The sequence below is a fragment of the Methanosarcina sp. genome, from assembly GCF_035390745.1.
GTDB lineage: Archaea > Halobacteriota > Methanosarcinia > Methanosarcinales > Methanosarcinaceae > Methanosarcina.
In genome coordinates, this window is sequence record NZ_DAOOUJ010000004.1 from 1 (window position 1) to 56,844 (window position 56,844).

Here is a 56,844-nt window from a genome sequence, read left to right on the forward strand (position 1 = left end):
TGTGCTGGAGATTAGATCGTACAGCTATCGATTCCACATCACCTTTATCTAACCTCCAGCTTAACCTTATTTTATGGCATTTTGCAGTTCTTTCAAGATCAGAAATAAACCTGTAGAGATCTTTTTTCTCAACTTTATCAAAATCGATCTGTATTTGTAAAGCAATAGACTTCAAGATCGAAATGTACTTTATAACCCGATGTTTACTCAATCCTTCAGAAAAGCAGTAGTTAACAAAATCAAAAATTAGTTTTTTTTGTTAATGTCAGAAATCGGCGCATTTTTTAATGACTTCAGGCGATCCTGAACATTCATATTGTCATAAAGGCCTATTCCCATCCAAAAGACTCCTTTGGAAATAGGCTTCGAACATAAATTAGTACAAAGCCCCGTGCGTGATTCGAACACGCGACCTAGTGATTACAAGTCACTCGCTCTACCGGGCTGAGCCAACGAGGCGCAATGAAGCTGATTGCAGACTTATCTAAATACAATACTCACAGATAAACTTTATGGCTGAATCTCTCTTCTGAAATCTCAAAATTTGTTGATATTAATGACCTCAGGTTTGCTTTTCATTATTTTGCAGCTCTGGCAGTGCATAAACCTTATGGCATTCTTTCTACATATCTGGCTTAAAATGTGGCAGGAAATGGCTAAATACGGGCGCAAGCTGGTAGAACACGGGCTTGTGGAATCAAACTTCGGGAATATCAGCGTCAGGGCAGGAGACAGAATGCTTATCACCCGGAGTGGGACTGCCCTTGATGAGATCACAGGCGATAATGTAGTTGAGGTGGACATTCGAGACACCTCGTCCCTGGATATAATTGCATCTTCCGAGACTGTGGTGCACAGGGAGATTTACAGGAAGACCTCAGCCCTTTCAATAATTCACGCTCACTGTCCTTATGCAGTGGTTGAATCCCTGCTTGCCGGCTCAGGTGAGGTAATTGTCCCTGTGGACAGCGAAGGTCAGTATTTCCTTGGAGACATCCCGGTTGTTGGGGGCGGAATAGGAAGCAGAGAACTTGCTGAAAACCTTTCAGATTCACTTTCAGGTCACAGAGGAGCTGTAGTATTCAGCCACGGAACTTTTGCAGTCGGAAGAACTCTTGGAGAGGCTTATATTGTTACCACGCAGCTTGAGCACTCCTGCAGAGTAAAGTACCTTTACGAGCTTGCAGCCGGACAAAAGTGAAATGGACAGTAATAATGGCCAGTAATATGAGATAAGTAAGTATTATCTATAGAATGAACTGATACACAAACAATACCAGCCTTAACTATAAATATCAAAAGACAGGTAATCAAAGAAATATTATAAATAAGTAGATTCTATTCCTTATAAGAAGCAAGCTAACCTGCCATTCTTTCAACCTGTGTTTTATATAACGATTATATAATAAAAGGAAGATTCCAAGTACCATGACATTTAATTCCCTGAGACCTGTTGCTACGAGAGTTATTGATCCTCTCGCAGATTTCTTCATAAAATATGAGGTCTCACCTGATACGGTTTCCATAGTTTCCCTTATCTGCGCCTTCTTTGCAGGGCTCAGTTTTTACCTTTCTCCTGGATATAAGGAGCTCGTCCTGCTCGCAGGCATCCTTGTTATATTTAATTCTCTTTTCGATGCCCTTGACGGGGTAATTGCACGCAAATCAAACCGAGCAACTCCGAGAGGGGATTTTCTCGACCATGTAATTGACCGCTATTCGGATATTTTTATCATCTGCAGCATCTTTTTTGCAGGTTATGTATCCTGGCAGATAGGAGTCACGGCAATTGTGGGAGTGCTTCTTACCAGTTACCTCGGGACTCAGGCTCAGGCACTTAATCTCGGAAGATATTACGGCGGAATTATGGGCAGGGCTGACCGTCTCGTAGTGATAATTATTGCAGCTTTTGCCAGCTCAGTTTACTCTGCTTCCATAGCAGGTTTTTCCATTCTGGGCTGGGCTGTCGTCCTTATTGCTGTAACCAGCCACATTACGGCAGTTCAGAGAATTTTCTATATCTGGAAAAGGCTGGACTGATACTTTTCAGCTTCTTTTGATTTGAGTATACACAGTTCTCCTGCCGATCCTGCTAAAAATTTTAAACCTTTTTATGCTTTAAAACCGCTTTCTGAAGCGGATAAGTTAATGTAAGACAAAACCCAATACTGGAATATGCCGTCTCAAAGAAAAAAGTACGAGTATCTGGAACATACCGCAGATATAAAGTTCCTGGCCTACGGAGATACCCTGGAAGAGGTATTTGAAAACGCAGCTCTAGCCATGTTTAATGTTATCATAGATACTTCAAAAGTCTCGGGAGAGACGGCAAGAGAAATTTCCCTCACATCGCCTGATCTGGAATCTCTACTTGTGGACTGGCTTTCCGAGCTTTTATATCTTTTTGAGGTGGATGAAGTTATCTTCTGGAAGTTTCAGGTAGAGGAAATCAAGGAAGAAGAAGGAGAATACTCTATAAAAGCTCTGGCATCAGGCGAACAGTATTATCCTGAAAGCCATCCCTTTGAAACTGAAATTAAAGCTGTCACATACAATCAGCTGGAGCTTGAGAAAACTACCGAAGGCTGGAAAGCTCAGGTTGTTGTTGATATTTAAGAATCAGGAATTTTTAGGATTTTTGAAGATTCTATACATCACTTTTATTTATGGCTGTTATATATGACTGTAGTGTCCGTCTTTTACACAGTCTCAAACACCGTTTTGTCATGTCCCACAGTAATTTGGAGATCACCAGGGAAACATAAGGTACATGAGTAATTCCAGAATTACATTAATATCAGGATTATAATTTCAAAATTCTATCCACATTATTAAAGGAGTAGGGAGCATCAATTATGGTAGAGAGTGAAGATACCTTTGCTGAGGAATCGTGTACGGAAAGTGTGCATAGAGATGCAAGAAGCATGGTCAGAAAACTTTCCGATAATGACTGGGAAATCCCTAAAGGGCACATCCCCAATATGAGGGTTCCAGGGCGCCTGTTTGTATCAGAAAACCTGCTTGAAAGCATTGAGCCTGAGACTATTGACCAGATCGCAAATGTGGCAACTCTTCCTGGCATTCAGAAATATTCCATGGCAATGCCTGATGCCCACCTCGGATACGGGTTTGCTATAGGGGGCGTTGCAGCTTTTGATACCGAAGAAGGGATTATCAGCCCTGGAGGGGTGGGCTTTGATATCAACTGTGGTGTGCGGCTTATCCGCACAAACCTTCAAAAAGAAGAAGTAGTCCCTTATATAAAGAATCTGACTGATGAGCTGTTTAACAATGTGCCTGCAGGCGTAGGTGCAAAAAGCCGATTCAGAGCCTCTGATAAAGAACTGGACAGTGCTTTTCTTGAAGGTGCAAAATGGGCTGTGGAAGCCGGATATGGTGTGGAGGCAGATGTGGAACACTGTGAAGGAAACGGCTTCCTGGAAGGAGCAGATACTTCTCATGTGAGCACAAAGGCGAGAAAGCGTGGAAAGCCCCAGTTAGGAACTCTCGGGAGCGGTAACCACTTCCTTGAAGTCCAGTATGTGGATGAGATCTATGACCAGAAGGTTGCATCGGCTTTCGAGCTTGAAGAAGGCCAGGTTACAGTAATGATACACTGCGGATCAAGGGGGGCAGGGCATCAGATCTGTACTGACCACCTGAAAGAGCTTTCCCAGGCTGTAAAGAAGTACGGGATTGAGATCCCTGATAAGCAGCTTGCCTGTGCTCCTGCTCAGTCAAAAGAAGCACAGAATTATTTCAAAGCCATGCTCTGTGCTGCAAACTACGCATGGGCAAACAGGCAGATGATAACTCACTGGACAAGAGAATCTTTTGAAAATGTCTTTGGCAGGGACGCTGATGACATGGGAATGAGCCTCCTTTATGATGTTGCCCATAATGTGGCAAAACTGGAAGAGCACAGCATTGACGGCATGAAAAAAGAGGTTTATGTGCACAGAAAAGGGGCAACAAGGGCATTTCCTCCAGGGCATCCGGAAGTTCCTTCCGCATACAGGGATGTAGGACAGCCGGTTTTAATCCCAGGCAGTATGGGAACTCCTTCTTTCATACTTTGCGGCGCAAAAGAAGCTATGGACATTTCTTTCGGTAGTGCCTGTCATGGAGCCGGGAGGGTCATGAGCAGAGCACATGCAAAGAAAGAATTCCACGGGCAGAGCGTAAAAGAGAACCTGGAAGCTCATGGAATCACTGTAAGGGCCACTCATCCGTCCGTAATTGCTGAAGAAGCTCCCGGAGTATACAAGCCCAGCAGTGAGGTGGTAAATGTTGTGCACGAACTTGGTATTGCCCGTAAGATTGCAAGAGTAATTCCGCTTGGAGTTGCAAAAGGTTAAATCCTGGAAATTTAACCTTCTTTTTTATTTTTTCTCAATTTCTTGAACGAGCTGGCTTTTCAGGAATTCTTTGAGTAAATATCATTCTCCTGAAATAAAATCTGGCTCTGTGAATTCTTCCACTCCATGTATGCCTGAGCTGTCCTCAGGTCCATGTTCCTCATAGAATCTGAAAACTATCATACTCGAATATGAAGAGGTTACAAAAGAAGTGCCGTTTTCTCGGAATATATTCGAAAAATATTCCACAAGGCTATGGATAACTTTTTCGTTTTTGAAATCATGGAAAATAGTTACTGATTCTTTTCCGGGTTCAAGGCAGATTTCTATGTTCTTTACCAGCTGGGTTGCCAGGTACATCTTCCTAAAATAATTAAGTAAATCAGGAAGTGACATCTCATTTATTGACTGTTTGCACAGGCGTTCCATGATCTTTGTCGGGTTCGGGACATCTCCCGCTGCAAAGGTTTCAAACTGGCTCCTGTGAAGGGTCACAAGATTGTACCTCTCAACATTGTATGTATACATTAGCTGTGTCCAGAATTCTGTATTGTCGTCAAGTTCTCTGCATACAATGTCAAGGTAACCAAAATGCTTTCGAATCCCTGGCATGGTTTCATTAGGAGAGACTGACAGGTTCTTTTTGAATGAAATCTGAGTTGAATTTGCACGCCTGAAAATATGTTCTACATCAAGCTGTTTCCATTTTGCCAGAAAATGGGCTATAAGCTGGGCAAAGAATTCTCTGCTGTTTACTGTGGCATTGGAGAGAAGTATAAGGGCAGATTCGGGGTCCTGTATGTCTTCACATTTTATTGAAGTCCTTATTGTCCACTGATTGTTTCTGAAAATCCTGTTCAGATACTCTTCCAGCTCTTTCATATTGTTGATTTCAAAAGGATTGATAAGCTCATTAACCAGTTCTTCATCTGTGAGCCTTCCTTTTGTATACCTGAAAAGCCATTCGAGCATTGTTTTATTGATTATTATATTTTCCCCGCTCTTAATCGTGTCACTCAGCTCTTCTTTTGCGGGGGTTTCTTTTAAAAATTTAATTGCCTCTTCAATACTTCTATGATACGTAAGTGCTGTATCTGCAATTTCAATTGTGTCCCTTACTGCAGCGCTAAGATTCCCATCATTGGCATCCAGAAAGAGCTGTAGTTTTTTAAGGTACTTGTCATCAAGGGATATGTTTTTTCTGATCAGCATATCTTCACCCAAGATTTTCTGGTTTTATGGTCTTTTATGCCCCGATCCATGGTCTTTACCCCTGATATCGATAGCTTTCTCTCTTTCTTTCTTCAAAGGTTAAAAAAGTTATTTTGCCAGATCCAATCTATAGTCAGTGCCTGAAAATCTTTCTCAGTAGTTTATATCTTGGTAAGTACTACCGAATATTAAATCTTTCTGTTTAGTGCCATTTTTTGAGAATTTTCATCAATTTATATTATTCTTTAGATAAGCCAATTAATTTGCAGCTTCAATATTATTCTCCTTTTTTAATTCTTATCAATTTTCTTTTCTCTGTAGTTTCTTTCATTACTTGATTGCCTGAAAAATGTAACATTTCCCTCTTAAGTACCAAAGCGGGAAAGTGGCAACTTATTTAAAACAGATAATATCGGTTCACAATTCTCTATTTATATATGTAAGACAGTGTACAGCTTGTAATTAAATAAATTACAACAGTTAATGGGGCTCAAATACCCTGAGTATCAGATTACTGACACGCACACTCACAGTTTGTCTGTCTTGTTGTCCTTTGTTTCAGAAGACATAATTAGCCCTTGACAAACAGTGAGCTGGGATGGATATGTATAGCTCCTGATCGAGTGGGGGTTCTAAAAAATGCTCGTTCAGATTCTTACAATATCCTTATCTGATACAGGGTATAGTTGTTTCCCCATAGAGCGAGTTGGGAGTGGATTCATCGTACCTGGCCGGCTCATTAATACTTCCTCGCCTGCCAGGTACTTTCCTTCCAGTCGTCAATCCGAGAAAATATTCTTTTCGTAAATTACTTTTTTAGTACCCTATTAATCAATTTTCTAATCCTGTAATTATTATAGTGCTTATTCGAAGAAAATCTTGATAAAAATCTTGATAATAAACAGGTTCACACTTTGTTAGGCTTATTTAAGAACCCATTTAAAAACAATTTCAGCAAACCGTGAATTAAACTAAAAAAGAAAAAGCAAAGAGAAAGCTCTCTTTGCTTTTACCTTGCGGTCTTTTTAACAAACACTTTGAACTTATGTCAGTTTGGTAACAGGGTGGTTTGCCAGATCTGCGATCTCGACGCCAAGTTCCTTTGCAGTTTCACCGAGCATAATGTCGACCATTGCAACAGCCGGGAAAATCTGGTTGACGTTCTCGATAGGACCGTAGAGCAGGTAGTCAGAGCCTGCAATCTGGGCTACAAGGTTGGTACCAATGTCTGCAGGCATGTAGATTGCCTTGGGGTCAGGCTGGGTTTTCTTGAATTTGCGGAGCCAGTCCCATGCAGAAGCCATGTTGTGGTATCCTCCGCCGATTGGCAGCCCGAATTTTCCTTTAAGTGTGGGTATCGAGCGGATTGTTGCGCCTGATCCTGCACCGAGAGGCATGGCTGCAACGTCGATAATGGGATACTTTATTCCACATTCCTTGGCAACCTGGAGCATACCTTTGGTCTGTCCGGAACCTCCGACTTCAAGGATATCGATTTTTCCTTTTACGGTCGGGTCGGTTGCGTTGAAGGCAAGAACAATTGCAGCTGATACGTCGCTTTCTGTGAGGATATCGATTTCTGACTGCTCAATACTTGCGTTGATTGAGTTGTGGATTGCCCTGTCTGCAACACCGATTTCGGTACAGTGCTTGGCTGCGGCTGCACGCACTTCTCCGGCTGAGGAGTCGATCAGGAAAGGTGTCCTGTCATCGATCTCAACGAACCAGTCAATGTAGCGATTAATTGATTCGGGAGTTTCTCCTACAATCTGGTTTACATAAGGGAGCCCTGTGGCATCGCTCAGGGATACCTGAGTGTTCCAGAGGGTTTCTGCAGCTGCCCTGTCGAAGATACCCTTGTCCTCATCAGTTACAATCTTGTGCCTTGCATAGAACATGGTACTGACTAATACGGTTGGGTGTTCACCCGGCTGTCCGCCGAACTTAACTCCGCCGATTTCGAAAACTTCCTGTTTCTTGTCAAACTTGAACATTTTGATCCCTCACTTACATGAACATTGATGATACCGAGACATAGATCAGGAAGAGCAGCAAGCCGATTACTCCGCCATATAATATTCCGATATCTCTTCCTACCTTCTTTCCGATTCTCTGTGCAACTTCACTGTTGACAAACTCTATCTTTTCATCGATCTTATCGAGCCTTTTCATTACTTCGTTAAATTCGCCTGGCTCTACAAACGCTGCTGGTGCTTTTCCTTCCATATTATTCACCTCTCAAGCTCATAGGCCGACAGCTAATGGGAGTACAACGACCATCAGCAGCGAAAAGATGAAACCTGCTGCAAAGCCGATTATTCCGGTAGCTGCTACTCCGGAGTCAAGCTTCTGGTTTCTCGCGATCAACTGTGCTCTATATCGAATGCTCTCAACAGTCGCATCAATTGCACCCATCTGAGGGGCAAGAACCATTGGGACGCCTTTATCATTTTCTTCTGCCATTCTCATTACCTCCCTAGCAGTAACATCCCAAGCAGGGATATGGTTATTGTCAACCCAATCATGGCGCCTTCAATCTTTCCTGCGTGAACTCCTGAGTGGAACTTGTTCAAGTTTCCTATGTCCATCATGCGGGCTTCAATTGCCTTCAACCTGCTCCGGATAACTGCGATTTCTCCTGAGACCGGTCTGACAACACCGCCTTCTTCTTCTTCTCCACCCTCTTCACTGATTTCCACAATCAATGGGTCTGCATCAAAGGCACCTGGGTCTTTTGAAGCGAGTTCTCTCACCTTGGATGTGATGGCACCCATATCTTCGGTATCAAGCAGATTGACAACCTGAACCTGTTCCTGGAAACGGGCAATTGCGGCTGCATTCAGGTTTTCCACATACGGAATTGCACCCAGTGCACCTGCAATTCTGTTATCTTTTACACCGTTTGCATGGAGGCTCATCATTGACTGTCCGGTTATGTGCCCCTTAACCTCAGAACCGGTTACAAGCAGATATCTGATGTTCGGGTTTGAGATAATGTGGGCAACGACCTTTTCAATACCAAGGTTTTCGGTCTTACAGGACCCGGTACAGGCTGCTCCTGCATCAAGGATTGGCTTTCCTGGAAGGTGTGAACCGCAGGTAATTACCAGTACGCAGTTCTTGACATCGCCTACTTCATATTCTCCTTTCAGGATAGGCCATCCTGGGGCTGGTTCTCTCTTGTTTACCATTTTACACCACCCCTCCCATCAGTCTTGCTATGTATATAACGAGGGCAAGCAGTCCGCTGAATGCAAGACCTACAACAACTCCGTAAAAGGAGTTTGAGTAAATTCCTGCCATATAGGAAGTATTCTCACGGCCTGGCCATGAATTAAGAAGCTGTTTGCTGGGCGAAAGGGAATTTAACAGGTCTTCAGCAATTGCATCCAGCTTGTCTATCCTCTCAAAGACAGGTTCCATGGAGTACTGAATCGAGTCTTTCCTTTCCTGTGTGACGGTCCCCGATTCCGTGTCCATGACTAAATTTATCTCGGGAGCTATGCGAACAATGCTCATTGCAATTCCTCCGCACTTGGCAGCAGACCGGTTCCAACCACTGCATATGCATCTCTCTTAATAAATGCATAGTACCTGTTGAAAGCAACATACCAGATTACGATTCCCACAAGCATGTTTATGCCGGCAGTCATCAGTCCTTCATGGAGTGAAGATGCAAAGCCTGTAATTATTAATGCAATGGCTCCTTTTTCAACAGCAAGAGTCAGGGTCCTGTCCTGTTTCTCATCAGGTCCCAGGCAGGCGTTGAAGGGGTGAAGAATGCCTATACCACCTATTATAAAGATCAGTGCAATGTATCCGTTTGCTACCACGTAATCGACAACTGAAGCAAAATCAAATGATCCTGCAATAACTACGCTCAGTCCAATAATTACAAGGGTACCTGCACATGAAATCTCTACCATTGCCTGTTCCATTATTGGAATACCCATTCCGATTACTTTGTTTGCAAGGGCACCAATAACGCCACCTATAATTGCTGCTACAACGACGGCTACTATTGGTCCTGCAATACCTCCTATGGAAAGCCCGAAAAGGGCTGCCAGAATACCCATACCAAGGGATAGCATACCAATTGATGGGACACCAGTACCAAGTCCATAACTTGCAACACGCCGGACAGCATCAGCACCCCAGACTGTTGCACAGATTGCCCCAATACCTCCGAAGAAGGAATATGCTGGAGGCATGAAGTGACCAAGGTAGATACCGACAAGACCGCCGACTATACCTAAAGCCATTATTGTTTGTGGAGGATACCCACCTTTAGCTCCTCCTCCTGATCCACCTACAGACATTTTAGATACCTCCGAGCTGTGCTATTGCAATTACTGCCACGATAGAGCACAGTATTGTTGCTACAAGGGAGGAAATTACCGCCTTCGGCCATTTCTTGAACTTCGGGTCATGGAAACCTTCGATGGTACCTCCTATGTTATAGGAAGGAATTACAGCGTTCACGAAGAAAATGCCTATTGCAAATATTGCTGCAACTGCTACAAGCATGCTTCCGGTGACCGAATTGGTAACTCCAGAACCCTGCAGACCTACGCTCATACCTACTTCAATGAGTGAGTAATAAACGAGGGATCCACCTAATCCTCCAAGACCTCCGCCTATGACTCCGCTCACAAAACTGACTGTTGGAAGCCCATGCCCTTCAGTACCCTGGGATACATACAGGTCCTGTCTGTACTTTGTGATAGGGTCAACTTTTACTTTCGCTGAAGAAGGAACAACACCTACACCATAAACATAGACCCAGGTACCGACAATCATGGTCACAGCGATCATGATCATTGCACCAACTGCACCTGAGGCAAGAATCAGCGGAAGGTTGTCTGTTACATTCATCATGAAGCCTGCACTCACAAGCCCTGTCAGACCTGCGCCTGCTGCCAGCTGCACGGTACCGGTACCGATACCAGTTGCCTGAGCCATAGCTGCAGGTGCACCGCCTACAGGCACGAAGTGAACACTCCAGGAAATCAGAACACCGCCGATTGTGATAAGGGCCATCCAGATGATATTTCCTAAGATAGCATCAATCATGCGGAAGCCTCCTCGGTCTTGTCTTCCTTGTAAGGTCCGAAATCGCTGCGGGCTTTTACTTCGATCTTCCAGTTCCAGATAATTAATATAAGGACAATTACGACACCTGCAATAACAGAGAACCATCCCATAGTCAGGCCTTTTGCAGGATCAAAAATAGTGGTTATCCAGCTTCCCAGGAATACAGTCATACCAAAAGCAAGACCTGTGACAGGTCCCCCGAACTTGGCACAGAACCAGGAGTTATCGAACCCATCCCTGAGGCCGGACTCGGCATATCTTACAATGTTTCCTGAGTTTGAGGCATTAAGCCCTGAACCGAATTCAAACTGCTGGAATTCACGCTCTGCACCGTAGTGGACGTCACCTGTTGACGATCCGATTGCACCTACTGTGATGCCCCAGATAAAAGCCAGCATAGTTAGCGGGAAGGGGTGTCCGAGCACAACGGTCATCAAATACGATACTACTAGAACACAGAAGGTTGTTATAAACGCATATCCCATAATTGCCGGGGTATGAGCTCTTATCATATCCAGATAAATCGGCTGCTTGAACCGACTCTGACTGGCACATCTGCCCATTGTGGCAGTTACCGCAAAAGTACCATGTACGCATGCTGCAATAAGGGAACCAAATACCAGTGCAAAGAGTGGGGATACGGTGAATTCAGCTATTAATACTGTTGCAATGGCTGCACCGATCGAACACATTAATGCGTTGGATGGTGGTTCTCCAGATATCGCTTTGTTAAATATCCTGTGGGGAAACATCATTTGGGGAGCTAACTGCACCTGAGAGTTAGGGTTACTCTGCGATCCTATATCTGATTCCAGGTCTTCTGAAGCACCTGCAATGGTCGCAGCCACTCCGATAAGTGCAAGCACTCCCATGCCTATGAGTGGTTCCATTCATTTTCCTCCTTTATATTATTACATGTAATAAACTGGATTCCAAAAAACGCTGTACATTTTTTAAAAGCGTCTGCCATATCATTACAAAGAAATATGATTATGACGCACGTTAATTTTTGGATTAGAGAGGATCATTCATAAACCTTTCGAAATAGGAACGCTTTTAAAATATTATTATAAGATTATATTTTATACAATCACTTTTATAAGATGTGCTGAACCGGTTAAAATAAACTAAATCCTATATTTATAAAAAAGAGTGAATTTTACTTCTTCCAATATCATATAAAGATTCCGATTATCTCGAATGAATTTTTTTATTTATTTTTAAAAATATATTAACTATTTTTATAATAATTATTTATGCTGATGTGGTTTTTATATTTCTAAATTTTATATAATCCAGAGCTCTTCAGGTTCTTTCTTTTTTTCTGGGACAAAAAGGATATTTTTTTCTATTTCAGGGGCTGTAATTATTTTTAATTGTTGTTCTTTTTGGTAAAAGTATATTCTTAATGATTGAACTATATATTTATCTCTTATCTATTTATAAATTCTTTTACAAAGAGGGGCAGATAACAATTTATTATATATAAATATGTTGGCTATTTTTCTCTATCTGCTCCATCTTAAAGCCTTCTGCCCCGGGTTGAATCCAAAGATCATATTTTTTTTCTCCAGTACTCAGGAGCTTTTTATAAAATTTTCATACTTTATTTTTATTTTTACAGCCTTCGATTTCCTGTCTGTTATGGGGTCACAAAAGAACTTTATATATGATATCCTTGCTTAGTACGTGATTTTCGGAGCTTCATCTTTTGCTGGTTCCCTTCAGGAACTGAAGGAAAACGTGGGGTCTGTAGAATTATATGTTCCTAAACTCGGAATTTACAATGGCCTCGTGCTTGAAAAGGAAAAACTTGAGCGTATTCTTGACGAAATGTCAACACATAATTTCGCAGGGACTGTGCATGCTCCCTACTCAGCGGCAGATCCAAAGTATCCTGAAGCCCTGCAGATAGATACTGCAAACATGGGAAAAAGAGAATTTTCTCTTCTTGAAGAATCCATGGCAATTGCAAACAGGATAGGATCTCATGTAGTAGTGCTCCACCCTGGAAGGATCGGCTCCGATAGGGAGAAGTCCTATGCTTCAATGGTCAGCAACCTCAAGTCCCTTGCGTCTCTGGCTGAGGATTACGGAGTTATGCTGGGGCTTGAAAACAAAGAAGGAACAGACCCCTCTAACTTTTGTTGCAAAGCAGAAGAACTTTCTCATACTATTGAAATTGTGAACTCAGCCAATCTCAAAGCTACTCTTGATATCGGGCATGCAAACCTCACCTGTGGGGGCAACCCTGAAAAACTCAGAAACTTTGTCCTGACCTTAAAAAAACATGTTATCCATATTCATCTGCACGATAACAGTGGGCAGTGGACAGAAAAATATGATGGGGACGAGCATATGGCACCGGGGAAAGGGTGTGTTGATTTTTCTGCCCTAAAAGTGCTTTCAGATTACAGAGGTATCTATAATCTGGAAGTCTTCTCTCTGGAAGATGTTCAGCTTGGAAAAGAAGTCGTTAAGAAAGCTCTGCATTCTTGAAGATTTAATTCAAAAAAAATAAATCAAGGCTGGGTTCGGTTAAGAACCTCAGTCTTAATTACTCAAATTTCAGTTAATTAAAGTCTACTTTAACTCCTTTCTGGCCAAGCACTTTCTTTAGCTCTTCGTAGGCTGTAAAAAGCTCTTTTCTCTGCCTTTCAGCTGTTTCAAGTTTTGGTTCGGCTTTGAGCCAGATATCCTGATCTCCTGTTCCTCTTGTAACCGCAACGCAGGCAAGCATATCTCCCTGGGTCAACCTGTATATGGAATCAAGTCCTGTAGGAGTTACCCACGCAGGAGATACGGTTTTAAGTTTTTCAATCAAATCGTCCCAGATGAGAGTTCCGGATGCCCGGAGGTTAAGCTGAAGGTGGGCACGTTCTCCTGTAACCTTTTCATCAAGTTTTTTAAGGAATGCGCTGTACTCCGGATCTTTCTCATTTATTTCTCGTGATTCGTAGCGGGCAAGCTCTTCTGCTTCATCTTCGAAAAAGGGTGCCAGGTTAACCTTGCTTGAGGGTTTTGTCATAAGGGAGACCCCGAAGAAAGCAACGGCACTCAGCCCCATTCCCACGATAACCCCGTGGCTCATCAGAATTGGATGAATGCTTTCCAGATAATTCGGTGCAAGAGGGGGAGTCTTAATAAGATCCAGAATTACGAGTGCTACCTGGACAACAAAACCGACCACCATCCCTGCAAAGGCTCCTTCCTTGGTTGCTCTCTTCCAGTACAGGCCTCCCATGAGGGGGAAGAAGTAAGAAGAGCTTGCAATGAATGTTGCGATATGAATAGCATCGATAATGTTGGGGATGACAAACGAGCCTGCTGTTGCAGCGAGCACTATAAACAGCACGCTGACTCTGTTTATCAGCATCATTTCTTTCATTGTAGCATCTGGCTTTATGTATCTCTGGTAAATGTCCCTTGAGATGCAGGAAGCGCCTGATGTTGAAAAAGTGTCCGTACAGGACATTGAGGCTGCTGCAAGCCCTATCGCACTGAAAGCTATAATCAGGGGAGCCGAGGCGAAACGTTCACTTACAAAAGCCAGTAATGCGGGCTCTGCCAGAGACATGCCTGCAGGAAAGCCCATCGGGGCAATTTCAGGGTATATTGAGCTAAGGGCTATTGCAATCACGGCGCAGGATCCAAAGACCACGGTAATCATGAGAGCGCCGATTATCATTCCAAAGCTGGCAGATTTTGCATCTCTCGCAGCCCAGACTTTCTGCCAGGGATCCTGTTCTGTAATCCACCCGGGAATTATAGCAAGGCAGAAAATCAGAACCATGGGAAGTCCAATTGATAAGGGATTCCACCAGTTCGCAGGCAGGCTTCCGAAGAGCTCTGAAGCACTTATCGCAGAAGTACCAAGACCTCCATCAGCAACTGTTCCTACTGCAGCAAAAGCCATTGCTATTGTAAAGATAGCAAGGAAAGTGAACTGGATAGTATCTGTCCAGATAACTGCATACAGCCCTCCAAGGGTTACGTAAAGGGAAACTGCAATTGCAACAATCGCTGCAGCATAGAAAGGATCAAGGCCGTAAAAAACCTGCAGAACAAGGGAAAGCCCTGTAATATCAGCTACTGAAAATAGAATCATTACAACAGTAATTATAATGGCAATTGGCCATCTAACTGCACTGCCATAGCGCTGTTCAAGCAGTTCAGGCTGGGTAATTGCAGGCAGATGTTTGATTTTTCCCACAAGCACCGCAATAACAAGCAGAGCGATGATGTTAGGCGCTACAAAAGCCCATACAGAGCCCATTCCCTGAAGCATGAAATACCCTACAACCGCAAGAATTCCGCCTGCTGTCAGCCAGGAAGCTGCAGCTGAAAATCCCAGGGCGCCGGGTCCTATCCGTCTTCCAGCAAGCCAGAAGTCTGTAACTGATTTCTGTCTGTTATTAAAATACCAGCCAATAGCCACAAGCGAGGCTATATAGACTGCAAGCATTATAAGAAAAATACTGTAACCATCCATAAGGACACCTTTATAAGAATCAAGTAATTTATGTGAGCATTATCCATTTTTTAGAAGTTTTCCTGAAAATATCAACATTATTCTGGATGACTTTGTTTTTATATATTCTCATCTTACTAATTATGAATAAGTAAATTTTACTTCAATTCTACTATCTATTTGTTCTCAGAGTGCTTCAAGAACTCCTTTTTGCAAATGGATTCAAGTTAACTTGAGTTTAACTCATTTTTAGTTTCCTGATTTTTGCAGGCTTTGAGAACATGTTGAAATACAGAATTGTTTATGCTGACCGCAGGTTTCTGAGTATAGGAACAGGAATCGCAATAATTGATGCTTCCAATGTGGCAGAAGCAGGAGACACAGTATATGTCTTTCTGAGGCCTGAAAACATAGCTTTAAGTAAAACTTCCGCACAATCCAGCATCAGAAACTCTCTGTATGGCAGGGTCACAGAAGTAGGGATACCTGGAGTTCCTGTGCGGGTAAAGGTTGATTGCGGAATCATTCTGAATGTCCTTATAACCTGGCAGAAGAGATGAAGATTTCTCTGGGTATCCAGGTCTATTCTCAAGTTCTGTTCATGTTCTCCGTTAAGAAGGTGAAAGTTTATGAAAGCGAAAACAAAGCTCTGGTTTACCGAAGATGGAAAAACGGTAATGGGCGCTGGTAGAGCTGAGTTGTTGAAAACAATTGACGAAGAACGCTCCCTCCGGAAAGCCTGCCAGAAACTCGGAATCTCTTACAAGCATGCCTGGATGATGCTTAAGAAAATGAATGAAGCTCTCGGCGAGCCTGCGGTAGTTACTGTGCGCGGGGGAAAGGAACAGGGCACTTTCCTGACCGATCTCGGAAGAAAACTGCTGGTTGAGTATGAAACGAACAAAAAATTGATTAATGAAGCCTTGGGGGACGAAACCTCCTGGGAAAATGTAAGTTTCAAGCTTTCTGCCCGAAACAAGCTTCCAGGAAAAGTGATTGAAGTTGAAAAAAGCGGGCTTGTCTCGAAAATCACTATTGAGATTGAACCTTCAGTCCTGACCTCCGTAGTTACGGAAGAAGCAGTTGAAAAACTGGACATAAAGCCCGGAGACCGTGTTTATGCAGTCATAAAATCCACTGAAGTAATGGTTGCAAAAGCTGCAGGTGAAACAGCGTCTGCAAAAGCCGGTTCGAAAAAGTCTGGTCTCTCAGACTGAACATTTTTTTAGATCCTGTATATTTTTGAAATCTTTAATTCAAGATCTGTAATTAAAAAGGGTTGAGTGCCTGTAAAAATTATATTTACAGACACATTTCTTTCGGGTTGTTCAGTTATACAGTTTTCCCGTTTATTCCTGCATCTGTTTCTTCTTCCTCATCACAACGAAACATGCTGCCAGGATCATTGCAACACCTGCTCCAATTTCGTATCCTGGAAGCGATTCTTTTGCTTCCAGAACTTCGGTGTTGATTTTAACAGTATCTGAAACCTGATCATGCCCTTCCGAATCTTCATAGAGAATCTCGCTGCTCAGGGAGTATGGCTTTGGCGTTGCAGTCTCGTCCACATCCATGTCAAAAACAGCAACAGCTTCTTCACCCGGGTTCAAAGTCCCAAGGTAAGCCTGGTCGTCAGTCGTACTGAATGGGTCAGCTGCACTTAATCTCACAGTTGCATCCTTTGCTGGTTCTTCTCCGGTATTCTTGTATGTAACGCGGAGCATTCCTCCTTCATCAGGGTAAAGGTCGCCTGTTACATTCGTAACTTCAAAGTAAGGTTCTTCTTTGACTTTTATGTATATGGTTTGAGTCTGAGTCTTGTTTTCGTACCAGATGCCTACATCCTTGTTTGTCACAATGCCTGTAGTAGGGTCGTATTCGTCCCCTCCCAGCTGAACATTGTTCTGGTACTGATATGCAAGTTTAAGGGTAAGAGGATATGTTCCTGCAGAAGCGTTTTTATTTATTTCTATGGTGAACTTTGTAGGGCTTGAGCTCTGTTTTCCCTGTTTGAGGGTACCTGCCTGCTGGGCTCCTGATTTGACCTTGATATTTGGGTCATCTGACGTAAGGGTTGCAAGAATTCCTACTGCGGTTGTAACCTGTGATTCATACTGCATTTCTGTCTGCTGGAGCACCAGATCAACAGCTTCCCCAAATTCCACGTCTTTATCAGCCTCAAATCCTGTAATTGTGCCTTTATTCATCATTTCAATATTGAGGGTTACAGTATCTCCTCTGGAATATTCATTGTCTCCTATGAGTGTCGCATTGATGTCAGGGCTTCCATAGACATTATAATAGTTCTCACTGATGTCAAAATTTTTTGGGAAAGCAGCCTGCACTGGCAGGACTGCAGAGAAGAGGATCAGAAGGGTTGTGACCGTAGCAAGTAATCCATTTTTATTCATTTTCATCACCTGATGCATTTTCATCGCCTGGTGTTTTTTCATCGCTTGATACATTTTCATCGCTTGATGCATTTTCTTCATTCCTGGTTCTTTTCCGGTGCATATTCACGATCTGGTAAAGGGCGATAACGATAATCAGTATAATTGCTATTCCTGTTGTGCTGAATTTTTTCTCTGTAGCTTCAAGAGGTATGTTCACTTTCATGCTTTCAGAAAACGATGTCTCTCCGTCTTCATCAACGTATTTTATTTCACTGTTAATTCCGTAGTTTTTTACAAGTGCGTCCTTGTCTGCCGAAATTTCAAAACTTGCAGTTTTCTCTTCTCCGGGGCCTATGTCCCCAAGCCTTACTATGGATTTCTCAGTGCTCAGGGGGCTCATGACTATTATCCGGGCTAAAGCGTCTTCTGCTACTTCTTCTCTTGTGTTTTTATAGGTAACATTGATGAGCCTGCTTTCTCCCTGTACAAGGCTTCCTGAGACATTGCTTACTTCAAATTCAGGTCCGCTTTTTACGGAAACGGGGATTCTGAGAGTTTCGTTCTTTGTCTCATATACTCTTGCAAATTCCACACCCGTAACCCCGAGATTTATTGCATCCGAAGTTACGGTTTTGACATTAGCCTGGTACTGGTAACTTACAGGCAGGAGGAGCTCATAATCCCCGGCAGGTGTATCGCTGTTTATTTTGATGGTGTAACTCAGGGTTGACGTATGGCCTGTTTCAAGTTCTTCTACACTCTGAGGGTTAGATGTGGACTCGACTTCAATGTATTTTGTTTCCGATTGAAGAGTAGCTTCAATATCTTTTGCAGTTGTAACCCCCTCTTCTTCTTCCATCTCTGCCATTGCAACTGTTTCTTCAGTGGAGTCGTTTATTAGTCTCTGGTTTGCATTCAGCCTCTGAAAACCATCTATTACTCCGGTGTTTGCGATTTTTATCTTCAGATCTACTGTTTCTCCCCTTGTTAACTCGGGATCTCCTGTCACTGAAGCCTTTATAACCGGCTCTCCGTAACTCCTGTAATAGTCTACAGTAGAGCCCTGATCCAGAATAATGAAGTTCGTTTCATCATCGTCCCCGAGGGCTGGAAGTGCAGTCACTGATACAATTAATAGAATTAATGCAAATGTAGTAACTTTCTTAATCATTTTTTGCCTTAATTTCCCGGGCACTCGTATCATATCTCGGCCCCCTGAATTTGTTTTTTTATTTCTGTCTGTTTTTCTGCTGCCTTATCCCCTTTTATTTTATCGCGCCAGGTATCAAGCAAGACCATCAGCGGTGGGAAGACAACAAAGCTTGCAAGGAGTGCCAGCACAATATCAATTACCGTAACCGTACCAAAGTCGGATATCATCGGGAAAGGAGAAGCCAGCAATGCCATGAACCCGAATACTGTTGTAGCCCCTGAAGCAACGATTGCACTTCCTATTTTGGAACTGGTCATACTGATTGCTTCCATAGGGGTCATCCCTTTACCTTTTTCTTCAAAGTAACGTTCCATCATGAGGATGGCATACTCTGACCCAACTCCCAGAATCAGAGCTCCAAGAGTTGCTGTTAAAGGAGTGTATTCGATGTTGAGCAAGCTCATTACTCCTCCTGACCAGCCGATAACTATAACCATTGGGATCACAGGGACGAGGGCTTTCACCCAGTCTCTGTAAACAATGTAGAGCCCAATGAGCACGAGTACAAGGCCGAGGAAAGTCATTGCCACTCTCCCACTGGTAAGGGCAGTAATCACTTCTGTAAATACAACATTGTTTCCTGTGATCGTAACTGCTGTCCCTGGAGGGGCTGGCATCCACTGCATATCCTGCTCAACAATATCTGTTAGTTCCTGGATACCGGTTACTTTGATATCTGCAACCGCGTTTCCTATATTAAAGTTAAGAAGGAGCATATTTTTTCCGTACATGTAGCGGTCTTTTTGAGTTTCAGGGATCTCTGAATAAATATCTTCTATCTCCTGGCGGGTATCAGGAATTACTCCATCGTTATATTCCTTTACTAGATCTACCATGCTTGAAGCACTGTAAATATGGCTATTGGATGCTACTTCGTGTTCGGAAAACTGATCCATCCATTTCAGGACATCCGGATTTGCAGTATCCTCAACCTTGATGATAAGGTTCAGTTCATCATTTCCGCCCATGATGTCCCCCATATGCCTGAGATCCACAAGGGCAGGCATATCCTGAGGCACAAAAGTCTGGACATCAGTTTGAATAGGTACTGACTGATCGAGGTAGAGACCTCCAAAAGCGAGTAAACATGCAATTCCCAGCACGATAACATCGTATTTGATTGTCAGATTGGTAGTTTTCTGGAGAGCTCTTCCTATCAGACGGTCGCTTTCACTCTCTCCCTCAGTTTTTTTCTTTTTTTCCGGATTCAAAGGCTTAATCTTTTTTGCTATTTTCCTCAGGGGATTCCTGCCTGAATAGCTGTCAAATATTGAAAGCGTTACAACCCCTACAAATATTGAAGCAAAGTAACACATGATAATGCCTATCAGGAGCAGTTTCCCAAAATCCTGAATCATGGGTACTGAGGATGTAAAAAGCGAGAAAAATCCAAGTGCTGTCATTGCCAGAGCTATAAGGACAGCAGGGCCTGTGTGTTTTATGGTTTCTACTACTGCTCTTGTTTTATTCCCTTTATCCACCATTTCTTCTTCAAGTCTGTTATGAAACTGAATCGCATAGTCAATCCCTACGCCTATGAGGATTGGGAATGCAGACATAGTAACCATCGACATAGAAATTCCGACGTAACCCATAGCTCCAAAAGTGTAAACAATGCCAAGAAGAACCACAGGCAGAGGAAGAATACACCAGCGGACATGTTTGAATACAATGAGCAGTACAATAAGCATGAAAATGGCGGAAAGCCCTAAAAGAACTCCCATGCTGGAATTCATCTCGTAATTCATGGAGATGCTGAACGCCGGGTCACCTGTGACAATGATATTGTAAGAAGGTGGGAAATCCGCAAACGTGACTGCATCTTCGGTGGCGGTAAGGATATCTTGCTGTGCTGTGTCGCTGGCTGAACCTGCCATGACTACAGAAATCAGCATATGTGTATTATCAGGAATAATCTGGCTGAAAATGTCAGGATTTCCATCTATTATAGCTTTAATTTCTTCATCGGTTTCTGGAAGTTCATACCTTCCTGTCATCTGGTAGTTGATCTTTTTGATAAGGGAGGCGGGACTTGTAGTCTCGAGTACTCCATTTGTTGCTCCTACCTGATGTTCAAGCCTGTCTACAGCCTTCATCAGGTCAGCATTCCTCACATCATTGCCCTCTACCATTACCACGATGGATTGTGTCTGGAAAATACTCTGATAAAGGTGATCATAGTCCTGGTAGAGAGGAGAGTCTTTCCCGACAAAGGTCTCCGTCCCTGATTTCATCTCTATTAGCTGTGCTCCCTGTGTTGATATAATTATGAACAGGAAAGCTATCAGGAGTACGGAAAAACGGTTATTTTGAACAAAAAACCCAAGTTTTTCAAAAAATTCTTTAATAGTTGATTCCTCTCTGAGTTTTTAGTATGAAGTGCAATTCAGGAACCTTGATTCAAATCTATAATCGTCGATTTTTCTTCCGGGCTGGAGGTTCCCATTCCAGACCTTAATATATATTTCCCTTATATAAACTGTCTCAATAGTTATTTAATGTTCTGAACCTGTCTGGTATTAGATTTAGAAAAGATTTAAATCTATTGTTACTTTAGGGGTAACAGATGTTTTCACAAATTAATCCTCGGTTAATTAGAAACCTTGAAACGCTTGGGCTAACTGAAAATGAAGCAAAAGCTTATGTGGGGCTTGTCAGTTTGGGAGAGGCTACAGCCAGAGAAATTCATGAACTCACAGATGTGCCAAGAGCCAAAATATATGAGATCCTTAAAGTACTTGCGAAAAAAGGCTTTCTGGAAGTAAGGCAGGGCACTCCAACTTATTTTCGGGCAGTCGATCCAAAACGTGTAATCGGAAAAATAAAGGAAGAATTTCTCAGTTGTGCGCTTGAGGCACTTAACCAGCTTAATGAATTGAGTTATGAGCTTCCTAAAACATCTCCTGTCTGGTGTATTCAGAGTGAGTGGGGAATAAAAAATAGAATCCGTGAAATTCTCAACGGGGTGAATGAAGAGCTGATTGTTTTCTCATCAAGTCCCACGTTCTTCGAGGAATTTGAAGCCGAACTGAAAAAACTGGAAAAAACCTGCCGGTTAATACTTATTGTAACTGAAAGGGAAAAGTTCAAATCTCTGCCTTTTGAGTTTAGAGAGACTACAAAAGAATTCAGTGAATTCATAAATAATATCGTAGTTGATGGAATTCGGTATGATGAAGAATTCTTTTTGATGGCGGACGGGAAAGAATCAATAGGCGTTCACAATGCAGGAAACAAAAGAGAAGCCGTTGTAATTAAATTGCCAGTCGTTTGTTATATGCAGAAAATGATCTATGAAAGGGTGCTTGAGCCGAGTTTCGTTAAAAAGGCTTCTTAAACATGTCTGAAAACCTTATCACCTCTGCCCTCTGAAGAAGGCAGCGCTTTCAGATACTATTAATATGAGCCAGTATGATTTGAAAATAGAGTTCTCTAACTGGATTCTTTTCATAAACACAGGGAACAGAGATCACAGGTGATATAATGAACAGTGTAGATATTGAAGGCATCAGGATTCAATGGTTAGGAAACTCCGGTTTTTTGCTTGAAGGAGAAGGCAAAAAAATCTATATTGATCCATATCAGATCGGTAAAGAGCCGGTTTTCGATGAAAAAGCAGATCTCCTCCTCATTACCCACGAGCACTTTGACCACTGCAGCCCTGAAGATATCCGGAAGGTTCGGAAGTCTGATACTACCACCCTCATCCCTGAGAACTGTTCCCTTGAATTCAGGGGAGATGCCAGGAGGGTTGCGGAAGGTGACATTCTGGCTGACGGGCTTGAGATCAAAGGTGTTCGAATTGAAGTGGTTCCAGCCTATAATCTTGATAAGCCATATCACCCCAGGGGACTTGGAGTTGGTTATATAATAGAACTTGCAGGGCTGAGAATTTACCATGCAGGAGATTCTGACTTTACTCCTGAGATCGAGACTATCATTGCCGATATAGCTCTTCTGCCCATCGGGGGCACATATACAATGGATGAAGAAGAAGCTGCCAGCGCAGCAGCAGCCATATCTCCGGGGGTTGTCATTCCAATGCACTATGGTTCAGAAGATATTGAAGCTGATCCCGAAAGGTTTAAAGCCCTTGTACACAGCAAGAACCCGGATATTAAAGTGATTATTCTTGATTCCTGATTTTCATTTCTTGATGAATTGAAACAGGATTCCCATCATACTACCATCTAAAAACAAGGATGATTTACCAGTGCCTAAAGCAGCCAGGAAACAGCAGAAAAACCTTATTCAGAATATAGCCGTCCAGCGTATGTGGAGGCTTTTTGAGCTTGCGAAAGCCGAACTTCCAGAAAACCCTGAGCGCAGCAGGCATTACGTGCAGCTCATAAGAAACATATCTATGAGAAACAGGATCAGTATTCCAGGAGAAATAAAGCGCAGGATTTGCAAACACTGTTACGCTTTTCTTATGCCCGGGCATAATGCCCGCTACAGGCTGAGAGACGGATTCATTGTCATATCCTGCGGGCACTGTGGAAAGGAAATGAGGTATCCTTATAAAAAGTTAAAATGAAATCTGAGGTTGTTCTATCCTGCCGCGGTTAAAACATGGATAAAGCTTCCTTTAAAATCCAGGTAGCTGCGAGGATCACTGCTACAATCCTGAGGTACGAGAAAACGTTTCTGTAACCTGTTTTCCAGTCAGATCCCATTTCCATCCCAGAAATTCCGGGACAGTTTTCACATGAAGCAGCTCCACATGCGCATCCAGGGATTATTTCTTTGTATGTGCTACGGATTTCTTTTTCGGAACTGTCAGAAGTATTTTTATTTATGATAGGCAGCGTCTTTTTGTTGTTTCCGGTCATATCTTCTGTGGGTTTTGTTTTTGAAATAATATAAAAGTCAGAGAAACTTATGTTTACGGTTTTGCAGGTACTTCCTGCCCTCTCATTTTTTTAATTGCTAAAGCGATCTGTTTTGCAATAACGGACTTTGGGCCCTTATCGTCTACAAGCACTCTCCCGCTAACCTCCCACCACGACTTGGGATATGCTTTCTCAGGCTCCACTTCAGGGTTCAGGCCGAGCTGCCTGGCAGCTTCTTTGATTTCATTCAGATGAGGCTCTTTTATGGCATTTTTTCGGGAAATGATCCTCCCGCTGCTTCTGGATTTTGTCTGGTCGATATATGCCGGCCAGATTACAAGTTTTCCCTTATCTTTCATCATCATGTTATCTGCGTCCTAAATTGTTTTCATCAAATTTAAAACTGCCCGGAAGCTGCTACAATCTCTGACTTTTTTATTGTCCTGAGTTTCTCATTATTAATGAAACTATTCCGTTTTTCAATCTTATAACCTGTAATTATTTATCTTTCCCGGATAATTTCTGCACGGTGTGTTTTATGATCCCTTCATTTTCAATTGATGATAAAGTCAGAGCTTACATCAGGAAGACTGGGCAGGACTTCAGGCTTTCCACTTCCCAGGATGGACCTGTACTTATTCCTCTCGGAGAAATTTCTCCAAAACCCTCTGATATGAAAATTCTTGTTGGCAGCAATATTCTTTACGTTTCCAAACTTCAGGCAAAATACATTAAAAAAATTGACTGGCCTATGGTAGAAAGATATTTGAGTTCTTCAGGAGAAACCAGGACCTGAGCTTCAGACGACGTTGTTAGAGAGTAGCAATTCAGTTTTGATTTGATTGTCCGTTTTGTTTATTAAGAAGAGAGAGCATAGGGTAAAGACTGACCTGTTACGATCCTGCAGCTCTTCGCTCTACATACAAAACATGCTACAAGCTGAAAAGAGATCGCTTCAAGTTCAAGGGAGAATTCTTCCGTGAAAATGAAAGCAATAAATGTGTTTATACTCCTTGCCCTGCTGGTGGTCTTCATATCGGGCTGTATTGACCAGAAAAAAGAGATCAATCTGGATGCCGGTAACATCTCTAGCTATGAGTTTGAGGCTTCTCTGGACGAGTGGGGTAATGAAACTCCGGTAAATACCACCACATACTATGTTCTGGAAAACAAAATCGAAGTACAGGCTGTTCATCTCGTCATAAATAGCAGCAAGCTTGAAATTTTCCCTCCCGATACCCTTGGCGGGAGTTCAGATGAGGATCCCATTAAAAACTTCGTACTTCTGGTAGAACCTGCAAACGAAACTGCTGCGAGTTCAAAAACCTTTATGAGGCTTTCAAATAGCAGCAACTTTTCGGAAGTGAATTATACTCTCACACAGGATGTTTCCCGGGGCATGAAGGTAATAAACCTTGAATTTGAGGAACCTGTTACAGGTTTTATTGCATATACGCTTAAGACCTCTGGAACACAGAGTTTTACCTTTGTGAAGCCTGACTCCGAGTTCATCCGTGTAGTTCTCCCTGAGGGCTATGTTACGGGTAACAGGGTTTTTGGCATAGCAAGACCTTCACCTTCTGACACAGGTTTTGATGAAAAAGGAAGGCAGACTCTTCTGTGGATTTCTTCCGAAATGGGAGAACGTGAGGAAGCTATTCAGGTTAAATATTATATTGAATCTGCGCCTATGTATTTCTTTGCCGCAATTGTAGCCCTGCTCTTCGGGGTTGTTATTGTGCTTTCACGCTATTCCAGAAGCAGAAAGGAACTGGAAAGCGTCAGGGAAATCTTCGAACTCGAAAAGGAGTACGAACGGAAAGGGCAGCGGAAAAGGAAATAACTCAAGGGCCAGGAATTTTCCCCACCTCCAACTCTCGTTTTTATACTAAAGAATGTCTTTTTTTAGACTGAAAGGTAATTATTTATTCAGGATCTGCGTATTATCTACTTGATGAAGGCGTGGGGAAGTATCCGGCATAAATTCTTTTATTTCTTAAGATCCGCACCAGAAGGTTTCTCTCCTGTTGTTGGTTCTCTTCTCCTTCTGCTAATTACATTTGTACTTGCCGGGGTGATTATTAGCAGCTTAAATCTCTCCGGAAGCAGGACAAATCTTCAGCCTCCTGTTGCAAACATAGATCTTGAGTCCTGTGAAGGTGGGCTTTACGGAGTTGGGCCTACGGCTGAGAGGGTCCGGTGTGAAGAAAACAGGATCATTCTTATGCATGAAGGAGGTGACTCCCTTTCCTTAGACTCTATTTCTATAAGGATTTCCGGGTATGGAAATTCCTACAGGGGCATTCCAGGTCATGAAGGGAGTAGTTCTCTCAGAGGGGAACTCTCCGTCCTCTACCTGGATTTAAGCTCCATAGGAAAAAATTCCACATGCTATGCTGTTAACAACAATGCTACTCTCGCAGACGGCTCGTGGGATGTCGGGGAAAGGCTTGTTCTCTGCGGGCAGGATAGTGCGGTAGGGAACGTTAAATCCAGTGTAAAAGTTAGTGTGGACGGAAACGGGAATACTTCTGATAATTACGGTTTTAAACAGGGCACTGAAATAACTCTGAAAATCATTGACCTTAAAGGCAGAAATGTTATTGCTGAAAGAAAGGCTACTGTCCAGCTTCCAGATTGATTAATACAAGCGTGCTGTAGCTTAATGACCCCAAGTAATAAATAATGTAGTCTAACTTTCTAATCCTCTGTCCAATTGCCCGTACTTTTTTCCAAATATTTCCGCAGCGACTATTTTCTAATTTTTTTTGTAAGATTAGTAATAAATAACTTGAGAACCGTGTCCGTTATGTTCAAATATACATTTCTAACAAAATACTATTTTATGGAGAAGAGTATGAGAAGAGTATTTTTTATTTTGATAATTCTGCTTAGCGTGTTCCTTGCAATAGGATGCACAGGTACCGAACAGCAACTAAATACTACTACAACGCAACCGAATACCACAGAGACTACGGAACCGGATACTGCCACAACCTCACAATCAGACGCGTCAAAACTAATAGTTTCTACTACAACCAGTTTAGAAGATACAGGGCTTTTGGAAGAGATAGAGGCAGCATTTGAAGAAAAATATCCTGGAGTAGACGTGCTGGTTATATCCGGAGGTACAGGCATAGCCTTACAATACGGTGAAAGAGGAGATGCTGATGTTCTTCTTACTCATGACAAAAGCCGGGAAGAAGAATTTGTAAGTAATGGATTCGGTACAAACCGTACGGAAATAGCATATAATTATTTCTGGATAGTGGGGCCTGAAAATGATCCCGCAGGAATAGAAGACCTTAACGCTACAGAGGCATTTAGCAAGATAATGGAAGAGGGTCAAAACAATTCCGATCAGGTTAAATTTGCATCCCGCGGAGACGACTCTGGTACACATGCAAGGGAGAAAAAAATCTGGGAAAGTACTGGTGTAAGTTATGGTGAAGTTAACAGTTCGGGCGAGTGGTACATTGAAAGCGGCAGAGGTATGGGAGAAACCCTTTTACTTGCCAATGAACAGAATGCTTATACCTTAACTGACTCTGGAACATTCCTTGCATATACTAACGGTGGAAGGATCGAGATTGTACCAATAGTAACAACGGGCGATGAACTGCTTAATGTTTATGCAGCTATGCCAGTGAATCCAGAAAAACATCCAAATGTTAATTATGAAGGGGCTCAAAACTTCGTAGATTTCCTTATTTCTCCTGAAGGGCAGGAAATAATCGGAAACTATGGCAAAGAACAATATGGGCAACCTCTTTTTACTCCTATATCTGAGGGTTTGCCATCCTGAGGATGGATTAAACCCTTAATTATTTTTTAGCCAAAAACTCGAAGAACCTGAAATAAGCGCATAAACTATAAGATCACTAAATTACAAGGTGTATCAAAGTTCAGGTGGTCGTTTGAATGAAATTATCCAGGCAATTTTTCAGGCAATAGAACTAATCATAGAGCTTGATCCCAAATTGATCCAGATAACGAAATTAAGCCTTTACATTTCGTTAACTGCAACACTCATAGGTTCCTTAATAGCAATTCCCATCGGTGGAATTATCTACTACTATGAATTTTGGGGAAAACGCTCCATAATAAATCTCATTCAAACCCTTTACAGCGTTCCTACAGTTCTGGTAGGGCTTTTTCTTTTCCTGCTGATTTCCCAGCAGGGCCCTTTCGGGTTTTTAAAACTTCTTTTTACCCCCACCGGAATGATAATAGGGCAGATACTGCTGATACTGCCTCTTCTTATCGGATTTACTATCACTGCTCTTGTCGGGGTCAGCACCCAGATAAAAGAATTGGCGATATCTCTGGGAGCCAGCACTTATCAAACCATAATCACCATCATAAAGGAAGCTCGTTATGCTATAATGGGCACTGTTATACTTGGTTTTGGAAGGGCCATCTCAGAAGTGGGAGTTGCTATACTTATTGGGGGCAATATCAGAGGTTTTACAAGAACATTTACAACTGCCATATCCCTTGAAACTTCCAGAGGTAATCTGGTACTTTCAATAGCATTAGGATTTATACTTCTTTCTCTTTCTCTAATTATCAATTTACTATTGAATTATCTGCAGGGTAAAGATTAATTGTATCCTCTTCAAATTGAGTGGAAAGCTTTCTTCAATAAAAAGTTAGCTCAGGTTTAACGATGCACATAGTAGAATTGGAAGAAATTTACAAAAATTATGGAAATCTCCAGGTTCTAAAGAATATTAACCTGCAAATAGAAAAGGGAACCAGCACTGCTCTTGCTGGACCGACCGGCTCTGGAAAAACTGTTATGCTCAGATTAATTGATTTACTGGAAAAGCCGTCCTCCGGAACTGTATATTTTGAAGGTGCCGATGCTAATGAATCCAGTAAAACCCGGCTGAATATAAGAAGGCAAATTGGAATGGTTTTCCAGAAGCCTCTTGCTTTTAAAGCAAGCGTTTATGACAATATTGCCTATGGTTTGAAAGTGAGGGGAATAAAAGAGAATATGGACGGGAGGATTAAAGAACTCCTTGAGCTGATTGGACTTCCAGGTTACGAGAATAGAAATGCTCTTAAATTATCTGGGGGGGAAACTCAAAGGCTTGCACTTGCACGGGCAATGATTACGGATCCTGAGCTGCTATTGCTGGATGAACCAACTGCAAATCTTGATCCTATCTCTAAAAAGAAACTGGAAGAACTGATCCTGAAAATTAATCGCGAATCCGAGACAACCGTGATAATGACCACTCATGACCTTTTACAGGGCCAGAAGCTTGCAGACAGGATGGTTTTACTTTATAATGGCCAGATCCTGCAGTCCGGAACGCCTGATCAGATATTTAGAAAACCGAAAAACAGATTTGTGGCTGATTTTGTTGGCATTGAAAATATAATGAGCGGCAGTATTGAGAGCAGTTCAAACGGTTTAGCAAAGATAAAAACAGGTTCCATAACTGTATTTGCCGTAACGGAAAAAGAAGGTGAAGTTCATTTTTCTATCAGGCCTGATGAAATAACAATATCCAGGGAAAAGGTACAGACCAGTGCCAGAAATACAATTCAGGGTAAAGTTAATGAAATAATCGACACCGGATCACTAATAAAGCTGTTAGTGGACACCGGTGAATTGTTCACCGTTTTTATAACTCGCGAGTCCCTTAATGAACTCAATATTTCTATCGGAACCAGTATCTGGTTATATTTTAAAGCGTCTGCTGTTCATGTATTTTAAATCATAATTGATTGACTTGATTTTCAGGATAATTTGTATTTGCTTAACTGCCTGTTAAGATCCTGGAAAATCTCTCCAGCGATCTTAATTTTCTCCGCAGATCAAATGGTAATTGTAGTTATAGGCTATCCGTTTCCTGAACGGCATTTTCTTTTTCTGAAGTTCCATAATATCTTTCAGGTCCAGGTCTTTGATATTTTTGAATCCTGCAGCCCTGAAGTATTCAAGCATTTTTTCTGGGGGGACTCCATGCCTGTTGGGAAGTTCGCTATCGATCTCTCTGGAATAATGGCCTTTTCTGGGGTTCCTTCTTTCAACAAGCAGAGTGAAGAAATCACTTACAAGCCTTCTTATTTTTGTTTCGAATGAACCGTCATTCCAGACCCCGTCAACAACAATAAGCTTTCCTCCTTTCCTGAGCACCTTTTTCCAGTTCATGACCGCAGTATCGGGATGCGGGAGAGTCCAGAGGAGGTGGCGGTTAACAACTATATCAAATGACCTTGCCTCAAAAGGAGGAGCTTCAGCGTCTCCTTTTTTGAAAACACTGTTAAATCCTCTTCTGGAAGCTTTTTCCCTGGCTTTTGCAAGCATTTTTTCCGAAAGGTCAAGGCCTGTGACATGGTGTCCCATTTCAGCAAATAACAGCCCTATTTCGCATGTCCCGCAGCCCACGTCAAGCACTTTCAGCCTGCCCGGAGGGAGAAGATTTTTAAATACATTTTTCCAGGCTTCTCTTTCAGCTTCACTCTGAATCCCGTGCCCCTCATGGCTGTCATAGGTTTCGGACGAGATATCCCATATGCGGGCAATAGTCTGTTTGATCTGGTTTTCCTGAATGGTCATATTTTTATTCCTCTGTTTATGTTTTCAATTGAGGTAATGGTCCCGTTTTCGAGGTAGGCGATCCTGTGGCAGACTTTCCTTAACACCTCAAGGTCATGGGATATCAGCAGGTAAGAAACGCCTGTTTCCCTCTGTAATTTCTGCATAAGGCGCAGGATCTGTGCCTGTACTGAAACATCAAGCATGGAAGTTGGCTCGTCAGCGACTATAAAATCCGGAGATAAAGCCATGATTCTTGCGAGCACTATCCTCTGGATCTCGCCTCCGCTGAGCTGGCCGGGATAGCGGGAAAGGTGTTCCGGGAGCAGGCCTGTAAGTTCTGCCAGTTCCTCTCCTCTCATCATGAGGTCATCGTGTTCAAGCCCGGAATGAAGTTTCAAAGGTTCGATAAGGTTTTCAAAGGCTTTCATGCGGGGGTCAAGGGAAGTCTCAGGGTGCTGAAAAATCATCTGGATTTTAGGGCGAAGTTTCCGAAACTCTTTTTTTCCCATGCTCAGGATATCCGCCCCCCTGACCAGGATTTCTCCTCCTGTTGGTCTTTCAAGCCCTACAATACATCTACCAATAGTGGTTTTTCCCGACCCACTTTTTCCGAAAAGCCCCAGGGTCTCTCCGCGGTCTACTGAGAAGCTGACGTTTCTGAACACCTCTGTAGTTCCGAACCTCATTGCCAGTCCGTTTACCACAAGGACCGGAAGTGGCACCTTACCAGACCTCCTCTGTGATTTTTCATTTCAGGGTGTTTTCTTGAACACTCAATATTTGAGTACCTGCACCTTTCATGGAAAAAACAGCCGTCAGGAAGACTTATCCTGCTAGGGCTCTGTCCGCTAAGAGGTACAAGCCCGTTTCGAGGCTGAGCCCGGACAAGACCTTTTGTATAAGGGTGAAGAGGCATGCTCAGGACTTTTGAAGCCCCGTCCAGCTCCACAATCTCTCCTGCATACATCACTGCTATGCGGTCGCATACCTCAAGAGCCAGGTCAAGGTCGTGGGTAATCAGGAGCATTGTCTTTCCGTACTCTTTTTTTATTCTGGTGAATAGGTCAACTGCACCTGCCTTCGCTTCAGGGTCAAGACCCTTTGTTGGTTCGTCCGCAATCAGAATTTCGGGTTCAAAGGAAAGGGACATGCAGGCAATCAGCCGCTGCCTCATGCCTCCGGAAAGCTGGTGAGGATAGAGGCTGCAAAGTCTTTCGGGATCTCTCAAAAAGAGCTGTTTCATAAGTTTCAGGGCTTTTCTCATTCCTTCTTTTTTTTCTGCCCTGGTTCCCTCAAACACTTCCTCCATTTGAATCCTGTTTTTCAGGACAGGGTTAAGGGCTCCTGCAGGGTTCTGGGGCATGAGGGAGATTTGTTTGCCCCGGATTTTCCGAAGTTCTGAAGGTTTAAGGGAAAGAATGTCCTGCCCCTGAAAAAGTATTTCTCCGGAAACCTTTGCATTTGCCTGAAGAAGCCTGAGCACGGCGAGTCCTATTACTGACTTTCCAGATCCGCTTTCCCCTATTATGCCGAAGGTCTCTCCCTCTTTTACCTCAAAAGAGACGTGAGAAACTGCTTTTACGGTATTTTCTCCTGCGGGGAACTCAATGGAGAGGTCTCTTATTTCAAGCAGGCTCAATAGATTTCACCTCCATCGTGGTTAGGGTCAAGAATATCCCTCATGCCGTCTCCCAGGATGCTGAAGATGACCACAATGAGGGTTATGGCAAGCCCGGGAAAGATTGTCTGGTAAGGGGCTGTCCTCATGAATTCCTTGCCTGCGGAAAGCATTGCTCACCATTCAGGTACATCTGCAGGTAGCCCTATTCCGAGAAAACTCAGCGTGGCAATTGAGAGAATAACGTGTCCGAAATCGATTGTTGCAAGCACGAGAAGAGTGGCTATTGCATTGGGCACGATATGCTTCCGGATTATGTAGAAGTCTCCGGCTCCGCCTGTTATGGCGGAAAGAACAAATTCCTGTTTTTTGATGGAAAGAACCTGTCCCCGCATCATTCTTGCGTACTTTGCCCAGTGGACAATCGAGAGGGCGAGCATCAGGTTGAAAACCCCGCCCCCAAGAACCCCCATAACCGCGAGGGCAAATATGACTCCGGGAAAAGAAAGGAAGATATCAATTACCCTTGAAACGCTTTCGTCCATAAGTCCCCCATAATAACCTGCTGCACAACCCGCCGCAGTTCCCAGAAACAGGGAAATGAACACCACCCCTGAGGCAATCGAAAGAGAAGTCCTGGCTCCTATCAGGATTCTGCTGAGCAAATCCCTTCCAAGGTAATCTGTACCCAGAAGGTGTTCCTCTGAAGGATTCTGGTTTTTGTTCTTCAGGTCAATGGCGTTGGGGTCATAAGGAGATATCAGGGGAGCAAAAAGGGCGATCCCGATGAAAAGCAAAAGGGCTGCCAGAGCAAAAAGCATATCTTTTCTCTGGAAAACTCTTTTTGCAAATTCGTTTCCGTAAGCTTCAGGCAGTAAGAAGCTTTTTTTTCTTAATTTGTCAGCAAATGCATTGTCCATAGTATCAGCCGTACCTTATCCGCGGGTCCAGATGCGTATAGAGCATATCCACAAGGAAATGCACAAGTAGGAACATCGTAACAATCGCAAGCACACAGCCCTGGACAACAGGCAGGTCCCTTGCCGAAATCGAGTCCACAAGAAGGCTCCCTATCCCTGGCCAGGCAAAGATCTTTTCAATAACAACAGCTCCTCCAAGCAGGCTCCCCATCTGAAAACCAATCACTGTAATGACAGGGAGCATTGCGTTTTTAAGGGCGTGCCGGCTTATGATTTTCCATAAAGGAAGTCCTTTGGCTTTTGCAAACCTGATATATTCCTGCCCCAGGGTTTCAAGCATGCTTGTCCTTGTGACTCTCATAACCGAAGCAATGGAATGGAGGGAAAGAGCTGCTGCAGGTAAAAGCAGGTTTTCCAGGCTTCCATAACCTGCCACAGGCACAAGTTTCAGCTTCAGGGAAAATACCAGGATAAGAAGCAGGGCTACCCAGAAACCTGGCATAGAAACCCCAAAAAGCGTTACAACCCTCAGGATGTGGTCTGAAATCCGGTTTTCCCGGAGGGCAGAATAAATTCCAAGGCTTACTCCCACAAGCACTGAAAGCGCCATACTTGCCCCTGCAAGCTGGACAGTTGCCGGAAGGCGAAGAGCCAGAAGATAAAAGACCGGTTTTTTATAGACATAGGAGGTTCCAATATCTCCTCTCAATACTGCTTCTTTTACCCAGATGAAAAACTGAAGGTAAAGGGGGTCATCAAGATTGTACCTTCCTGATATCTGGCTGAGCTGCTCTTCGGTTGCACTTTCTTCCAGCCCTACGAGGGTGTGCTTGAGAATTAACTCCGCCGTGCCCCCCGGAATCACGTTCATAAGGAAAAAAGTCAGGGCACAGACCGCAAAAACCGTAAATGCCATGAAACCTGCCCTTTTTAAGAAATATTTCATGTTTCCTCCTCTAAATGGACAGAAGGCAGGATTGCCTATCTATCCAGTGTTACTCCTGGTGAAGGGAAATTCAAAAGGAAATTTAGGGGCACAGACCTTAGCTCTGCACCCCATCAAGAATCCTCTTGTTTTCACTTTTCGAGGTACATTTCTGCATTTATACGGTAATCGTGGGCGGTAGGGTCGAAAACATAGCCCTTTACGTAATCTTTCTTTACAATTGCACAGCCGTAGTAAGCCACAATGATCATGGGCTGTTCGTCGTACACGATGGCTTCTACCTCATTGAACTTCTTATAGCGCTCCTCGAGGTCAGTGATTTTTCTGGCTTCCGTTATCAAGGAATCAACTTTCGGATTTGAGTACCCGGGTCCGTTGTCAGGTCCGCCTGTCATGTACCAGTTTGTCAGAATATATTCAGGATCAGGAACCATTGCAATGTTGTAGGCTGCAAGGTAAAGGTCCCAGTTTCCTTTTTCTCTTCTGTCATCTATTGCCCCCATCTCCATCACTTCTGTCTCCACATCTATGCCTGCCTCTTTCAATTGGGCAGCCATAGCTTCAGCCATTGGGGGAAGTCCTGGCCTTGCGGAATAGGTTATCAGGTTGAGCTTGAGAGGCTTTCCATCTTTGTCCCTTATTCCATCTCCGTCAGTGTCCACCCAGCCTGCGGCTGTCAGGAGTTCATCGGCTTTTTCAAGGTCCCTTGTGTAAGGGCTCAGGTTCTTATTTGCCCAGACCATTGTGGGGAGGAAGGGGCCTGCAGCAGCTTCTCCTACATTATAGAGCACGTTTTCAACGATTTCTGCCCTGTCAATGGCATAGGACATCGCCTGCCTGACTCTGACATCTTCAAGAGGTTCATGCTTCAGGTTGACGTCGATTTTGTAGACCCTGGGAGTTTTGTATTTCTCCACGTTAATGCCGTCTATAGCATCAATCCTGTCAGTTTCGCTGTAGGGCACATCAACAGTAAAGTCAACTTCCCCATTTTCGATTGCCATCGCTCTTGTGTTCGGGTCAGGTATTCCTTTAAGGACCATTTTATCAAGCCCTACTTCTCCTCCCCACCAGTTTTCGTTCTTAACTACAGTTAGGACTCTGGTCTGCTCGTCAAAGGATTCGAATTTATACGGGCCTGTTCCTACGGGTTTTACGAACTCTCCGTTTTCGTCAAAAGAAGATGGGCTTATTATTGCAGTGTCGGGATAATGGAGAATTCCGGGCAGGATGGGATTTATTTCAGTGGTTTTGATTTTGAGGGTATAGTTGTCAACTACTTCCATGGAATCTATTTTGAGCATGGAAGCAACCCTCTGGTTTGCTTCAGTGACTTTCTCCAGGGTGAATTTGACTTCATTTGCAGTCATCGGGCTTCCATCATGGAAGGTAACATTCTCTCTTAGCTTAAATTCCCAGGTGTTTTCATCAAGCTGTTCCCAGGAAGTTGCAAGCCCGGGTTTCAGGGAAAAGTCTTCATTTGCACCAACGAGGGTTTCGGTTACTGCAGCTTTCTCGCAGATCAGCGTTCCACCGTCTCCGTCAATAGTGTTAATCGAGTCGATTTCCCACATTTCACCAAGTACAAGTGTATTATCTTCAGAGTTTCCTTCTGCCTGCGAGGCAGCATCAGATCCTGATGCCATTTCCATCCCGGAGACTGCTTCTTTTTCTTCGCTTTCTTCTGTACTGCTGCATCCGGAAATCACCAGAAAGGAGCAGGTCAGCAGGATAATTAACAATACAAACAGGGGGGAGCTTTTATTTTTCATTTCGGAATCTCCATTTTTTTTAATGATTTTTACTTCCGGCCGCAGATGAGGTAGTACTGGTAACTGCGTACAATCTGTTCGCCTAAAGGCATGTTTTCTTTCTGGGCCTCTCTTACCTCTTTCAGGTCAAAAACCTGGATTTTTTCAAAACCCGTATTCGACAGGTACTCCTTCACTTTTTCAAGTGGAGCCCCTCCGGCGTGGGGAGCCGGGCTTTAAGTTCATCCGAATATCCGGCGTGCCCTTTTCTGGGATCTTTTCTCTCAAGCAGAAGGGTTAAAAGGGCGCCTGCACTTCTGCGGACTCTGGACTCCAGGGTCCCGCTGTCCCACACTCCATCTATAATCACAACCTTCCCATTTTTCCGGAGAACCCTCTTCCAGTTCTCGATGGCTTTTTTTGGGTTCGGAAGGGTCCACAGAAGATGGCGGCTGAACACAATGTCAAAAGAGGATGTATCAAAAGGAGGGTTTTCTGCGTCTCCTTCCTCAAAGGTTATGTCAGCTCCACGGGATTCAGCCTTTGTTTTTGCTGTTTTCAGCATCTGTCTGGAAATATCAATTCCAGTAACCTTATGCCCCATCTCAGCAAACAGCAAGCTTAATTCTCCTGTCCCGCAGCCGACATCAAGAATTTTTAAATCCTTTTTCGGAAAAACTTCCTGAAAAGCACGCTTCCAGGCATCTTTTTCTCTCTGGCTCTGAATCCCGTGCCCGGCATGAGTATCAAAAGTTTCGGATGCAAGGTCCCATTTATGGGCTACCATCTCTTTGATCTGGATTTCTGAAGAAGACATCAATCAGTACTTGCCTATCTTATAATTAATAATTTTCTATTTTGTAATACTAATTGTAATTATTATCTTTTTTTGTAACATTAAGTTCCAGTGTTATTATTTTTGTGATTACAAAAACGATACTGTTATCTACGGATGTCTTATCTGGTACACGGTTGAAAATTAGAAGCTTCTCTTTTTCGAGGGGTTTTACGCCATGAAAGCTTGTTTCAGATGGCTAAACTTCTTCACGCTAATTTTTCTTTGTATCGTTTTTATGCGATCATAACATGGCAGGTTGAACTCGGGTCTGGGCACAGGATAGAAATTCCTGAAGATTTCAGACAGGCTGCCCGGAACACTAACATATTTTGTTTCCCAGGGACAAGCGGGATTTTGTTAAAAAAGTTCTCATTATTCTCTGTTTTTAAAGGAAAATCTCTTTTTGATCGATAATTTTATAAAATACCTGTTTATATATTTTGAGCGCGAAAGCCCTGTCTTCCGCTTTTATAGATATGTTGAGCTTTACATATCTGGAAGTTGTAGAGTTCTGGCTGGTGTTTTTTTCTGTGTCCGGCCGATTACGTGGGACTCTGTCCTTTATGTTGAAACTTCGCCCCAACCCATATTACAAATATAAATAAGTCCTGTAAAAAAGTTACCTATAAATACAGTGTATCCTTCTGCGTTATGTTGGAATTTACATAATTAATTTCTCTAAATCACCTGATTGTCTAACATTTACCTTATTTACTTTATCTATATTCAATATCTTTAGCGTTATGTTTATTTGAACATAACGGTGAAACCCACGGTGGTGTACACATTGCATAAGAATTCAGATCAAGAGAAACACAACATGGAAGCGATCCTGAAGCAGGTAAAGGACCCTGAGTTGCTTTCACAGATTGAAAAGGTCGTCCCCTTTCACGGCTTCCTTACCTCAGGGGCATTAATTGGCATTCAGATGCTCAATATTGCACGAAGGGAGCTTAATGTCCGGGAAGGGGAGCGCATATACGTGACCTGCGAAACAAAAAGCTGCATGCCCGACCCCTTCCAGATCCTCTCCGGAGCCACAATCGGGAACGGCGGGTTGAAGATCAATAACTTTGGGAAAATGGCGGTCACGGTAAACAAACAGGCACCTGAAGGAGTGAACGGCATAAAAGGTATCAGGATCTACCTTGATCCTGAAAAAACGAAAGACTATCCCAAACTCCATGCTTGGTACCTTAACACTGAAAAGTTTCACCATGAAGAAATTGTGCCTATCCTTCTGGAAGCCGGGGAAAAGGTGTATTCCTGGAAATTTATGGACCTGGAAGTTCCGGTTAGAATGAAAAAGCGGATACAGTGCTGCGAAAAATGCGGTGAAATGTTCATTCAACACGATAATGAGCTGCTGTGCGGCGGATGCACAGAATAACGTTGAGAGGTAAATAAAATGCAAGATGAGATGCGATTGTCAGTCTTTTCCGAGAAAAAAGACCGGCAGCTGGTCTATAAGCCTGAAAAATGTATTGGCTGTGGGACCTGCGTACAGGCATGCCCCAAAGGCACCCTTTCTATAGGTGCCGTGGGAGCTGTAGCTAGAGGGTTACTGGATGCTGATTTTCTTGAAATGGCAAAAAGTGAAGAGTGCCTTGTCTGTGGGATCTGTGCAAAAGTCTGCCCCACAGGCGCTCTTGAATTGAAGCAGGAAGGAAAACCCCTCACAGACATGTCCTATATCTCAAAGGCAGTGAGGCCAACGTCAGTAACCGAAAGCTGCGTCCACTGCGGTCTCTGTGAGGATATCTGCCCCCAGGGCTGTATTGAGGTTACCCGGAAAATTTCAGCAGACGGAAAACTGAAGCTGGTCGGAAAGACCCATATTGATACCGAGTGCTGCGTCCACTGCGGCTGGTGTGCTGCAGTATGTCCTGTAAACGCTATTTCCGTGGAAAAGCCCTTTGAAGGGCGCTGGACCAGGGCTGAAGATGTCTGCCAGACCTGCCACACATGTATTGATGTCTGTCCTGCAAATGCCCTTTTCAATAAAAAAGCAAAATCCGGAGAAAGGGTTGAAAAGATAACACACCGGCCTGACGCCTGCATTTACTGCGGAGCCTGTGCGGTTGCCTGTCCTGTGGATGCCATTGATGTCCGAAAAACTGCAATTCTTCCGGAAATGGAGAAAAAGGGTGTCCTCGAGAAAAAGCTGATTGAAGCTCCTGTCCCTGCCGCCGCGCTTCGCACCCGCATCGAAAAGGATGAATATGCTTGCCTTGGCTGCGGAAACTGTGTGATCGTCTGTCCGGTAAACGCTCTCGATAACCGCGAACTTGCTGCCGGCTACCTGTACGAAATGGATGAAAAAGCTATCCTTGAAGTCAGAAACGGGAAAGTTTCGGTCGTAAACCAGGAACGCTGCGGAGGGGATGGGACCTGCGCCCTTATCTGCCCTGTAAATGCGGTCTGGCTTGTGAAAAAAGAGGTGGAATAAATGGCAGGAACAATTGCAATCAAGAACGGATACGTCTTTGATCCCCTCAACGAGATAAATGGGGAGAAAATGGACATCTTCATCAGGGGCGGGAAAGTAGTAAAAGAGCTTTCTGCAGCCGAAATGAAAACGTCAAAAGTTATCGATGCCTCAGGAATGACCGTTATGCCCGGAGGGGTTGACTCCCACTCCCACGTTGCAGGTGCAAAGGTTAATGCCGGCAGGTCGATGCGCCCTGAAGACCACTATAAAGCAAATCTTAAGAAAACTGCGCTCACCCATTCAGGTTCAGGATATACCGTCCCCTCTGTTTACAAACAGGGATACGATTACGCAGCAATGGGCTACACAACGGTTTTTGAAGCTGCGGTTCCTCCTCTCGAAGCCCGGCACACCCATGAAGAAATGTGTGCAACTCCGCTTCTTGATATGGGCGGTTACCTTGTTCTCGGAAACAACTTTTTCCTGATGCGCTACCTCCGGAACGGCGACATGGAAAAGGCGGCTGCTTATGTTGCCTGGATGATGAAGACCCACAAGACCTACGGGATCAAATGTGTCAACCCCGCGGGAGTTGAAAACTGGGCATGGGGCAAGAACATACATTCTCTTGACGAAACCAACATCCACTTCGAGGTCACCCCAAGAGAGATCATCAAAGGGCTTACTGAAATCAACGAAACCCTCGGCATGCCGATGCCCCTCCATCTGCATGCAAACAACCTGGGACACCCTGGCTGCTATGCAATTACCAAGGATTCCCTCAAAATCCCTGATGGGGTAAAGACAAAACAGAACATGGATGTCGAATGGGCGGAAACCAAAATGGACCCTTCAAGGGACCGTTCCGTATACCTCACTCACATGATGTTCAACAGTTTTGCAGGCACAACATGGGCAGACTGCGAATCCGGTGTTAAGGATATTACAGACTACATAAACAACAGGGACCATGTGGTAATCGACAGCGGATGCACTCCTTTCGGAGAAGCGACAGTCATGACAGGAGACGGACCTGCCATCCACGATATTTATGCCCTTACAGGAAACAAATGGTCGAACACTGACGTTGAAATGGAATGCGGCTCAGGCGTCATTCCATTTACCTACCTCAAGTCCAATCCTGTTCACAGCCTGCAATGGGCAATGGGTCTTGAATGTCTCCTGCTTATAAATGACCCCTGGAAGACAATCATGACCACAGACAGTCCCAACGGCGGGCCGTTTACTAAATATCCTGAGGTTATGACCTGGATCATGTCCGAGGCTTTCAGGAAGCAGACTTTTAGCGAGTGCCACAAGTGGGCAAATGACAGGAGTGCACTCGGTGGCGTAAACCGTGAGCTATCCCTCTATGACCTTGCGATCCTTACCAGAGCCAACCCTGCAAAGACAATCGGTATGGTTCACAGAAAAGGTTCTCTCGGTGTGGGTGCGGATGGAGACGTTACAGTCTACAACATAAACCCGCAGCAGCTTGACGCAAACAATTATGAAGCTCTTCTCAGGGCTTTCAGGAAGGCAGAATACACCGTAAAGGGCGGCGAAATCGTTGCTGTAAAGGGAGAGATTGTTTCCCTGCCCGAGAAGCGGACTTACTATTCCGAAGTGCATGTTGAAAACGAGCGGGAAAAAGAGATGCTGGCTGACGTGAAGGAGTGGTTCAGGTACTATACTCTTGGTTTTGCCAACTACCCTACTCCGGAGAAATATCTGGAAAACCCAACTCCCATACAGGTTAACGGTGAGAGGTGAAGTCATGACAGAGGGAGTACTTATTCATAAAAAAACTGAAACCGGAAAAAGTGCCGGAGAAATGGAAGAAGTAACGCTTATTCCTAAAAAAGCGATTGACATTAAACTGGAAGCAGATGTTATAACTCCTGATTCCTTTGCAGGCAAAAGTGCCGCAGAAATAGGGATGCTGTCCGTCTGGCAGGGCCCAAAGACCTATCCCCTTTCCGATTTCTTTGAAGTGGTAGGCAAAGCAGGCAGTTCTGCAGCCGAGACCCTGATACGCATAAAAGGCGATGCGATGAGGATCAAAAGGATCGGAGAAGGCATGAGTGCAGGAAAAATTGAAATCGAAGGTTCTGCAGGCATGCATGTCGGGACAGGAATGAAGGGAGGAGAAATCGTCGTTTACGGAGATGCTGATTCCTGGGCTGGCATGGAAATGCTTGGCGGGCTCCTGCACATTAAAGGCAATGCAGGTGACCATGTGGGCTGTGCTTACAGAGGAAAGTGGCACGGCATGAAAGGCGGACGCATAGTTATCGAAGGCTCTGCAAGGCACCAGCTTGGAGGCGGCATGGACGGCGGCGAAATTCTAGTGGAAGGAAACGTTGAAGGTTTCTGCGGGATCCGTCAGAACGGCGGGCTCATCGTTGTAAATGGTAGAGCTCTCCGTGGAGTGGGCGCAGAAATGGCAGGCGGAACCATAGTTATCGGGGGTAAAATTGAACGCTTCTCCCCTGGTTTCGAATATGTGTCCATGGAAAATAAGGTCACTTCGGGTGAGATTGAGCTGATAGGCGACTTCAAGAAATTCACAGGGGACTATGCGATCAGCAAGAGGGCAAAAGGAGCTCTCTATGTATCTATAAACGCAAACCCGGAGCTCTGAGGTGAGAAGCATGGAAGTAATACTCATTACCGGAAGTACGATTGATGAAGGCAGGCTTGCCAAAGGCGGAGACAAATTCACGGATGATTACACTATGGAGTGTGCGTCCTGCTGGATTTCCCCTGTAGATTTTGTATCTCTCTGCTCCCCTGAGAAGGTAAAAGTAACAAGCAGGAACGGGAAACATTCGATTGTCGTTTATTCTAAATGCACTGATTCTGTCCAGCCAGGGCAGGTGTTCATGCCGAGGGCTATCTGGTCGAATGTTATCATCGATCCTGATACCCTTTCTACGGGCTCTCCTCTCTATAAGGGTGCTCCCGTATATGTCGAACCCTCAGATGAAGATGTTCTCAGCGCCGAAGATGTAGTATTGAAAGTTTATATCGGAGGGCAGTAAGCATGATTTACAAAAACATAGTCTGTCCGGTCTGCGGGGCATCCTGTGATGATATCCAGGTTGAGTTCGGAGACGGAAAGATCGAAGCCAGAAATGCATGTAAAATGGGGAACGCCAAGTTCAAGGAGGTTGTAAGTTCCCACAGGCTCAGGCAGCCCCTTATAAAGGCTGGCGGAAAACTGACCCCTGCAGCCTGGGACGAAGCCCTTGAAAGAGCTGCCGATATCCTTGTTTCGGCAAAGCGTCCTCTCCTTTTTATGGGCAGTGAAACCTCATGCGAAGCGCATGAAGTAGGGCTCAAAATAGGGGAATACCTTGGCGCAATTGTTGACTCCAACGCTACCATCTGCCACGGGCCAACTGCAATGGGAATCCAGGAATCAGGAAAAGTCGGTGCAACCGAAGGTCAGAAGAAAAACAGAGGTGACCTTATTGTTTACTGGGGAACCAACCCTCTTGAATCCATGCCAAGGCAAATGTCAAGGTATGGAGTTTTCCCGAGAGGCTACTGGACCAAGCGCGGGCGTTTTGACAGGACAGTTATTACTGTGGACCCGAGAAAAACCCCTACAACCGAAGCTTCCGATCTGCACGTACAGCTCAAACCCGGTTCGGATTATGAACTGATAAGTGCACTTCTCACCCTGCTTCACGGGAAAGTTCCCCACCCTTCAGTAGAAGAGATCACAGGAGTTCCCATCCCTGTCATGGAAGAGATGCTCGATATGATGAAGAACTGCAACTTCGGTGCCATTTCAGTTGGGCTCGGCCTTTCTTCGTCCATAGGAAAGCACAGGAACGCCGAAATTGCCATGAACCTGGTAAAGGAGCTGAACAATTATGCCAAGTTCACCCTCGGAGCTCTAAGAGGCCACTGTAATGTTGCAGGCTTTAACCAGGTCGCTTCTTACATGTACGGCTACCCGTTCGGGCTTGATTTCACCCGCGGGCACCCGCGTTACAACCCCGGGGAATACACAACCGTTGACGTGCTGAGGGAAAAAGATGTGGATGCAGCTCTTGTGATGTGCGCTGACCTTGTCTGCCATATCCCTGCGGACTGTGCTTCTTATCTTGCAGAAATCCCGATGGTCTGCCTGGACATTGCTCCCTGCCCGACCACAGCGGCTTCGGATATCGTGCTTCCGGGAGTCATTGACGCCATGGAATGTGACGGAACTTTCTACAGGCTCGATGACGTGGCAGTGCACTTCGAACCTTTCACAAGCTCGCCTTTCGAGTTTACGAAGAGCAACGAAGACACCCTGAAGCAGCTCTTTGAGAAGATTAAGGCAAGAAAGTAGTTTGAGTTTGTTTTCATGGATTTTTCAGTTGAGATCGCACAAAACAAACAGATGATTTGAGAGTGATAAAAAGCTCTCACCTTTTTTTCTTTTTAGTTTCCTGTGGACACAATGCCGGGTCTAGTGACGAATTTTCCTTCAATATTCTGTGATTTTCATAACTGCGACTGCAGTTGAAGTTTAAGCAATTATTTAATACGTGCGTGTACATCTATTACTTGCTAGAACTGGCTGAACCGCCAGTTAACAAAGCATTGAACAAGGAGTATGGGAAAAATGTCACAGGATAATAAAAACGATAAATCTTACTACGTTATCATTGCTCTGTCAATTGTTCTGGTGCTGATGTCGGCAACGATATACGCCATTTCACAGAGCGGGTCCGAAAAGGGTGCGGAAAATACTATTTCCATGAGTGGGTATGCTGAACAGAAAGTTGTCCCCGACACTGCAACATTGAACATAGGTGTTGTAGTTCAGTCTGAAACTGCAAAGGAAGCGTCCGATAAAAATGCAGCCCTTATGAGCGCTGTAATGGCAGAACTCAAAGCAATCGGACTGCAGGACAGGGAAATAAAGACATCCTATGTTTCCGTGTACCCGGTATACAGCTATGCGAATGATACGCAAACAATCACAGGTTACTCTGCATCCAACAGCGTGCAGATCACAACCACAAAACTCGACAAGCTGAGTGAGATCATTGACAGGTCCACAGCCGCCGGAGCTAATGAGATTGGAAGCATTTCCTTCTCAGTATCTGATGAAAAGCAAAAACAGCTTAGTGAAGACCTGATGAATGAAGCAGTAGCAGATGCATCATCAAAAGCCAATGCGCTTGCTAAGAGCCTGGGTGTTAAGATAACTGGCGTGCAGACCTCATCTGTAAGTGAAAGCAGCGGCTCCAGAGTATATTACGATATGGCAATGGAAGAAAAGGCTACAGGAGCAGCTTCCACTCCTATCCAGCCAGGCGAGTCTACCGTTTCAATGTCAGTACAGGTAACGTACTACATTGAATAAGAAATTAGGATTAAGTAATTTGAACACTGAGGTAACAAATGATCAGGGGCTGCAGATGACAAATGTTGTTTGCAGCCTCTCAGATCATTCTTTTTCTATCAATCAGTTCCCTTATGAGTTGTTTTGTATAAGGTTTTCGCGATTGAATATTTTTTACTCTCCAGGGTTACACTATAATATGGAATTAGCTCAGGAGAAAAGCCCATAATAAAATCCACAAATGCAGGAACATTTGCTGCCATTACATTCATGTATTCGAAGTTTCGGGACTTCAGGTCAAGAAATTCATTATGATACAGAAGAGCAATGGGGCTCAGATGAGCAAAATCCGGGTTCAGGGCTGAGGTCCAGATTACAGCGCATTTTTTTCCGTATAGATTTAAGTGAGCTGCAACAGCTTCACCTTCAGGGGTCTCTGAGATAAACATGTATCCAGTGTTTTTTTCCTGAATCAGCTTAAATACTCTATCATAGAATTCCCTGGGAAGGGGAGGCTCCAAATTCTGTTTTTCATGGGCCAGTGAAAGCAGACTGTAATATGTTTCAGGGTCATTCAATACCCTGGTTTTAAGCCCTGCCTCAGTTGCAGTTTTAAGTTCTGTCTTTCTTTCCGTTGAAAGCTTGCTGTCTATGTTTTCTTTCAGGTTCAGATAATGGGTGTAATGCACGGAGGAATCCCATCCATTCCATGTAAACGGTCTTATATCCTCAAATCCTGGAGCAAATGTTAGATGAATGCTGTCAAATCCCTGCTTGCAGAGAAATTCCCTGAGCGGATTGAGGATTTCGTGAGTTTCCTGTACCCTTTTAGATGCTCTGGAACTGGCACTTTCTTTTATAAGAGGCCCACTGTAGCTTGTCATTCTACAGTTTGAACTTGCCACTTCCAATATTCCCTTTATATTTTTAACAAAAAGGGGGCATCCTCCCACAAGCTCTCCTTTTCTGAAGCAGCCGTAGATTTTCAGATCTTTTGACAGGGCATCCCTGCAAATTTCGAGCCAGTCACTTGTATGAAAGAGCGTACCGGGTTGAGCTTTTTCTACAAGCAAATCCCATTCTTTGTATTCAGACGGCAGTAATTCTCTGACTTCAATTTCTTCCATTTTAAGCTCCTTAAACTTCCATTTTAAGTTCCATAAGAAAGCGGGTTTGATTCGGAAGCCGCCCGAACAGTCGTTTAACTTCGAAATATTATTGCATGGTATTTGTATTCATAATACATTGATTGTACGCAAATCATTTCAAAACCATTTTTATTTGCAATTTTTTTAATTTTATTGGGATAATGTGAATACCCCAGAATGTCTCTTGGGCGTCTTTTCAAGCTTGCTGATATTGAGTTTTTAATCCCGCAAACCACTTTGCTTACTATTTTCCGGCAGCTTTTATCCTGTGAAAACAGCCCCATTTTCCATAAGGGGTATAGGCGAGGGTCCAGCATGTCAAATAATACTATTTTACCCCCTTCATTAAGATATTTTGATGCATTGAAAAGAAAATCATCAATTTCCTGATATGTCAGGTACTGAAATACTCCGGCTGCAGTTATTCGGTCGAAGGAAGAGTCCAGCTTGTCCCAGACAGTTTTGTCGTCAGCCAGAATTAAAGTTGTATTTTCACAATTTCTTTCCTTTATTCTTTTGCTTGCTTCCTCAAGCATTGATGGGGAAAAGTCAACTCCTATAGTTTTTTCATATTCTGGCGCATAGTATACCAGAAGTTCTCCGGCTCCGCATCCAAAGTCAAGAATGGTTTTCCCGCCGTCCAGATGGAATAGTTTTTCCCTTGCTTCCATAGCAAGAAATTCTTCAGCTGATGATCTGTGCCCTCCCCTTCTCTTATCTGCAAAAAACTCTTCCCATACGTTTTTTGGCTTTAATACCTTTTTTTCATATTCTTCTGAAACGTTTTGTTCATATCCGGCAGACCTGTTTTTTTCATAAATTCCAGACACTTTTTTTTCATGCCCCACAGACATATTTTCTTTAAACCCCCAGATATTGCCTTTTTCGATACGCCTCTCTATGCAATCTGAAATTAACTATACAATCCGGTTTGTTACAGCATCCGGTTTGTTACATTATCAAGTTCTCTCAGTTATTTTCCCCAAAATAACCCAAAACCGTAAAAATGTACTGAAGAGTTCTATTTTTATCGATATATATAAATTTCTCTGGCGGCTGAAACTTCTTCAAATTTGTTTTTTAATATTCATTACTTCCCGGTTATGTCTTTCTTTCTGTTCATAAATATGAATCTCTTCCCAATTTATTCTAAACATGAATCCCTATGGTTTCAAAAATGTGTATCCTTTGAGTCATAGTTTCTCGTTTCAAGCGAATAAAGTATAAAATTAGAAAATTTAAAAAGTATTTTATGCTCTGCCAATGTCTTATGTAAGGAAATTTCGCAGTTGAGCTCTAATGTATAGTTTAGCTTGATGTATAGTTAAATTTATGAAATAACTAATAAGGTCTGATCTGAATGCTTAAAAGAAGGTATATTGGCAAATGGCTGATGCTTATCTTTTCTGTTTCTGTTTTTTTGTGTGTTTCTGCAAGTGCAGATGATAACGAATCGAAAGGCACTGATTATGATGACATCTCCAATTCTGTAAAGGATTTTGCAAATGATCCCTCGTTTATAGCTTTCAGAGGAACCATACCAGAAACGGTTGATCAGGAGTGGAAAAATTCAATTACAGATTGCTGGCTAAATCTTAACAAAATAGGGTCTTCATACTCTGAATTTGACAAGTCTATAAAAAGTGTTGCAGTCGGTCATGTAATAATAATTGAACTGGGCTCTGCCTATAAAGGAGAAGTAGACAACTCCAGAATTGACGAGATGTATCAGAAAATTGAGAATTACTGTGAAGAGCAGGAAGGGGTAAGTGAAATTCCTGTGGTCTTTATGTGGGCTCTGGATGAGGAGGACCTTCCATTGCCGGACTACGGACCTCAGATTTTTGAAGAAGCTAAGAAGAATCCATTGTTCGTAGCTGCTCGAGGAACAATGCCTGTAATTACAGATTCCAGTGAAAAAGCGGAATGGACAGATTCACTTGTTCAGTGTAGTCGGTCACTTTCTAGCCCTTCTAAAGCGGATACAGGAATTAACCCGTATTTTGCTTCATCCGGTGGCCCTGTGAGCACCTTCGGAACCGACATTAATGGATATTTAGCAGTGGGTTTCGAGGGATACAGTTCCGAAAAAGTAAATGAATCATTAATTGACGAGATATATAAGGTAATAGATGAACAATGTGAGCAGGAAGGCATCAGTGATGTACCGGTGGTTTTTGAGTTTGAAGGCTACGAGGTTGAAGAAGTAGAACTTTTACCGGAAGATGAGATCCCAAATGTGAGTGAAAGTGATGATTCCAGCTTATCAGGTAATGAAGAAGAGACTGCTGGTAATAAGATGATCAATCAAACACCCGGCTTTACTTCAATAATGACTATTCTAGGGCTTTTATCGTTGCTGACAATCAAGCGTTCATAACGTTTTTTAAGCCCTGTTTTGCCAGCTTTTTTAGATTTCTTCTGGATTTTTTGCTTTTTTTCTCCAGCATAATTATTTTTCTTTTTACTCTCTTTTTCTGAAAGCCACTTTTTCCCCGCAGTACTGGTGCAGTTTCTTAGTGCCTCCAGCCTCGCTGACCACCGTAAGCATTGTTAAGGGATCAATAATTCTGGTCCCCATTATTGCAGTAATACCTCTACTGAAGAACGGGGCAGGGTAAAGAGGCGCGCTTGGACCCAGCAGGACAACTTCCCCTGCTGCACCCCGGAATGAAATAAGTTCGTCAAAAGTCCGGTTGGCGAGGGTACTTGCACTGAGAATAATCACATCCGACGCGGGGATAATCTCTTTTGCTTTTTCCGATGGGATAATCGTGGTTTGAGGTGATTCTATTTCACGCTTTTCAAGGACAGTAAGTTTATCTGTAATTTTCAGGATTTTCGGAACGAGAGGCCCGAAATAGCCTACCATTGCAACCCTGTCTTCTGGTTTTATAAGGTCAATTTTCACTCAAAAATCTCTTAAGATAGAATTTCAATGATATGTCTGAACACACATAACGGTTAATAAGATTTTTTCTAAAAACATGGTATGCAAATATCATTTAAAAAGTAGTATGAGATTCAGGCTGCTTCTCAGTCCTGAATTCTTAAAAAATAAAGAAAAGGCGTTTTCCTTTCTATTTAAAGCTCGGAGATTCTCTGACTGTATTTCTCGAGTTCTTCAGCCCCTCTTTCTCTTTTCATGGCGCTGGCTTCGTAAACTATGAAGGAAGGCAGGACTTTCATTCCCATATACTCAAAGACGCAGTGGGTTACGGATTCCATATGTTTGTGAATGTCCCCGTGTGCCCCACCTTCGGAATACATCTCTTTTGGAGCTCCGGTAGTAAAGGCGAGCATTGCAGATTTTCCTTTGAAGAGCCCGGTATCGTAGGCGCTGTTAGTAACAGGATTAAAACCAAACCCCGGAGCCAGAACACGGTCTATCCATCCTTTCATTATGGCTGGCATGGCTGTAAAGAATATAGGGAACTGAAAGATCAGCAGGTCAGCCCATTTCACTTTTTCCATCTCTTCTTTAATATCGGGTGAAAAAGCCCCTGTTTTTGAGGCTTTGATGGCTTCGAGGAAGGGATTAAATAAATCCGGATTTTTTCTATCAGTAAAGTCTGAAGCTTTCAATACAGGGTTAAATTCCATTGCATAAAGGTCGGAGAGCTTTACTTCGTGCCCTTTTTCCTTCAGGGCAGAGAGAGCTGTATCTTTCATGGCAGCGTTAAAGGACTTCGGCTCAGGATGTGCAAAAATATAAAGGACTTTCATTTTATTCCCCCTTATCCCATGAAATTCGTTTCCCTGAATAAATAAGTAAGGCTGCCTCCCCTGTTAAGTTACGCACTGAGCTTTTTCAAAAGCCATGCCATGTTCTGTCCCAGAACCTGCATGGTCCGGATTCCTTCTTCATCTTTTTCGACATCCCCTTCAGCAAGCCCCATCCCCATATTCCAGTAGCTGGACCCGGGAATTATCATCTGGGAAATTGTGAAGAAATGGTTAATGGAATCAAAAACATGAATTGATCCGGCTCTCCTTACCGCAACAACGGCTGCCCCAACTTTGTGTTTGAACATTTCGTTATTTGCTTTCGCAACAAAGCCTGCCCTGTCTATAAGGGCTTTGAGTTCAGGTGTCAGGTCTGCAAAATATGTGGGTGATGCAAGGATTATGCCGTCGGCTTCAAGCATTTTTCCAATGCATTCATTGACAATGTCTTTGTCAATTACACACCTTCGGTCTCTATTTTCATAGCATTTTGAGCAGGCGATACAGCCGTGTACACTCTTTCCTCCAATCTGCACGACTTCGGTTTCTATTCCCTCTTTTTCAAGCTCTGCAAGGACATGCTTTATCAGAGAAGCTGTATTTCCTTCCTTTCGCGGGCTTCCGTTAAATGCAACGACTTTCATTATTTGTCTCTCCTTTTGTCTCTCCTGGTTATTTGTTACCTATTTTTCAGATTAATTTTCTTCAGCAATTCTTTAATGGGAGCAGAATTTGAGAACTGAAAAAGATAGAACTGAAAAGATAAATCACAGCTTTTTTCTGTATACATTGATTTCAGTTTCTTTCTCAAGGCATTCTGAAAGCAAAGGAAATATTTCCTTGAAATGACTGGAGTTTAAATGTGCATCCAGGCTTTTTTCATCTTCCCACTCTTCTAAAAACGTCAGGATCCCCGAATTCTCCAGTTCCCCATACAGCCCATATTCTATGCAGCCTTCATCTTTTAATGACGCTTCAACAAGTTTTTTGCATAAACCCATAAATTCCTGAACTTTTTCAGGTTTAACCTGATTTTTTGCAACAACTCTTATAGTCAACAAATCACCAGCCTGCAAACAGTCCTGATTCTGCCGTTTACATAATCATTCTCTCATCTGACCGTACCTGTTGTGGTAAACTTTCTCTTTCCTGTACCTGTCCTGAGGTCCGGGTTTTTCGGCAGGGTAGCCTAAAGGCACAAGCCCGAGAGGAAAGACATAATCAGGCAGCCCAAAAGCTTTTCTGAAGCCTTTAACTCTGTCTGTCATGGGAAAAATTCCTGTCCATACGGCTCCCAGCCCTGCATCATGAGCTGCGAGCAGGAGGTTCTGAATGGCTGCCGAGCAGTCCTGTACCCAGAATCCCGGCGCTTTTTCCTGGGTAGTATCCCCGCATACCAGGATTGCCATGGGAGCTTCCCTGCACATGCCGGCATAGGGGCTGAATGTGGGAATCTCGTCCAGAATTTTTCTGTCATCGATTACAATGAAAACCCAGGGCTGGGCATTAACCGCAGACGGAGCACTCATCGCAGCCCTGAGCAGTTCGGTAACAAGCTCTCTCGGAACTGGTCTGTCAGTGTATTTTCGGATGCTTCGGCGGGTATGGATTGCTTCAAGAGTTTCCATATCCAGACTCCTCCTGTTCATTTCTGAAATATGGGCGAGGAAATTTCTCTTCAGTTTTCTCTCGCCCTATTCTCTTTCCTTTTTGTTTCTTTTCTCAATTTGTTTCTTACTTGAAAAGGTTAAGACCTGCGTTTTTCGCTCTCTCCATAATTTCGGAATCTCCCTTTACTTCTCCGGGCGCATGATATCCGATTCCCACAATCGTGTCCTTTACATCCATGCGCATGAAGTTGGAAATCTGCCCTCCGAATTCCTCATAGACCCCTTTGAAAGCTGCCGCATCAGGTGCCCCCTGGGTTCCTATAATCACTGCTTTTTTCCCGGCAGGGAGACGGGGAGAGAAGTCAGCGTTTATAAGTGAATAACAGCGGTCAATGAATAACCGCATCTGGCCTGTAAACTGGCCAAAGTAGATAGGAGATCCGAAGACTACTCCATCTGCCGATGCGAGTTCATCGAATAATTCCACAAGGTCGTCTTCAAGCTTGCACTTATCATGGCTCTTGCAGTAGCCGCAACCCTGGCAACCTCTGTAGTTCATCTCGTTGAGGAAAAAGTTCCGGGTTTCAGCGCCTGCCTCTGCTGCGCCTTCCAGGACCTGCTGCACAAGGATATTCGTATTTCCATTCTTTCGGGGACTTCCAACAATTCCTATAACTTTCATTTTTACACCTTTTATCTTTTAATTTGAGCTCCTTTTAGCAAAAGAGAGGCTCTTCTGTAGTCACTTACGTTTATTGATATTTAATTTACAGCAACTATACTTATATACTATACATACTATCCGGATACTTAGTAACAAAAAGGATACAATGAAATCTTATGGCAGGCGAGGCAAAAAATAATAAACGCTATCAATGTCCTGTTGAAGCGACTCTGGACGTAATCGGCGGCAAATGGAAACCCATTATTCTCTGGCAGCTGAAAGCAGAAAAATTGAGGTTTTCAGGGCTCCAGCAAAGCATGCAGGGGATCTCCCCCAAAATGCTCACAAAACAGCTCAGGGAGCTTGAAGAAGCCGGGCTTGTCTTGAGAGAGGTTTATCCTGAAATCCCACCCCGAGTTGAGTATTCTCTGACAGAATTCGGAAAAACCGTGCTCCCCGTCCTGGATGCACTTTGCGAATGGGGAAATAAATACCTTGAAAGAGAGTGCGCTTCTGGTGAAAATGAGGGCTTAAAAGTCTCTGGATGCCCCACCTTACATTAATCTGATAATGTCAGAAATGTAGCATCAGGAATCCATTTTTATAGGACTTATTTCGAAGAGTACATAATTCTCGAAAAATGTTTCTATGAAGCTTGTTATGGCTTTTATAAAAATAAACTTCAAAATATTTAATTACTGTAGAAGGGATATTTAATTACATTTCTTAAAATTCTCAATTGCGGCTCTCTAAATATATCCGAAGAAAATAATTGCGCTGACACTACAACTAAATGGACAATACCTGTAAGCTATACAGAGTTCTGGAAACAGTAGAGATCTCAGGATTAAGCATATGATGCAGAACAACGGATACATGCGATATTTCACAAAAAAAAGCTGCTACCCAAACCAGGCAGAGGCTATGGAGAAGATTCATTCTGCCCTCCTGCATGAGAAAATAGTTCTCTTTGAAGGGGCGTGCGGCACAGGCAAGACCCTGAGTGCACTTGCTCCTGCGCTGCATGTGGGAAAGAAACTCAACAAGGTAGTAATCATAGTCACGAATGTCCACCAGCAGATGGTCCAGTTTATGAATGAGGCAAGGGACATCAACAGGGACAACAGCATAAAAACAATCGTTTTTAAAGGCAAAACCTCGATGTGCCCTGATAACCTTGACTATGAAGAGTGCCGGCTCAAAGGGGAAAACACATATGACCTCCTTGATTTTGAGCGTGAAGTCTCTTCAAAGGAAAAAGAGCTAAAAGATGCCTTTGAAAAGCACAAAAAATCAAAAGACCCTGCACTCTATATCCTCAGGAACGAGCTTGAAAAAGAACTCGACGAAGCCCGAAAAAAGGCTCAGTCCCTGAGAAACCATTCCTGCCCCAGGCTTTACGAAGTCCTCAGGTTTGAAGGAAATGAATTTTCTTCCTGGCTCTTTTCTGATGTCAGAAGTCCGGAAGAGATTATGGAATATGCGGAAGACCGGGGCATGTGCGGGTATGAGCTGCTCAAAAAAGAACTCAAAAACGCGGAGCTTCTTATCTGCAACTTCCATCACGTGTTAAGTGCTGAGATCTTCCTTACTCTCCTCAAATGGCTTGAGAAAGATCCTGAAGATATTATTCTTATTTTTGACGAAGCTCACAATATCGAGGCTTCAGCCCGCTCCCACTCTTCCATAATGCTTTCGGAACTGACCGTTGAAAAAGCCCTTTCAGAGGTGGGAGAGATCCCTGAACCTGACAGTTCTCCCGTATTCGGGGCCGGGTCAGGGATTCCTCTTGACGAGGACTATGCATCCAGACTTTATGCTAAAAAACTCTTTTCCTGCCTTCTCAACGCAATAAGGGATACTTACGACTCAAAATTGAAATTCGGGGATAGAAACAGGCTTGGAAAGCACTGGCAGGATATACAGATAAGCGACCCTTATGAGCGCCGTGATGTCCTGAAGATTCGTTTTTTGCGGGATGCACAGAAAGAAGGGTTTGCAGATGAAGAAAAGGTTCTGACCCGGCTGCGGGAAATCGGGGAGTTCGGAGGCAGACTGGAAGAGATTTACGCTGAAAATTACAAAAAGGGGCTTCTTTCCGTTCCCAAGCGTTCCCAGATCCGCTATGTTGCAGATTTCCTTTCTTCTTATCTTGTGCTTTCAGACAGGCAGAACTATTATCCGATTCTGAACATGCGCAGGGACTTTAAAAGCGACAGGGTGGTCGGCAGGCTTGAACTCTTCACCTGCATCCCAAAGAATGTGACCCAGCCTCTGCTTGATTCCGTTTATTCTGCAGTGCTGATGTCAGCTACCCTGCGTCCTTTTGAAATGGTTAAATCAACACTGGGCATTAGCCGGGAAGTTGAAGAAATCACCTACGGGACCACTTTTCCGCAGGAAAGAAGGCTTACTCTTGCGGTTTCAGTCCCCCCACTCTTTGCAAAAAACAGGGACAGCCCTGAAACCCTGGAAGGTTTGAGAGAGGCTCTTCTTGCTGCTACTGCTGCTTCGCCGGGAAATGTAATCATTTATTTCCAGAGCTATGCGGAAGCACTCCGCTATACAAAACTCCTTGAGCCTGAACTTTCGGTTCCCATTTTCCTTGACGAGGTCGGTGTCTCAGCCCAGGAGATAAGGCAGAAGTTCTTCAAAATAGGGGAAGAGGGAGGAAAAGCCGTGCTCATAACCTACCTCTGGGGGACCCTGAGCGAAGGTGTTGATTTCAGAGATTCCCGAGGCAGGACAGTAATTGTTGTGGGTGTGGGATATCCGGCTCTTAATGACAGGATAAAGGCGGTCGAGTCGGCATATGATACGGTCTTTGGCTGCGGAGAGGGCTGGGAATTTGCAGTCCAGGTGCCGACAATCAGAAAAGTAAGGCAGGCGATGGGAAGGGTTGTCCGCTCTCCTGGAGATTTCGGGGTAAGGATACTCCTTGATGCCCGTTATCAGGGCTCTCAGATGCGCAAACTGGGAAAATTTTCGGTTTTTGGGTATTTCCCGCCCGAAGAAAGCAGAGAATTTCTTGATGTAGCTCCAAAGGATGTAGGAAGCCTGGTAGAAGAGTTTTTTGCAAATATAACTCCTTATAAACCCGAAATAAATGAGGCTGAAAAAAAGGAGCCGGAATCCCCGGCTTCAGGCAGGCTGGAATTCGGGAGCCTCGCAGAAAAGCTCTAAGGAAGATTGCTCCATTATTCCAGCCTTTAAACTTATTTTCTTTGAATTCTTTATTTTTTTCTTCTTTTCTATTTTCTACTCTCTTTTTTATTGCTCTTTTCTCCGTTTAACGGCTTCAACGACTTAATATCAGGCTTATGATACTACTATGTAGTTGTATTTTGTCACCGAAGTGCTGCCTGCCACATTGGTTACTGTCAGCTTTATCGTGTAACTTCCTGCTGCTGAATATATGTGCTTTGGATTCTGGAGTGTTGAGGTCGTTCCGTCTCCGAAACTCCAGTTCCATGCAGTAGGTGAACCTGTAGAATTGTCCTTAAAGTACACAGTCAGGGGAGCAGTTCCCGTTCTTGGAGAACCCCAGCAGTTTATAACTGGTTTTGCTACAGTTGTTCCTGTTACTGTTATGTAGTTTGATTTTGTGTTGTATTGCTGCCTGCTGAATTACTTACTGTAAGCGCTACGGTGTAATTTCCGGCTGTCGAATAATTATGCACCGGGTTTTTAGTTGTTGAGGTCGTTCCGTCTCCGAAACTCCAGTTCCATGATGTTGGCGAACCTGTACTTGTGTCCGAAAACAGGACGTTAAGAGGTGCACTCCCTGACGTTACATTGCTGCTGAAGCCTGCAACCGGCATTGTCGAAGAGGTTCCTGTTACTGTTATGTAATTCGATTTTGTTGTTGTATTGTTGCCCGCTGCATTGGTTACTGTAAGTGCTACCGTGTAGTTTCCTGCTGCAGAGTACGTGTGTACAGGATTCTGGGATGTTGAAGATGTTCCGTCTCCAAAACTCCAGCTCCATGCTGTTGGCGAACCTGTACTGCTGTCCGTAAATGTCACATTCAGGGGCGAATTTCCTGAGGTTGGAGATGCCGAAAACGCAGCAACCGGCGTTTGGGAGGCATTTCCTGTAACTGTTATGTAATTCAATTTTGTTGATGTACTGCTTCCCGCGGCATTGCTTGCTGTAAGTGATATCGTGTAACTCCCTGCTGCTGTGTATGTATGCTTTGGGTTCTTCTCTGTTGAATATGTCCCGTCTCCAAAGCTCCAGTTCCACGCTGTTGGCGAACCTGTAGAATTGTCTTTAAAGGTTACAGTCAGAGGCGCAGTTCCCGATCTTGGAGATCCCCAGTAGTTTAAGACAGGTTTCGTTCCAGTAGTGGATACTGCAGTTATATAATTCGATTTTGTTGTTGTATTGTTGCCTGCAGAATTGCTTACTGTAAGCGTAACGGTATAATTCCCTGCTGTCGAATAGTTATGGGTCGGGTTTTGAGTTGTTGCACTCCCTCCGTCTCCGAAATTCCAGCTCCATGCAGTTGGTGAACCTGTACTGGTATCAGTAAACAGAACATTAAACGGCACGTTTCCTGAGGTTACATTGCTGCTGAAGTTCGCTGTAAGAGCTGTTGGGTTTGAAGAGGTCACGAGAGGCAGGTAGTCAGAGTATATGCTGCCTGTTATATTGGTGTATGCGGAATCGGAAATCCCATCTCCGTCTTTATCCACAGCTTTATTGGAGAAACCTGTGCCATCGGGTTTGCCCCAGAAGTTTCCTCCAATATAGGACCCTCCTGCAATGTTTTTGCCTGAAACTTTTGTAGTATTATAGGCGTTCCCTGTCCCGTTTTTGATGGTCATATTGGTATTGTTGAAGTAATTGTTGTAAATAGAGTTCCTGTCGCTGAGCCCGCAGACATACATGCCGTAAGCACTGTTTGATGTCACGGTGTTGCCTGAAAGCTTATTGTCATCAGAAGACCCCACATGGATTCCACGGCTGTCGTTAGTAGCTGTATTCCCGGAAACAGTATTTTTGCTGGAACTCCCGAGATAAATCCCGTATACTCCATTATTTATAGCGGTGTTTTTCGAGATCGTGCATTTACTGGAGCTTCCAAGGCGAATTCCATATCCGTTATTCATTACTTTGCTGTTTTCAATTACACAGTTACTGCATTTGTACAGATAAATTCCCGAGTAGCTGGATCCGCTTCCTGTGGCTTTTATCCCGCGAATTGTAACATTGCTTGCCTGTACTATGAGCACATCTTTTGTTGATTTAGCTTTAATTATTGTGTCATCAGGGTTTCCTGACTGTGATCTTATCGTAATGTTACCTTTGGTTATGTTGAGATTTTCGGTATATGTCCCGGCTTTTAAGGTTATCGTATCGCCCGAACTTGCATTGTTTACAGCAGCCTGTATTGAATTTCCCGGCTGGACAATTATCTCAGCCGCCGATCCAATACCTGATATTAATAATAATAGGAAAATAGCAATTGGTAAAATGAATAGTTTATTTTTAATTTCTATTCCTCCATCCACTCAAGAAAGTTAGGGGTGAAATCCATATCAAGGACTAAATTTGTATTGTTAGCAAATAATGAAAACTGCATTTCATGTGCAACGAATGTGCAGATGCAGAGCTAACTCATTTGCGCCGATTTGCCTTTAATCGGAACAAAGTTTCCGCATAAATCACTTTATCATACGGGAATATTTATAACAATATAATTATA

At 43.6% G+C, this 56,844-nt stretch carries 58 protein-coding genes, 1 tRNA gene and 1 pseudogene; 26 read left to right on the forward strand and 34 right to left on the reverse strand.

Features of this window, described 5'->3' with window-relative positions; translation table 11 throughout:
- Window positions 1-385: 385 nt before the first annotated feature.
- Window positions 386-459, reverse strand: a tRNA-Thr gene (locus tag PLL47_RS01995).
- Between the two features lie 181 nt (window positions 460-640).
- On the opposite strand from PLL47_RS01995, the gene PLL47_RS02000 reads away from it, so the two are divergent.
- From PLL47_RS02000 to PLL47_RS02015, 4 genes are all read left to right on the forward strand, one after another.
- A complete protein-coding gene (locus PLL47_RS02000) occupies window positions 641-1,201 on the forward strand; it encodes an aldolase (protein WP_324444227.1) in 561 nt (186 codons plus the stop codon).
- Window positions 1,202-1,428: 227 nt separating this feature from the next.
- The gene (locus PLL47_RS02005; RefSeq protein WP_324444229.1) at window positions 1,429-2,040 is read left to right on the forward strand and encodes a CDP-alcohol phosphatidyltransferase family protein; all 612 of its coding nucleotides are present in this window, start codon (window positions 1,429-1,431) and stop codon (window positions 2,038-2,040) included.
- A 135-nt stretch (window positions 2,041-2,175) separates the two neighbouring features.
- On the forward strand, window positions 2,176-2,616 hold the full coding sequence (locus PLL47_RS02010; protein WP_324444231.1) for an archease: 441 nt from the start codon (window positions 2,176-2,178) through the stop codon (window positions 2,614-2,616).
- Window positions 2,617-2,855: 239 nt separating this feature from the next.
- The gene (locus PLL47_RS02015; RefSeq protein WP_324444233.1) at window positions 2,856-4,358 is read left to right on the forward strand and encodes an RtcB family protein; all 1,503 of its coding nucleotides are present in this window, start codon (window positions 2,856-2,858) and stop codon (window positions 4,356-4,358) included.
- 81 nt (window positions 4,359-4,439) lie between these two features.
- On the opposite strand, the gene PLL47_RS02020 is transcribed toward PLL47_RS02015, so the two are convergent.
- The 9 genes from PLL47_RS02020 to mtrE all read right to left on the reverse strand — a co-directional run bounded on the left by PLL47_RS02020 (window position 4,440) and on the right by mtrE (window position 11,554).
- Window positions 4,440-5,570, reverse strand: coding sequence for a hypothetical protein (locus tag PLL47_RS02020; RefSeq protein WP_324444235.1), 1,131 nt, complete (start codon window positions 5,568-5,570; stop codon window positions 4,440-4,442).
- A 1,043-nt stretch (window positions 5,571-6,613) separates the two neighbouring features.
- Window positions 6,614-7,564: a tetrahydromethanopterin S-methyltransferase subunit H gene (mtrH, locus tag PLL47_RS02025; RefSeq protein WP_324444237.1), complete on the reverse strand. Its 951-nt coding sequence runs from the start codon at window positions 7,562-7,564 to the stop codon at window positions 6,614-6,616.
- 13 nt (window positions 7,565-7,577) lie between these two features.
- Window positions 7,578-7,796 carry a tetrahydromethanopterin S-methyltransferase subunit MtrG gene (mtrG, locus tag PLL47_RS02030; RefSeq protein ID WP_324444239.1) on the reverse strand — a complete coding sequence of 73 codons (219 nt, stop codon included), beginning with the start codon at window positions 7,794-7,796 and terminating at the stop codon, window positions 7,578-7,580.
- A gap of 18 nt (window positions 7,797-7,814) precedes the next feature.
- On the reverse strand, window positions 7,815-8,039 hold the full coding sequence (locus PLL47_RS02035) for a tetrahydromethanopterin S-methyltransferase subunit F (protein WP_324444241.1): 225 nt from the start codon (window positions 8,037-8,039) through the stop codon (window positions 7,815-7,817).
- Window positions 8,039-8,761, reverse strand: a complete 723-nt coding sequence (mtrA, locus tag PLL47_RS02040; RefSeq protein WP_324444243.1) for a tetrahydromethanopterin S-methyltransferase subunit A — start codon at window positions 8,759-8,761, stop codon at window positions 8,039-8,041. The genes PLL47_RS02035 and mtrA overlap by 1 nt, the downstream gene beginning before the upstream one ends.
- Window position 8,762: 1 nt before the next feature.
- Complete coding sequence (locus PLL47_RS02045) at window positions 8,763-9,089, reverse strand: tetrahydromethanopterin S-methyltransferase subunit B (RefSeq protein ID WP_324444245.1); 327 nt, start codon at window positions 9,087-9,089, stop codon at window positions 8,763-8,765.
- Window positions 9,086-9,889, reverse strand: a complete 804-nt coding sequence (gene mtrC, locus PLL47_RS02050; RefSeq protein ID WP_324444247.1) for a tetrahydromethanopterin S-methyltransferase subunit MtrC — start codon at window positions 9,887-9,889, stop codon at window positions 9,086-9,088. The genes PLL47_RS02045 and mtrC overlap by 4 nt, the downstream gene beginning before the upstream one ends.
- 1 nt (window position 9,890) lies before the next feature.
- Window positions 9,891-10,643 (reverse strand): tetrahydromethanopterin S-methyltransferase subunit D, encoded by a 753-nt coding sequence (gene mtrD, locus PLL47_RS02055; protein ID WP_324444249.1) that lies wholly within the window; start codon window positions 10,641-10,643, stop codon window positions 9,891-9,893.
- Window positions 10,640-11,554, reverse strand: coding sequence for a tetrahydromethanopterin S-methyltransferase subunit E (gene mtrE, locus PLL47_RS02060; protein ID WP_324444251.1), 915 nt, complete (start codon window positions 11,552-11,554; stop codon window positions 10,640-10,642). Before mtrE ends, mtrD begins: the two co-directional genes overlap by 4 nt.
- A gap of 799 nt (window positions 11,555-12,353) precedes the next feature.
- On the opposite strand from mtrE, the gene PLL47_RS02065 reads away from it, so the two are divergent.
- Window positions 12,354-13,163: a sugar phosphate isomerase/epimerase family protein gene (locus PLL47_RS02065; RefSeq protein ID WP_324444253.1), complete on the forward strand. Its 810-nt coding sequence runs from the start codon at window positions 12,354-12,356 to the stop codon at window positions 13,161-13,163.
- Between the two features lie 73 nt (window positions 13,164-13,236).
- On the opposite strand, the gene PLL47_RS02070 is transcribed toward PLL47_RS02065, so the two are convergent.
- Entirely contained in the window at window positions 13,237-15,156 is a 1,920-nt protein-coding gene (locus PLL47_RS02070) for a sodium:solute symporter family protein (RefSeq protein WP_324444255.1), read from the reverse strand.
- A 260-nt stretch (window positions 15,157-15,416) separates the two neighbouring features.
- Here PLL47_RS02070 and PLL47_RS02075 point away from each other — a divergent pair, with 260 nt between their 5' ends.
- Window positions 15,417-15,695 carry a hypothetical protein gene (locus PLL47_RS02075; protein WP_324444257.1) on the forward strand — a complete coding sequence of 93 codons (279 nt, stop codon included), beginning with the start codon at window positions 15,417-15,419 and terminating at the stop codon, window positions 15,693-15,695.
- 69 nt (window positions 15,696-15,764) lie between these two features.
- Window positions 15,765-16,352 (forward strand): TOBE domain-containing protein, encoded by a 588-nt coding sequence (locus PLL47_RS02080; protein WP_324444259.1) that lies wholly within the window; start codon window positions 15,765-15,767, stop codon window positions 16,350-16,352.
- 132 nt (window positions 16,353-16,484) lie between these two features.
- On the opposite strand, the gene PLL47_RS02085 is transcribed toward PLL47_RS02080, so the two are convergent.
- From PLL47_RS02085 to PLL47_RS02095, 3 genes are read right to left on the reverse strand one after another with little or no spacing between them, the layout of a single operon-like run.
- On the reverse strand, window positions 16,485-17,546 hold the full coding sequence (locus tag PLL47_RS02085; protein ID WP_324444261.1) for a COG1361 S-layer family protein: 1,062 nt from the start codon (window positions 17,544-17,546) through the stop codon (window positions 16,485-16,487).
- Window positions 17,539-18,732, reverse strand: coding sequence for a COG1361 S-layer family protein (locus PLL47_RS02090; protein WP_324444262.1), 1,194 nt, complete (start codon window positions 18,730-18,732; stop codon window positions 17,539-17,541). Before PLL47_RS02090 ends, PLL47_RS02085 begins: the two co-directional genes overlap by 8 nt.
- Complete coding sequence (locus PLL47_RS02095) at window positions 18,729-21,089, reverse strand: hydrophobe/amphiphile efflux-3 (HAE3) family transporter (RefSeq protein WP_324444419.1); 2,361 nt, start codon at window positions 21,087-21,089, stop codon at window positions 18,729-18,731. Before PLL47_RS02095 ends, PLL47_RS02090 begins: the two co-directional genes overlap by 4 nt.
- A 218-nt stretch (window positions 21,090-21,307) precedes the next feature.
- Here PLL47_RS02095 and PLL47_RS02100 point away from each other — a divergent pair, with 218 nt between their 5' ends.
- The 3 genes from PLL47_RS02100 (at window position 21,308) to PLL47_RS02110 (ending at window position 23,278) form a co-directional block, all read left to right on the forward strand.
- Window positions 21,308-22,078: a TrmB family transcriptional regulator gene (locus PLL47_RS02100; protein WP_324444264.1), complete on the forward strand. Its 771-nt coding sequence runs from the start codon at window positions 21,308-21,310 to the stop codon at window positions 22,076-22,078.
- Window positions 22,079-22,224: 146 nt separating this feature from the next.
- A complete protein-coding gene (locus PLL47_RS02105; protein ID WP_324444266.1) occupies window positions 22,225-22,884 on the forward strand; it encodes an MBL fold metallo-hydrolase in 660 nt (219 codons plus the stop codon).
- A gap of 70 nt (window positions 22,885-22,954) precedes the next feature.
- Complete coding sequence (locus PLL47_RS02110) at window positions 22,955-23,278, forward strand: ribonuclease P protein component 4 (RefSeq protein ID WP_324444268.1); 324 nt, start codon at window positions 22,955-22,957, stop codon at window positions 23,276-23,278.
- A gap of 28 nt (window positions 23,279-23,306) precedes the next feature.
- Here the strand turns inward: PLL47_RS02110 and PLL47_RS02115 are convergent, their stop codons facing one another.
- Together PLL47_RS02115 and PLL47_RS02120 are read right to left on the reverse strand one after the other, a co-directional pair.
- Complete coding sequence (locus PLL47_RS02115) at window positions 23,307-23,573, reverse strand: hypothetical protein (protein ID WP_324444270.1); 267 nt, start codon at window positions 23,571-23,573, stop codon at window positions 23,307-23,309.
- 53 nt (window positions 23,574-23,626) lie between these two features.
- The gene (locus PLL47_RS02120) at window positions 23,627-23,932 is read right to left on the reverse strand and encodes a signal recognition particle protein Srp19 (protein ID WP_324444421.1); all 306 of its coding nucleotides are present in this window, start codon (window positions 23,930-23,932) and stop codon (window positions 23,627-23,629) included.
- 179 nt (window positions 23,933-24,111) lie between these two features.
- On the opposite strand from PLL47_RS02120, the gene PLL47_RS02125 reads away from it, so the two are divergent.
- The 6 genes from PLL47_RS02125 (at window position 24,112) to PLL47_RS02150 (ending at window position 29,304) form a co-directional block, all read left to right on the forward strand.
- Window positions 24,112-24,369, forward strand: a complete 258-nt coding sequence (locus PLL47_RS02125) for a hypothetical protein (protein WP_324444272.1) — start codon at window positions 24,112-24,114, stop codon at window positions 24,367-24,369.
- Between the two features lie 189 nt (window positions 24,370-24,558).
- The gene (locus tag PLL47_RS02130; RefSeq protein ID WP_324444423.1) at window positions 24,559-25,416 is read left to right on the forward strand and encodes a DUF5803 family protein; all 858 of its coding nucleotides are present in this window, start codon (window positions 24,559-24,561) and stop codon (window positions 25,414-25,416) included.
- A gap of 111 nt (window positions 25,417-25,527) precedes the next feature.
- Window positions 25,528-26,214, forward strand: coding sequence for a type IV pilin N-terminal domain-containing protein (locus PLL47_RS02135; RefSeq protein WP_324444274.1), 687 nt, complete (start codon window positions 25,528-25,530; stop codon window positions 26,212-26,214).
- Between the two features lie 168 nt (window positions 26,215-26,382).
- A complete protein-coding gene (locus PLL47_RS02140) occupies window positions 26,383-27,378 on the forward strand; it encodes an ABC transporter substrate-binding protein (RefSeq protein WP_324444276.1) in 996 nt (331 codons plus the stop codon).
- A gap of 112 nt (window positions 27,379-27,490) precedes the next feature.
- Window positions 27,491-28,180, forward strand: a complete 690-nt coding sequence (locus tag PLL47_RS02145) for an ABC transporter permease (protein WP_324444278.1) — start codon at window positions 27,491-27,493, stop codon at window positions 28,178-28,180.
- A 62-nt stretch (window positions 28,181-28,242) separates the two neighbouring features.
- Complete coding sequence (locus tag PLL47_RS02150) at window positions 28,243-29,304, forward strand: ABC transporter ATP-binding protein (RefSeq protein WP_324444280.1); 1,062 nt, start codon at window positions 28,243-28,245, stop codon at window positions 29,302-29,304.
- Between the two features lie 84 nt (window positions 29,305-29,388).
- On the opposite strand, the gene PLL47_RS02155 is transcribed toward PLL47_RS02150, so the two are convergent.
- The 9 genes from PLL47_RS02155 to PLL47_RS02195 form a co-directional block, all read right to left on the reverse strand.
- Window positions 29,389-30,150 carry a class I SAM-dependent methyltransferase gene (locus PLL47_RS02155; RefSeq protein ID WP_324444282.1) on the reverse strand — a complete coding sequence of 254 codons (762 nt, stop codon included), beginning with the start codon at window positions 30,148-30,150 and terminating at the stop codon, window positions 29,389-29,391.
- Window positions 30,147-30,854, reverse strand: coding sequence for an ABC transporter ATP-binding protein (locus PLL47_RS02160; protein WP_324444284.1), 708 nt, complete (start codon window positions 30,852-30,854; stop codon window positions 30,147-30,149). The genes PLL47_RS02155 and PLL47_RS02160 overlap by 4 nt, the downstream gene beginning before the upstream one ends.
- A complete protein-coding gene (locus tag PLL47_RS02165) occupies window positions 30,830-31,771 on the reverse strand; it encodes an ABC transporter ATP-binding protein (RefSeq protein WP_324444287.1) in 942 nt (313 codons plus the stop codon). Before PLL47_RS02165 ends, PLL47_RS02160 begins: the two co-directional genes overlap by 25 nt.
- Window positions 31,768-31,923, reverse strand: coding sequence for a hypothetical protein (locus PLL47_RS02170; protein ID WP_324444289.1), 156 nt, complete (start codon window positions 31,921-31,923; stop codon window positions 31,768-31,770). The genes PLL47_RS02165 and PLL47_RS02170 overlap by 4 nt, the downstream gene beginning before the upstream one ends.
- A gap of 3 nt (window positions 31,924-31,926) precedes the next feature.
- Complete coding sequence (locus tag PLL47_RS02175; protein ID WP_324444291.1) at window positions 31,927-32,670, reverse strand: ABC transporter permease; 744 nt, start codon at window positions 32,668-32,670, stop codon at window positions 31,927-31,929.
- A 4-nt stretch (window positions 32,671-32,674) separates the two neighbouring features.
- On the reverse strand, window positions 32,675-33,616 hold the full coding sequence (locus PLL47_RS02180; protein ID WP_324444293.1) for an ABC transporter permease: 942 nt from the start codon (window positions 33,614-33,616) through the stop codon (window positions 32,675-32,677).
- Between the two features lie 131 nt (window positions 33,617-33,747).
- Complete coding sequence (locus tag PLL47_RS02185; protein WP_324444295.1) at window positions 33,748-35,388, reverse strand: ABC transporter substrate-binding protein; 1,641 nt, start codon at window positions 35,386-35,388, stop codon at window positions 33,748-33,750.
- A 29-nt stretch (window positions 35,389-35,417) separates the two neighbouring features.
- Window positions 35,418-35,564, reverse strand: coding sequence for a hypothetical protein (locus PLL47_RS02190; protein WP_324444297.1), 147 nt, complete (start codon window positions 35,562-35,564; stop codon window positions 35,418-35,420).
- Entirely contained in the window at window positions 35,561-36,184 is a 624-nt protein-coding gene (locus PLL47_RS02195; RefSeq protein WP_324444299.1) for a class I SAM-dependent methyltransferase, read from the reverse strand. Before PLL47_RS02195 ends, PLL47_RS02190 begins: the two co-directional genes overlap by 4 nt.
- Window positions 36,185-37,025: 841 nt before the next feature.
- On the opposite strand from PLL47_RS02195, the gene PLL47_RS02200 reads away from it, so the two are divergent.
- The 7 genes from PLL47_RS02200 to PLL47_RS02230 all read left to right on the forward strand — a co-directional run bounded on the left by PLL47_RS02200 (window position 37,026) and on the right by PLL47_RS02230 (window position 44,007).
- The gene (locus PLL47_RS02200; protein ID WP_324444301.1) at window positions 37,026-37,595 is read left to right on the forward strand and encodes an FmdE family protein; all 570 of its coding nucleotides are present in this window, start codon (window positions 37,026-37,028) and stop codon (window positions 37,593-37,595) included.
- Between the two features lie 18 nt (window positions 37,596-37,613).
- Window positions 37,614-38,654, forward strand: a complete 1,041-nt coding sequence (locus tag PLL47_RS02205) for a 4Fe-4S binding protein (RefSeq protein ID WP_324444303.1) — start codon at window positions 37,614-37,616, stop codon at window positions 38,652-38,654.
- Window positions 38,655-40,409: a formylmethanofuran dehydrogenase subunit A gene (locus PLL47_RS02210; RefSeq protein WP_324444305.1), complete on the forward strand. Its 1,755-nt coding sequence runs from the start codon at window positions 38,655-38,657 to the stop codon at window positions 40,407-40,409.
- A gap of 4 nt (window positions 40,410-40,413) precedes the next feature.
- The gene (locus PLL47_RS02215) at window positions 40,414-41,280 is read left to right on the forward strand and encodes a formylmethanofuran dehydrogenase subunit C (protein WP_324444307.1); all 867 of its coding nucleotides are present in this window, start codon (window positions 40,414-40,416) and stop codon (window positions 41,278-41,280) included.
- A 10-nt stretch (window positions 41,281-41,290) separates the two neighbouring features.
- A complete protein-coding gene (locus tag PLL47_RS02220) occupies window positions 41,291-41,680 on the forward strand; it encodes a molybdopterin dinucleotide binding domain-containing protein (RefSeq protein ID WP_324444309.1) in 390 nt (129 codons plus the stop codon).
- A 2-nt stretch (window positions 41,681-41,682) separates the two neighbouring features.
- Window positions 41,683-42,984, forward strand: coding sequence for a formylmethanofuran dehydrogenase subunit B (locus tag PLL47_RS02225; protein WP_324444311.1), 1,302 nt, complete (start codon window positions 41,683-41,685; stop codon window positions 42,982-42,984).
- Window positions 42,985-43,260: 276 nt separating this feature from the next.
- Window positions 43,261-44,007, forward strand: a complete 747-nt coding sequence (locus tag PLL47_RS02230) for an SIMPL domain-containing protein (RefSeq protein WP_324444313.1) — start codon at window positions 43,261-43,263, stop codon at window positions 44,005-44,007.
- Between the two features lie 98 nt (window positions 44,008-44,105).
- Here PLL47_RS02230 and PLL47_RS02235 read toward each other — a convergent pair whose 3' ends face one another.
- Both PLL47_RS02235 and PLL47_RS02240 read right to left on the reverse strand, forming a co-directional pair.
- The gene (locus PLL47_RS02235; protein WP_324444315.1) at window positions 44,106-45,113 is read right to left on the reverse strand and encodes a GNAT family N-acetyltransferase; all 1,008 of its coding nucleotides are present in this window, start codon (window positions 45,111-45,113) and stop codon (window positions 44,106-44,108) included.
- A gap of 74 nt (window positions 45,114-45,187) precedes the next feature.
- Window positions 45,188-45,988 (reverse strand): class I SAM-dependent methyltransferase, encoded by an 801-nt coding sequence (locus tag PLL47_RS02240; RefSeq protein WP_324444317.1) that lies wholly within the window; start codon window positions 45,986-45,988, stop codon window positions 45,188-45,190.
- A 506-nt stretch (window positions 45,989-46,494) separates the two neighbouring features.
- Here PLL47_RS02240 and PLL47_RS02245 point away from each other — a divergent pair.
- Entirely contained in the window at window positions 46,495-47,514 is a 1,020-nt protein-coding gene (locus PLL47_RS02245) for a hypothetical protein (protein WP_324444319.1), read from the forward strand.
- Window positions 47,515-47,598: 84 nt separating this feature from the next.
- Here the strand turns inward: PLL47_RS02245 and PLL47_RS02250 are convergent, their stop codons facing one another.
- The 6 genes from PLL47_RS02250 to PLL47_RS02275 all read right to left on the reverse strand — a co-directional run bounded on the left by PLL47_RS02250 (window position 47,599) and on the right by PLL47_RS02275 (window position 51,152).
- Window positions 47,599-48,045, reverse strand: coding sequence for a Rossmann-like domain-containing protein (locus tag PLL47_RS02250; RefSeq protein WP_324444321.1), 447 nt, complete (start codon window positions 48,043-48,045; stop codon window positions 47,599-47,601).
- 173 nt (window positions 48,046-48,218) lie between these two features.
- A complete protein-coding gene (locus PLL47_RS02255) occupies window positions 48,219-48,860 on the reverse strand; it encodes an NAD(P)H-dependent oxidoreductase (protein ID WP_324444323.1) in 642 nt (213 codons plus the stop codon).
- A gap of 68 nt (window positions 48,861-48,928) precedes the next feature.
- Window positions 48,929-49,504, reverse strand: coding sequence for a flavodoxin family protein (locus PLL47_RS02260; protein ID WP_324444325.1), 576 nt, complete (start codon window positions 49,502-49,504; stop codon window positions 48,929-48,931).
- 123 nt (window positions 49,505-49,627) lie between these two features.
- Window positions 49,628-49,918 carry a putative quinol monooxygenase gene (locus PLL47_RS02265; protein WP_324444327.1) on the reverse strand — a complete coding sequence of 97 codons (291 nt, stop codon included), beginning with the start codon at window positions 49,916-49,918 and terminating at the stop codon, window positions 49,628-49,630.
- Between the two features lie 45 nt (window positions 49,919-49,963).
- Window positions 49,964-50,488: a nitroreductase family protein gene (locus tag PLL47_RS02270; RefSeq protein WP_324444329.1), complete on the reverse strand. Its 525-nt coding sequence runs from the start codon at window positions 50,486-50,488 to the stop codon at window positions 49,964-49,966.
- A 106-nt stretch (window positions 50,489-50,594) separates the two neighbouring features.
- Window positions 50,595-51,152, reverse strand: a complete 558-nt coding sequence (locus PLL47_RS02275) for a flavodoxin family protein (protein ID WP_324444331.1) — start codon at window positions 51,150-51,152, stop codon at window positions 50,595-50,597.
- 158 nt (window positions 51,153-51,310) lie between these two features.
- Here PLL47_RS02275 and PLL47_RS02280 point away from each other — a divergent pair, with 158 nt between their 5' ends.
- On the forward strand, window positions 51,311-51,697 hold the full coding sequence (locus PLL47_RS02280; RefSeq protein ID WP_324444333.1) for a winged helix-turn-helix transcriptional regulator: 387 nt from the start codon (window positions 51,311-51,313) through the stop codon (window positions 51,695-51,697).
- 292 nt (window positions 51,698-51,989) lie between these two features.
- Entirely contained in the window at window positions 51,990-54,317 is a 2,328-nt protein-coding gene (locus tag PLL47_RS02285) for an ATP-dependent DNA helicase (RefSeq protein WP_324444335.1), read from the forward strand.
- Between the two features lie 135 nt (window positions 54,318-54,452).
- On the opposite strand, the pseudogene PLL47_RS02295 reads toward PLL47_RS02285, so the two are convergent.
- Window positions 54,453-56,650, reverse strand: a pseudogene (locus tag PLL47_RS02295) (right-handed parallel beta-helix repeat-containing protein).
- Window positions 56,651-56,844: the final 194 nt, after the last annotated feature.

Excerpts from the sequence above, each read along its gene's own strand:
- PLL47_RS02205 (WP_324444303.1), top strand. The coding sequence starts at position 37,614 with ATGCAAGATGAGATGCGATTGTCAGTCTTTTCCGAGAAAAAAGACCGG.
- PLL47_RS02000 (WP_324444227.1), top strand. The coding sequence starts at position 641 with ATGTGGCAGGAAATGGCTAAATACGGGCGCAAGCTGGTAGAACACGGG.
- PLL47_RS02010 (WP_324444231.1), top strand. The coding sequence starts at position 2,176 with ATGCCGTCTCAAAGAAAAAAGTACGAGTATCTGGAACATACCGCAGAT.
- PLL47_RS02045 (WP_324444245.1), bottom strand. The coding sequence starts at position 9,089 with ATGAGCATTGTTCGCATAGCTCCCGAGATAAATTTAGTCATGGACACG.
- mtrG (WP_324444239.1), bottom strand. The coding sequence starts at position 7,796 with ATGGAAGGAAAAGCACCAGCAGCGTTTGTAGAGCCAGGCGAATTTAAC.
- PLL47_RS02285 (WP_324444335.1), top strand. The coding sequence starts at position 51,990 with ATGATGCAGAACAACGGATACATGCGATATTTCACAAAAAAAAGCTGC.
- mtrE (WP_324444251.1), bottom strand. The coding sequence starts at position 11,554 with ATGGAACCACTCATAGGCATGGGAGTGCTTGCACTTATCGGAGTGGCT.
- PLL47_RS02210 (WP_324444305.1), top strand. The coding sequence starts at position 38,655 with ATGGCAGGAACAATTGCAATCAAGAACGGATACGTCTTTGATCCCCTC.
- PLL47_RS02075 (WP_324444257.1), top strand. The coding sequence starts at position 15,417 with ATGTTGAAATACAGAATTGTTTATGCTGACCGCAGGTTTCTGAGTATA.
- PLL47_RS02150 (WP_324444280.1), top strand. The coding sequence starts at position 28,243 with ATGCACATAGTAGAATTGGAAGAAATTTACAAAAATTATGGAAATCTC.
- PLL47_RS02280 (WP_324444333.1), top strand. The coding sequence starts at position 51,311 with ATGGCAGGCGAGGCAAAAAATAATAAACGCTATCAATGTCCTGTTGAA.
- PLL47_RS02105 (WP_324444266.1), top strand. The coding sequence starts at position 22,225 with ATGAACAGTGTAGATATTGAAGGCATCAGGATTCAATGGTTAGGAAAC.
- PLL47_RS02005 (WP_324444229.1), top strand. The coding sequence starts at position 1,429 with ATGACATTTAATTCCCTGAGACCTGTTGCTACGAGAGTTATTGATCCT.
- PLL47_RS02270 (WP_324444329.1), bottom strand. The coding sequence starts at position 50,488 with ATGGAAACTCTTGAAGCAATCCATACCCGCCGAAGCATCCGAAAATAC.
- PLL47_RS02215 (WP_324444307.1), top strand. The coding sequence starts at position 40,414 with ATGACAGAGGGAGTACTTATTCATAAAAAAACTGAAACCGGAAAAAGT.
- PLL47_RS02070 (WP_324444255.1), bottom strand. The coding sequence starts at position 15,156 with ATGGATGGTTACAGTATTTTTCTTATAATGCTTGCAGTCTATATAGCC.
- PLL47_RS02115 (WP_324444270.1), bottom strand. The coding sequence starts at position 23,573 with ATGACCGGAAACAACAAAAAGACGCTGCCTATCATAAATAAAAATACT.
- PLL47_RS02090 (WP_324444262.1), bottom strand. The coding sequence starts at position 18,732 with ATGATACGAGTGCCCGGGAAATTAAGGCAAAAAATGATTAAGAAAGTT.
- PLL47_RS02180 (WP_324444293.1), bottom strand. The coding sequence starts at position 33,616 with ATGAAATATTTCTTAAAAAGGGCAGGTTTCATGGCATTTACGGTTTTT.
- PLL47_RS02200 (WP_324444301.1), top strand. The coding sequence starts at position 37,026 with ATGGAAGCGATCCTGAAGCAGGTAAAGGACCCTGAGTTGCTTTCACAG.
- PLL47_RS02120 (WP_324444421.1), bottom strand. The coding sequence starts at position 23,932 with ATGAAAGATAAGGGAAAACTTGTAATCTGGCCGGCATATATCGACCAG.
- PLL47_RS02140 (WP_324444276.1), top strand. The coding sequence starts at position 26,383 with ATGTTCAAATATACATTTCTAACAAAATACTATTTTATGGAGAAGAGT.
- PLL47_RS02035 (WP_324444241.1), bottom strand. The coding sequence starts at position 8,039 with ATGAGAATGGCAGAAGAAAATGATAAAGGCGTCCCAATGGTTCTTGCC.
- mtrH (WP_324444237.1), bottom strand. The coding sequence starts at position 7,564 with ATGTTCAAGTTTGACAAGAAACAGGAAGTTTTCGAAATCGGCGGAGTT.
- PLL47_RS02220 (WP_324444309.1), top strand. The coding sequence starts at position 41,291 with ATGGAAGTAATACTCATTACCGGAAGTACGATTGATGAAGGCAGGCTT.
- PLL47_RS02260 (WP_324444325.1), bottom strand. The coding sequence starts at position 49,504 with ATGAAAGTCGTTGCATTTAACGGAAGCCCGCGAAAGGAAGGAAATACA.
- PLL47_RS02100 (WP_324444264.1), top strand. The coding sequence starts at position 21,308 with ATGTTTTCACAAATTAATCCTCGGTTAATTAGAAACCTTGAAACGCTT.
- PLL47_RS02155 (WP_324444282.1), bottom strand. The coding sequence starts at position 30,150 with ATGACCATTCAGGAAAACCAGATCAAACAGACTATTGCCCGCATATGG.
- PLL47_RS02185 (WP_324444295.1), bottom strand. The coding sequence starts at position 35,388 with ATGAAAAATAAAAGCTCCCCCCTGTTTGTATTGTTAATTATCCTGCTG.
- PLL47_RS02130 (WP_324444423.1), top strand. The coding sequence starts at position 24,559 with ATGAAAGCAATAAATGTGTTTATACTCCTTGCCCTGCTGGTGGTCTTC.
- mtrD (WP_324444249.1), bottom strand. The coding sequence starts at position 10,643 with ATGATTGATGCTATCTTAGGAAATATCATCTGGATGGCCCTTATCACA.
- PLL47_RS02235 (WP_324444315.1), bottom strand. The coding sequence starts at position 45,113 with ATGGAAGAAATTGAAGTCAGAGAATTACTGCCGTCTGAATACAAAGAA.
- PLL47_RS02245 (WP_324444319.1), top strand. The coding sequence starts at position 46,495 with ATGCTTAAAAGAAGGTATATTGGCAAATGGCTGATGCTTATCTTTTCT.
- PLL47_RS02240 (WP_324444317.1), bottom strand. The coding sequence starts at position 45,988 with ATGTCTGTGGGGCATGAAAAAAAAGTGTCTGGAATTTATGAAAAAAAC.
- PLL47_RS02230 (WP_324444313.1), top strand. The coding sequence starts at position 43,261 with ATGTCACAGGATAATAAAAACGATAAATCTTACTACGTTATCATTGCT.
- PLL47_RS02125 (WP_324444272.1), top strand. The coding sequence starts at position 24,112 with ATGATCCCTTCATTTTCAATTGATGATAAAGTCAGAGCTTACATCAGG.
- PLL47_RS02175 (WP_324444291.1), bottom strand. The coding sequence starts at position 32,670 with ATGGACAATGCATTTGCTGACAAATTAAGAAAAAAAAGCTTCTTACTG.
- PLL47_RS02015 (WP_324444233.1), top strand. The coding sequence starts at position 2,856 with ATGGTAGAGAGTGAAGATACCTTTGCTGAGGAATCGTGTACGGAAAGT.
- PLL47_RS02275 (WP_324444331.1), bottom strand. The coding sequence starts at position 51,152 with ATGAAAGTTATAGGAATTGTTGGAAGTCCCCGAAAGAATGGAAATACG.
- PLL47_RS02020 (WP_324444235.1), bottom strand. The coding sequence starts at position 5,570 with ATGCTGATCAGAAAAAACATATCCCTTGATGACAAGTACCTTAAAAAA.
- mtrC (WP_324444247.1), bottom strand. The coding sequence starts at position 9,889 with ATGTCTGTAGGTGGATCAGGAGGAGGAGCTAAAGGTGGGTATCCTCCA.
- PLL47_RS02225 (WP_324444311.1), top strand. The coding sequence starts at position 41,683 with ATGATTTACAAAAACATAGTCTGTCCGGTCTGCGGGGCATCCTGTGAT.
- PLL47_RS02195 (WP_324444299.1), bottom strand. The coding sequence starts at position 36,184 with ATGTCTTCTTCAGAAATCCAGATCAAAGAGATGGTAGCCCATAAATGG.
- PLL47_RS02170 (WP_324444289.1), bottom strand. The coding sequence starts at position 31,923 with ATGCTTTCCGCAGGCAAGGAATTCATGAGGACAGCCCCTTACCAGACA.
- PLL47_RS02085 (WP_324444261.1), bottom strand. The coding sequence starts at position 17,546 with ATGAATAAAAATGGATTACTTGCTACGGTCACAACCCTTCTGATCCTC.
- PLL47_RS02080 (WP_324444259.1), top strand. The coding sequence starts at position 15,765 with ATGAAAGCGAAAACAAAGCTCTGGTTTACCGAAGATGGAAAAACGGTA.
- mtrA (WP_324444243.1), bottom strand. The coding sequence starts at position 8,761 with ATGGTAAACAAGAGAGAACCAGCCCCAGGATGGCCTATCCTGAAAGGA.
- PLL47_RS02135 (WP_324444274.1), top strand. The coding sequence starts at position 25,528 with ATGAAGGCGTGGGGAAGTATCCGGCATAAATTCTTTTATTTCTTAAGA.
- PLL47_RS02255 (WP_324444323.1), bottom strand. The coding sequence starts at position 48,860 with ATGAAAGTCCTTTATATTTTTGCACATCCTGAGCCGAAGTCCTTTAAC.